The sequence below is a fragment of the Vampirovibrionales bacterium genome (assembly GCA_016712355.1).
Taxonomy (GTDB): domain Bacteria; phylum Cyanobacteriota; class Vampirovibrionia; order Vampirovibrionales; family Vampirovibrionaceae; genus JADJRF01.
In genome coordinates this window covers 1-57,671 of record JADJRF010000005.1, presented here as the reverse complement: position 1 = coordinate 57,671, position 57,671 = coordinate 1, and the positions used below count along the sequence as shown (strand labels likewise).

General features: G+C 58.4%; 44 protein-coding genes, 2 tRNA genes and 4 pseudogenes. 31 read left to right on the top strand and 19 right to left on the bottom strand.

What is annotated here, in order from left to right:
* Nucleotides 1-64 precede the first annotated feature (64 nt).
* Complete coding sequence (locus tag IPK79_01665) at nt 65-526, top strand: peroxiredoxin (protein ID MBK8189139.1); 462 nt, start codon at nt 65-67, stop codon at nt 524-526.
* A 5-nt stretch (nt 527-531) separates the two neighbouring features.
* Here the strand turns inward: IPK79_01665 and IPK79_01660 are convergent, their stop codons facing one another.
* The 3 genes from IPK79_01660 to IPK79_01650 all read right to left on the bottom strand — a co-directional run bounded on the left by IPK79_01660 (nt 532) and on the right by IPK79_01650 (nt 5,166).
* Nucleotides 532-1,494 carry a transketolase family protein gene (locus IPK79_01660; protein ID MBK8189138.1) on the bottom strand — a complete coding sequence of 321 codons (963 nt, stop codon included), beginning with the start codon at nt 1,492-1,494 and terminating at the stop codon, nt 532-534.
* Between the two features lie 100 nt (nt 1,495-1,594).
* Entirely contained in the window at nt 1,595-2,692 is a 1,098-nt protein-coding gene (locus IPK79_01655) for a radical SAM protein (GenBank protein MBK8189137.1), read from the bottom strand.
* Nucleotides 2,693-2,700: 8 nt separating this feature from the next.
* On the bottom strand, nt 2,701-5,166 hold the full coding sequence (locus IPK79_01650; GenBank protein MBK8189136.1) for a phenylalanine--tRNA ligase subunit beta: 2,466 nt from the start codon (nt 5,164-5,166) through the stop codon (nt 2,701-2,703).
* Between the two features lie 98 nt (nt 5,167-5,264).
* Here IPK79_01650 and recN point away from each other — a divergent pair, with 98 nt between their 5' ends.
* Together recN and IPK79_01640 are read left to right on the top strand one after the other, a co-directional pair.
* Nucleotides 5,265-7,037 (top strand): DNA repair protein RecN, encoded by a 1,773-nt coding sequence (recN, locus tag IPK79_01645; protein ID MBK8189135.1) that lies wholly within the window; start codon nt 5,265-5,267, stop codon nt 7,035-7,037.
* Between the two features lie 203 nt (nt 7,038-7,240).
* Nucleotides 7,241-8,152 carry a hypothetical protein gene (locus IPK79_01640; GenBank protein MBK8189134.1) on the top strand — a complete coding sequence of 304 codons (912 nt, stop codon included), beginning with the start codon at nt 7,241-7,243 and terminating at the stop codon, nt 8,150-8,152.
* Here IPK79_01640 and IPK79_01635 read toward each other — a convergent pair.
* Entirely contained in the window at nt 8,038-8,493 is a 456-nt protein-coding gene (locus IPK79_01635; protein MBK8189133.1) for an EVE domain-containing protein, read from the bottom strand. The two genes, IPK79_01640 and IPK79_01635, sit on opposite strands and share 115 nt — an antisense overlap.
* An 83-nt stretch (nt 8,494-8,576) precedes the next feature.
* On the opposite strand from IPK79_01635, the gene IPK79_01630 reads away from it, so the two are divergent.
* Nucleotides 8,577-9,821, top strand: coding sequence for a glycosyltransferase (locus IPK79_01630; protein MBK8189132.1), 1,245 nt, complete (start codon nt 8,577-8,579; stop codon nt 9,819-9,821).
* Nucleotides 9,822-9,840: 19 nt separating this feature from the next.
* Here IPK79_01630 and IPK79_01625 read toward each other — a convergent pair whose 3' ends face one another.
* Nucleotides 9,841-11,979, bottom strand: a complete 2,139-nt coding sequence (locus tag IPK79_01625) for a sodium-translocating pyrophosphatase (protein ID MBK8189131.1) — start codon at nt 11,977-11,979, stop codon at nt 9,841-9,843.
* Here IPK79_01625 and IPK79_01620 point away from each other — a divergent pair.
* The 6 genes from IPK79_01620 (at nt 11,978) to nhaA (ending at nt 15,959) form a co-directional block, all read left to right on the top strand.
* Nucleotides 11,978-12,274, top strand: coding sequence for a hypothetical protein (locus IPK79_01620; protein ID MBK8189130.1), 297 nt, complete (start codon nt 11,978-11,980; stop codon nt 12,272-12,274). The genes IPK79_01625 and IPK79_01620 overlap by 2 nt on opposite strands.
* 80 nt (nt 12,275-12,354) lie before the next feature.
* Nucleotides 12,355-13,083 (top strand): riboflavin synthase, encoded by a 729-nt coding sequence (locus IPK79_01615; GenBank protein MBK8189129.1) that lies wholly within the window; start codon nt 12,355-12,357, stop codon nt 13,081-13,083.
* Between the two features lie 210 nt (nt 13,084-13,293).
* Nucleotides 13,294-13,764, top strand: coding sequence for an Hsp20/alpha crystallin family protein (locus tag IPK79_01610; GenBank protein MBK8189128.1), 471 nt, complete (start codon nt 13,294-13,296; stop codon nt 13,762-13,764).
* Nucleotides 13,765-13,924: 160 nt separating this feature from the next.
* Nucleotides 13,925-14,125: a hypothetical protein gene (locus IPK79_01605; GenBank protein MBK8189127.1), complete on the top strand. Its 201-nt coding sequence runs from the start codon at nt 13,925-13,927 to the stop codon at nt 14,123-14,125.
* An 80-nt stretch (nt 14,126-14,205) separates the two neighbouring features.
* Nucleotides 14,206-14,278, top strand: a tRNA-Arg gene (locus IPK79_01600).
* 352 nt (nt 14,279-14,630) lie between these two features.
* Nucleotides 14,631-15,959 carry a Na+/H+ antiporter NhaA gene (gene nhaA / locus IPK79_01595; GenBank protein ID MBK8189126.1) on the top strand — a complete coding sequence of 443 codons (1,329 nt, stop codon included), beginning with the start codon at nt 14,631-14,633 and terminating at the stop codon, nt 15,957-15,959.
* Nucleotides 15,960-16,080: 121 nt separating this feature from the next.
* Here the strand turns inward: nhaA and polA are convergent, their stop codons facing one another.
* Together polA and dprA are read right to left on the bottom strand one after the other, a co-directional pair.
* On the bottom strand, nt 16,081-19,098 hold the full coding sequence (gene polA / locus IPK79_01590; GenBank protein ID MBK8189125.1) for a DNA polymerase I: 3,018 nt from the start codon (nt 19,096-19,098) through the stop codon (nt 16,081-16,083).
* A gap of 79 nt (nt 19,099-19,177) precedes the next feature.
* Complete coding sequence (gene dprA, locus IPK79_01585) at nt 19,178-20,380, bottom strand: DNA-protecting protein DprA (protein MBK8189124.1); 1,203 nt, start codon at nt 20,378-20,380, stop codon at nt 19,178-19,180.
* A 395-nt stretch (nt 20,381-20,775) separates the two neighbouring features.
* Here dprA and IPK79_01580 point away from each other — a divergent pair, with 395 nt between their 5' ends.
* On the top strand, nt 20,776-21,234 hold the full coding sequence (locus IPK79_01580) for a response regulator (GenBank protein ID MBK8189123.1): 459 nt from the start codon (nt 20,776-20,778) through the stop codon (nt 21,232-21,234).
* A gap of 15 nt (nt 21,235-21,249) precedes the next feature.
* Here IPK79_01580 and IPK79_01575 read toward each other — a convergent pair whose 3' ends face one another.
* The 3 genes from IPK79_01575 to aroF form a co-directional block, all read right to left on the bottom strand.
* Nucleotides 21,250-22,794: an AMP-binding protein gene (locus IPK79_01575; protein MBK8189122.1), complete on the bottom strand. Its 1,545-nt coding sequence runs from the start codon at nt 22,792-22,794 to the stop codon at nt 21,250-21,252.
* 261 nt (nt 22,795-23,055) lie between these two features.
* The gene (murQ, locus tag IPK79_01570; protein MBK8189121.1) at nt 23,056-23,955 is read right to left on the bottom strand and encodes an N-acetylmuramic acid 6-phosphate etherase; all 900 of its coding nucleotides are present in this window, start codon (nt 23,953-23,955) and stop codon (nt 23,056-23,058) included.
* Nucleotides 23,956-23,970: 15 nt separating this feature from the next.
* Entirely contained in the window at nt 23,971-25,002 is a 1,032-nt protein-coding gene (gene aroF, locus IPK79_01565) for a 3-deoxy-7-phosphoheptulonate synthase (GenBank protein ID MBK8189120.1), read from the bottom strand.
* A gap of 211 nt (nt 25,003-25,213) precedes the next feature.
* Here aroF and IPK79_01560 point away from each other — a divergent pair, with 211 nt between their 5' ends.
* Nucleotides 25,214-25,744, top strand: a complete 531-nt coding sequence (locus IPK79_01560; protein ID MBK8189119.1) for a hypothetical protein — start codon at nt 25,214-25,216, stop codon at nt 25,742-25,744.
* 29 nt (nt 25,745-25,773) lie between these two features.
* Here IPK79_01560 and IPK79_01555 read toward each other — a convergent pair whose 3' ends face one another.
* Nucleotides 25,774-27,066 (bottom strand): hypothetical protein, encoded by a 1,293-nt coding sequence (locus IPK79_01555; GenBank protein MBK8189118.1) that lies wholly within the window; start codon nt 27,064-27,066, stop codon nt 25,774-25,776.
* 141 nt (nt 27,067-27,207) lie between these two features.
* Here IPK79_01555 and IPK79_01550 point away from each other — a divergent pair, with 141 nt between their 5' ends.
* Complete coding sequence (locus tag IPK79_01550) at nt 27,208-29,310, top strand: family 10 glycosylhydrolase (GenBank protein MBK8189117.1); 2,103 nt, start codon at nt 27,208-27,210, stop codon at nt 29,308-29,310.
* A 258-nt stretch (nt 29,311-29,568) separates the two neighbouring features.
* Here the strand turns inward: IPK79_01550 and IPK79_01545 are convergent, their stop codons facing one another.
* Nucleotides 29,569-29,739 carry a hypothetical protein gene (locus IPK79_01545; protein ID MBK8189116.1) on the bottom strand — a complete coding sequence of 57 codons (171 nt, stop codon included), beginning with the start codon at nt 29,737-29,739 and terminating at the stop codon, nt 29,569-29,571.
* A gap of 210 nt (nt 29,740-29,949) precedes the next feature.
* On the opposite strand from IPK79_01545, the gene IPK79_01540 reads away from it, so the two are divergent.
* The 3 genes from IPK79_01540 (at nt 29,950) to IPK79_01530 (ending at nt 32,598) form a co-directional block, all read left to right on the top strand.
* Complete coding sequence (locus IPK79_01540) at nt 29,950-30,438, top strand: flagellar assembly protein FliW (protein MBK8189115.1); 489 nt, start codon at nt 29,950-29,952, stop codon at nt 30,436-30,438.
* A 4-nt stretch (nt 30,439-30,442) separates the two neighbouring features.
* Nucleotides 30,443-30,703: a carbon storage regulator CsrA gene (csrA, locus tag IPK79_01535; GenBank protein MBK8189114.1), complete on the top strand. Its 261-nt coding sequence runs from the start codon at nt 30,443-30,445 to the stop codon at nt 30,701-30,703.
* A gap of 119 nt (nt 30,704-30,822) precedes the next feature.
* The gene (locus IPK79_01530; protein MBK8189113.1) at nt 30,823-32,598 is read left to right on the top strand and encodes a hypothetical protein; all 1,776 of its coding nucleotides are present in this window, start codon (nt 30,823-30,825) and stop codon (nt 32,596-32,598) included.
* Between the two features lie 28 nt (nt 32,599-32,626).
* On the opposite strand, the gene IPK79_01525 is transcribed toward IPK79_01530, so the two are convergent.
* Nucleotides 32,627-33,145 (bottom strand): hypothetical protein, encoded by a 519-nt coding sequence (locus IPK79_01525; protein ID MBK8189112.1) that lies wholly within the window; start codon nt 33,143-33,145, stop codon nt 32,627-32,629.
* Here IPK79_01525 and IPK79_01520 point away from each other — a divergent pair.
* Nucleotides 33,144-34,928, top strand: coding sequence for an aldehyde dehydrogenase (locus IPK79_01520; GenBank protein MBK8189111.1), 1,785 nt, complete (start codon nt 33,144-33,146; stop codon nt 34,926-34,928). The genes IPK79_01525 and IPK79_01520 overlap by 2 nt on opposite strands.
* A gap of 152 nt (nt 34,929-35,080) precedes the next feature.
* On the opposite strand, the gene IPK79_01515 is transcribed toward IPK79_01520, so the two are convergent.
* Together IPK79_01515 and IPK79_01510 are read right to left on the bottom strand one after the other, a co-directional pair.
* The gene (locus IPK79_01515) at nt 35,081-35,953 is read right to left on the bottom strand and encodes a TrbI/VirB10 family protein (protein ID MBK8189110.1); all 873 of its coding nucleotides are present in this window, start codon (nt 35,951-35,953) and stop codon (nt 35,081-35,083) included.
* 160 nt (nt 35,954-36,113) lie between these two features.
* A complete protein-coding gene (locus IPK79_01510) occupies nt 36,114-36,965 on the bottom strand; it encodes an alpha/beta fold hydrolase (protein MBK8189109.1) in 852 nt (283 codons plus the stop codon).
* Nucleotides 36,966-37,057: 92 nt separating this feature from the next.
* Between IPK79_01510 and IPK79_01505 the strand changes: the two genes are divergently transcribed.
* From IPK79_01505 to IPK79_01490, 4 genes are all read left to right on the top strand, one after another.
* On the top strand, nt 37,058-37,552 hold the full coding sequence (locus tag IPK79_01505) for a hypothetical protein (GenBank protein ID MBK8189108.1): 495 nt from the start codon (nt 37,058-37,060) through the stop codon (nt 37,550-37,552).
* Between the two features lie 134 nt (nt 37,553-37,686).
* A complete protein-coding gene (locus IPK79_01500) occupies nt 37,687-37,980 on the top strand; it encodes an HU family DNA-binding protein (protein ID MBK8189107.1) in 294 nt (97 codons plus the stop codon).
* A gap of 332 nt (nt 37,981-38,312) precedes the next feature.
* Nucleotides 38,313-40,844 (top strand): ATP-dependent Clp protease ATP-binding subunit, encoded by a 2,532-nt coding sequence (locus tag IPK79_01495; protein ID MBK8189106.1) that lies wholly within the window; start codon nt 38,313-38,315, stop codon nt 40,842-40,844.
* A gap of 33 nt (nt 40,845-40,877) precedes the next feature.
* Nucleotides 40,878-41,918, top strand: coding sequence for a hypothetical protein (locus IPK79_01490; GenBank protein MBK8189105.1), 1,041 nt, complete (start codon nt 40,878-40,880; stop codon nt 41,916-41,918).
* Between the two features lie 617 nt (nt 41,919-42,535).
* On the opposite strand, the gene IPK79_01485 is transcribed toward IPK79_01490, so the two are convergent.
* Entirely contained in the window at nt 42,536-43,981 is a 1,446-nt protein-coding gene (locus IPK79_01485; GenBank protein MBK8189104.1) for a hypothetical protein, read from the bottom strand.
* A 344-nt stretch (nt 43,982-44,325) separates the two neighbouring features.
* Here IPK79_01485 and IPK79_01480 point away from each other — a divergent pair, with 344 nt between their 5' ends.
* The 3 genes and pseudogenes from IPK79_01480 to bioD all read left to right on the top strand — a co-directional run bounded on the left by IPK79_01480 (nt 44,326) and on the right by bioD (nt 46,984).
* Nucleotides 44,326-45,138 carry a TIGR02281 family clan AA aspartic protease gene (locus tag IPK79_01480; protein MBK8189103.1) on the top strand — a complete coding sequence of 271 codons (813 nt, stop codon included), beginning with the start codon at nt 44,326-44,328 and terminating at the stop codon, nt 45,136-45,138.
* A 127-nt stretch (nt 45,139-45,265) separates the two neighbouring features.
* A pseudogene (locus IPK79_01475) lies at nt 45,266-46,240 on the top strand (saccharopine dehydrogenase-like oxidoreductase).
* Nucleotides 46,241-46,315: 75 nt separating this feature from the next.
* Nucleotides 46,316-46,984 carry a dethiobiotin synthase gene (gene bioD, locus IPK79_01470; protein ID MBK8189102.1) on the top strand — a complete coding sequence of 223 codons (669 nt, stop codon included), beginning with the start codon at nt 46,316-46,318 and terminating at the stop codon, nt 46,982-46,984.
* Here the strand turns inward: bioD and IPK79_01465 are convergent.
* The 3 genes from IPK79_01465 to IPK79_01455 form a co-directional block, all read right to left on the bottom strand.
* Complete coding sequence (locus IPK79_01465; GenBank protein MBK8189101.1) at nt 46,981-47,643, bottom strand: dTMP kinase; 663 nt, start codon at nt 47,641-47,643, stop codon at nt 46,981-46,983. The genes bioD and IPK79_01465 overlap by 4 nt on opposite strands.
* A gap of 642 nt (nt 47,644-48,285) precedes the next feature.
* A complete protein-coding gene (locus tag IPK79_01460) occupies nt 48,286-49,830 on the bottom strand; it encodes an AAA family ATPase (protein ID MBK8189100.1) in 1,545 nt (514 codons plus the stop codon).
* Nucleotides 49,831-49,940: 110 nt separating this feature from the next.
* The gene (locus IPK79_01455; GenBank protein MBK8189099.1) at nt 49,941-50,972 is read right to left on the bottom strand and encodes a 4Fe-4S dicluster domain-containing protein; all 1,032 of its coding nucleotides are present in this window, start codon (nt 50,970-50,972) and stop codon (nt 49,941-49,943) included.
* A gap of 129 nt (nt 50,973-51,101) precedes the next feature.
* On the opposite strand from IPK79_01455, the gene IPK79_01450 reads away from it, so the two are divergent.
* The 7 genes and pseudogenes from IPK79_01450 to IPK79_01420 all read left to right on the top strand — a co-directional run bounded on the left by IPK79_01450 (nt 51,102) and on the right by IPK79_01420 (nt 57,422).
* Nucleotides 51,102-51,174 (top strand) — tRNA-Thr (locus tag IPK79_01450).
* Between the two features lie 69 nt (nt 51,175-51,243).
* Nucleotides 51,244-52,428 (top strand): tyrosine-type recombinase/integrase, encoded by a 1,185-nt coding sequence (locus tag IPK79_01445; protein MBK8189098.1) that lies wholly within the window; start codon nt 51,244-51,246, stop codon nt 52,426-52,428.
* A gap of 280 nt (nt 52,429-52,708) precedes the next feature.
* Nucleotides 52,709-53,467, top strand: a pseudogene (locus IPK79_01440) (type IV toxin-antitoxin system AbiEi family antitoxin).
* A gap of 3 nt (nt 53,468-53,470) precedes the next feature.
* Nucleotides 53,471-54,393: pseudogene (locus tag IPK79_01435) on the top strand (nucleotidyl transferase AbiEii/AbiGii toxin family protein).
* 84 nt (nt 54,394-54,477) lie between these two features.
* Nucleotides 54,478-54,759, top strand: coding sequence for a hypothetical protein (locus IPK79_01430; protein MBK8189097.1), 282 nt, complete (start codon nt 54,478-54,480; stop codon nt 54,757-54,759).
* Nucleotides 54,760-54,854: 95 nt separating this feature from the next.
* Nucleotides 54,855-55,034 (top strand): helix-turn-helix domain-containing protein, encoded by a 180-nt coding sequence (locus tag IPK79_01425; GenBank protein ID MBK8189096.1) that lies wholly within the window; start codon nt 54,855-54,857, stop codon nt 55,032-55,034.
* A pseudogene (locus tag IPK79_01420) lies at nt 55,034-57,422 on the top strand (DEAD/DEAH box helicase family protein). The gene IPK79_01425 and the pseudogene IPK79_01420 overlap by 1 nt, the downstream one beginning before the upstream one ends.
* Nucleotides 57,423-57,671: the final 249 nt, after the last annotated feature.

Sequence of the window (57,671 nt, the reverse complement as noted above, 5' to 3'; positions counted from 1 at the left end):
TTTGAAGATCCGGCGCCTCTGCCACGGCGTTCATAAGACCCATCGACAAGAGGAGACAACCCGAATGCTTCCCGCCGCCGCTATTGACCAACCTCTCGCGCCCGGAACCCCCGCGCCGCCCTTTAGCCTGAGCGCATGCAACGAGAGTGACGCTGTAAGCCTGAGCCAGTATCAGGGAAAAAACCTGATTCTGGTATTTTATCCTAAAGATCAAACCCCTGGTTGTACGCGCCAGCTGTGCGCGCTGCAAGAATCCTTTGACACGCTGTCTTCGTTAGGTGCGGCAGTGCTGGCCTCTAATCCTGGCAGCGTGGAGAGTCACCAGCGCTTTGCGGACAAATACGGCTACGCCTTCCCGATTCTGTGCGACGCCGATAAGTCGATGGCGCGGGCATATCATGCCCTTAAAGAAGAAGGTGGCATTCAACGCACGGTGTATCTTATCGACAAAGACGGCGTTATTCGCTACGGCAAACAGGGCTCGCCCAGCATTGAGGAGTTGTCGGACGCGCTGCGCGTTTTGTAAGACCTTTACTTGAGAACGCGTTGGGTCATTTCCAATGCCGCGCGGACGATGGCCGGGGCGTCGAGGCCGTAGGCTTCAAATAACGCTTCAGCCGTCCCGCTTTGGCCAAAGCGATCCTGCACCCCGAGGCGCTTAACGGGGACGGGAAAGCTCTCGCAGAGGGCTTCGCAAACGGCGCCCCCCAGTCCACCCATCACTTGATGACTCTCAATCGTTACGGCGCGCCCGGTTTTGCGAACGCTCGCGATGAGGGTTTGCGCGTCAAGCGGTTTAATGACCGAGCAATTCAGCACGTCGGCTTTCACGCCGTGTTCTGTGGCCAGCGTTTCGGCAGCCAGCAGGGCGTGATACGTCATTTCCCCGGTCGCAACCAGCGTGATGTCCCCGCCTTCGCGCATTACTTCCATTTTGAGCGGATTCCAGCGGAAAGACGCATCGTGAATGATAGGGCAGACGGGGCGCACCAAGCGCACGTAACATGGGCCCGTTTGTTCTTGTACCGCCCAGCGAACGATCTGTGCGGTTTCGAGGGCGTCAGACGGAACGATGACGGTCATATCGGGAATCACCCGCATCAAGGCGATATCCTCAATGGACTGGTGACTGGCGCCGTCCTCGCCAAGGCTCAGCCCGCTGTGCGTCGGCATGATTTTAACGTTCAGGCCTGAGTAAGCGACAGTATTGCGAATCGCTTCCCATGCCTTGCCGCTGGCAAAAAGCGCGAACGTGCTGATGACCGGGATTTTTCCGGTGGTCGCTAGTCCTGCGGCGGTATTGACCAGATCCATTTCCGCGATGCCTTGATTAAAAAATCGCTCGGGGAACCGATCGGCGAACAGCTTGGTTTGCGTGGAGCAGGACAAGTCGGCGTCCAGCACCACCAGATTCGGATTCTCTGCGCCCAGCGCCGCCAGCGTTTGGCCAAACGCGACGCGAGGCGCGGCTTTCTCAAGAGTCTGAAGATCCATTGTGAACGGCTCCTGTCCGTGGAATTCATGCCGCCAGTGTACGCCAAACCTATCGCCTGAAGTAAGCGATCCGCCATCGGCTATCGATGCCTGATGCGTCTCAGCGATTCACTAATTGCCCGCATCCCGCATCAATTTCAGCGCCCCAGTCGGCCCGAAGACTTGCATTCAGTCCGTCCTTGCGCAAAATCTCCAGAAATTCCTGCGCGCGTACCACGCTTGGACGGGTAAAGACAGGCCCGTCGCTTGCCACATTGACGGGATTATAGCGCGACAGCGCGACCTCACAAGGCAGATCGCGCAGAAGCGTTCCCAACGCGTGCGCCTGCTCTGGCGCATCGTTGACGTCTGCGAGCAACATGTACTGAATCGTGACGGGGCGGCGCGTCACGCGGGCATATTCGCGCACGGCCGGCATTAATGCCGACAGCGGCCATTTGCGGGCGACTGGAATGAGGCGCTGACGCAGCGTATCGTCGCTGGCGTGCAACGAAACAACCAGCGTCGGCGGTAAGGGGGATTGCGCCAGGCGCGCCATCTGCGGCGGGAGGCCGGCGGTCGAGACGGTAATCGCAGCGGGCGACAGCGACCATTCACGCGTGAGAACGGCGATTGCGCTGATGACGTGCGCCAGATTCATTAACGGCTCGCCTTGCCCCATGAACGCAGCTCGCATCACGGGGCGCGGGCTGCGCGCGCGTAAGGCGGCAAACATGGCGAGCATGTCTGAGGGCTTTAGCTGGTGTTCAAAACCCAAACGTCCTGTGCCGCAAAAGACGCATCCCAGCGCGCATCCAGCCAGGGCGCTCAGACAGGCGGCTGGCCCCAGGCCGTCGGCGTCTGGAATCAAGACGGCTTCGCTGGTGCGGCCGTCCAGGAGTCGGCAGCGTAACCTGAGCGACCCGTCGCTTCCTCTCGACTCTTCTACGGCCGTCAATGGCGAAAAATGATAACCCGCCTGAATCCAGCTCGCGTACTCCTCTGGCGAGAGCTGTCGCGCGGCGATTTCGGGCCCTTCTGCGTAAAGAGCCTGAGCGAATCGGGCTGCTTTTTGCGCAGAAAGCCCGAAGCCCATCCCAAGCGCGGCAATATCGTCTTGAGATTTGCCGATGGCAACAAACGGCGATTCCTGAGGCAGGGCCAGCAGACTAAACGATCCGCAAGCGCCTGTGAGAACCGGGGTTGCAGCGCTCTTCATTGAAGTTGCTACCGAAATGTCACGGCCAGCGCGTCGCGCAGATAATCCCGGATACGCGACACGCTTTGATCGATGCGCTCTTCGCAGAGGGTTTCTTCCGAGGATTGCAGCGTCAGGCGATAGGCCAGACTACGCCGTCCGGCGCCGGCCTGCTCACCGCGATATTCGTCAAACAGCGCCACGTCGCGAAGCAAGGGATCGCCGAGCCCGTAAATGCTTTGGACGATGCATCGGTGGGTCAGCGTATCCGGCGCAGAAAACGCCATGTCGCGCGTCACGGCTGGATAACTTGAAAGCCTGGGCGCTTGCGGCGTTTGCGAGACGGCCCCGCAGGCGGCGAGTAAAGCGTCGCCATCCAATTCAAAAGTGTACGCTGTTTGTCGGAACTTCAAGCGCTGGGCCAATTGCGGATGCAGCTCGCCCAGTACCCCCAGCGTCCGCCCGCTCCCATCCTGCACGCGCGCCGCCTTACCCGGATGCAGCAACGGCGAGTCCGTGAGCGCTTCGAATTGCGCATCCTCGATTCTGAGAGCCAGCAGTAGCGATTCCACCACGCCTTTAATGGCGTAGAAATCCGGCATGGACGTTGTCGCCACCCCCTGCCACGCGCCTTCTCGCCGCGTGCCGGTAATGAGCGCGCCCACGGTCATGGGTTCGCGGACCCCGGCGTCTTTTCGCGTCGGCTCATGGTCGCGAAAATACGAGCGCCCTATCTCATAAATCCAGACCGTTTCCGCGCCTTGCGCCTGGTTATGCCGCGCGATTTCCAGCAGGGTAGGGGTCAGGCTCTGTCGTAGCAGCGTGTGATCACGCGACTGAGAATTGGTGACGCTGACCAGACGGGCTCGATCGGTCGGAACGCCGGTTTTTTCAAGTAATGTTTCTCCGATAAGCGAGTTGGAAACCACTTCTTGCAGGCCGTTGGCTTCCAGCGCCCTGCGCATGGCGTCGACTGCTCTTTGGCGCGGCGTTTTGGCGGCGGCTCGAACTGTCTGAGGGAGCGCGTCTGGCGTTTGGCCGTAGCCGACGATGCGAACGACTTCTTCAATTAAATCGATTTCGCGCGAAACGTCCTGTTGACGATACGAGGGGACCCGTACGACGAGCGTCTCTGGCGATTCGCCATGCGTGACGGCGAATCCTAGTTTTTCGAGGATGCTGGTGACGGTTTCGAGCGTTACGCGAGCGCCCAAAACAGCGTCAATGCGAGCTATGCGTAAGGCAATCGTCGTCGAAGACGGCGCGGGCGGCGGCGATTCAATAAACCCTTCGAGCGTGGCGCCTGCCAATTCCTGATACAGCGCAACCGCACGGAATAAAGCCGACCGACAGGCCGCTAAATCCACGCCGCGCTCGAAACGAGCCGAGGCCTCGGTGCGCAGGCCAACGCTTTTCGCGCTGCGCCGATTGCTTGCGGGCGGAAAAAATGCCCCTTCCAAGAACAGCCGCGTCGAGCCCTCGTCAATTTCCGTTGATTCGCCGCCCATCAGCCCCGCCAGCGCAACCGGGGCGTTATTGGCGGTGATCACGACCGATTCGCCGCTGAGCGCGCGCGACACGCCATCCAAGGTGGTGAGTGTTTCGCCGGGCGTCGCGCGCCGAACGCCGATGACGCCTGAGCCCAGCTTGTCGGCGTCGAACGCATGCAGCGGCTGTCCCCATTCCAGCATCACGTAGTTGGTGATATCTACCACATTGTTGATGGGGCGTACGCCAGCGGCTTCCAATCGCCGCGTTAGCCACGTCGGGGAAGGCCCGAGCGTGAGGCCGCGCATCAGAACGCCCCCATAATAGGCGCACACGGCGGGATCCTGTAATTCAATCCGAAAACCACCATACCCCGGGGTTGGTTCCAGCGCAGGAGGCTCGCTGCGATGCGTGGGGCGATCAATGAGCGCGGCCACCTCGCGGCTCACGCCACGCATCGACATTAAATCGCCGCGATTGGCGGTTGGGGCGGTTTCCAGAATAACATCGGCGCACAAGCCCAACGTTGTCTGGAGCGGTTCGCCCAGCGTGCGGCCGATCGCCAGCGCATCCAGAACCCAAATCCCGTCTTCTTCCTGTTCGTACTGTTGTTCCAGTCCGAGTTCAGGGAGCGAGCAAATCATGCCTCGCGATTCAACGCCGCGAATGACTGCTTTGCCGAGGGTAAACGGTTGGCCGTCGCGTCCCAGCACGCAAGCGTCTTGCGGAGCGAATGCGATCCACAGGCCTGGCCGGACATTGGGCGCGCCACACACTACTTGGGGTTGGCTGTCGCCTAAGTCCACGTCCACCAGGCGCAGGCGATCGGCGTTAGGATGGGGATGCACTGCTAGAATGCGGCCCAGCCGTACGCCCTGAAAGACGGGTTCCCGGCGTTCGATGGCTTCGACTTCCAGCCCTGCGCTCGTAAGGGATTCCGCCAGGTCCTCGGGCGAAACGCCGCTCAGGTCCAACGATTCGCTCAGCCATTCCATCGAGATTCTCATGGGAGGAAAGTCCTTTTTGCCCGCGCTACATCTGAATGCGCCTGTATGGTACCGCAATCGCCGCGTCGCGCGAAGCGGTTTCACGCTAGAATAGAGCCATGCGTCTGATTCGCGTTGAACTGGAAAATATCGCTATCGCGGCGTCGCTCAGCGTCGGGTTTGAGGCGGGCTTTACGGTAGTCACCGGCGAAACCGGCGCGGGTAAGAGCTTGCTCGGCGATGCGATGAGTCTGGCCTTTGGCGAGCGGGTTTCCCCTGCCGATATCCTGCGCCATGGCCAGACGCGAGGACGCGTCAGCCTCACGTTCTCTTTTGCCGAAGACGCTCCAGATCGCCAGTCCTCCGTGCGCCAGCGCCTGTCTCAGGCCGGGGTTGAGCTGTTTGAAGAAGAGCGTGAAATTACGATTACGCGCGAATTCAGCGCCGCCGCCAGCCGTATCCGGCTGAATGGCGCGCCTGTCACGCGTGAAGCGGCACTTGCGCTGCGCCCCTCTTTACTGGATTTGCACGGTCAGCACGACTTGACGACGCTGTTCGATCCTGACTCGCAACGCCAGTCGCTGGACGCCTTGGGCGATCCGACATTTCAGGCGCTTAAACGCCAGACGGCTCAGGCTGTCGCAGATTGGCGCGAGCGACAAGCCGCTTTGGATCAGGCGCTCGCTCGGCAAGTCGATGCGCAATCGCGTCGAGAGGCGGCTCAGGACGATTTGGCGCTGCTCGTTTCGGCGCAGCTTGAGGCTCCTGACGAAGATGCGCGTCTACGGCAAAGCGTTCAGCGGCTGGGGCAGGGAGAAAAACTCATGCAACTGTGCGCCCGCGCGCTCGCCGCCTTAAGCGGCGAAGACGAACGTCAGCCCGATGCGCTGTCGCGACTGGCGGATGCTGCGCGTCATCTGGCGGCTGCCTCTGCGTTGGATCCAGCGCTTCAGACCGCCTACGAGACGGCCGTCAGCGCGTTGGAAACCCTAAAAGACGTTAGCGCAGAGTTATCGCAGTATTTTGAAACGCTGGAGCTTTCGCCTGAAGCGCTTCAAACGCAGGTTGAACGGCTCGATGCGCTGGAGAAAATCAAGCGCCGCTTTGGCCCGACGCTCGACGAGGCCATTGCCACGCGCGAGCGTCTATCCGAGATGCTGTTTGCCCTCCAAGACGTGGAAAACGGCCTCGAAACGCTCGCGCGCCAAGCGCAGACGGCTCATGATCATGCGCTAGTCTTGTCAGAAGCCTTGTCTGCTCAGCGGCGCGGTCTGGCGACGCAATTACAGGAGGCTCTGCAATGCGAGATGGAGGCGCTGGCCTTGCGCGGCGCGCGCTTTGAAGTGGATTTCGCTGAAACGGCGCTTGGTACGAACGGATCAGACGTCATCACATTCCTGTTTTCAGCCAATCCGGGAGAGCCGCTTCGGCCCCTGGCCAAGGTCGCCAGCGGGGGAGAATTATCGCGTTTTCTGCTGGCGCTCAAGGCGATTACCGCCACCTCTCGCGGCGTGTGCGCGTTGGTGTTCGATGAAATCGATGCAGGCGTGAGCGGACGCACGGCGCGCGCTGTTGCTGAACGACTTCAGGCCTTGGCCCGGCGCATGCAGGTGATTGCGATTACGCATCAGCCGGTTGTCGCCGCATTGGGCGAGCGCCACCTGCATGTCGAAAAAACCTGGATAGAAGACCCCTCGCAAGGCGGCCTGCGCGCCGACGTCCGAATTGACGACGTCAGCCATGATCCGTCACGACGACGCGCGGCGCTGGCGCAACTGGCCAGCGGCCTGGATTCGGACGACGACGATGAGGTGGTTCGACGCTATATCGATCGCCTGATGGGAACTGCGTCGCCTCCTGATTTCGCGAAAACCGAAGATTTGGCGGTGTGAACGCGCTCCCATCGTGTGTAAACTACTTATGCTCTATACACTTTGATCTCGTTTGGCAATACGGCTTCGGAATCCCTGCCGGTTACGGATTTTCCCCTCATCGGCTCTACATCGGGGCTCTGCGTCTTACAGGCTCTTTGCCTTAGAATGGGCGGCCTGAGTGACCGGGCATTTTTCAAGCTGGGTATGGATTCTTTCATTCAATGGGTTCGTCACCTCCCCTTAAAATCCTGGCGGCGGGATACGCTTCTCAAGAGGCGCCGGCTGCATGCAAAATACTGCTGGAAACGCGCCCACATGAATATTCCTGGACCTTTAGCGCCGACATAGGCGAGTCGTTGACGCGTTTTACCGCGTGCGAATGGGATGCGTGCCTATTGCCCTACCGTGCCGAACGATTTTGCGGAGAAACCTTCCTCAACGATCTGCAAGTCCTTGCCAGCGGCATTCCGCGAATCGTCATCATCCCGCCGGATCATTTGGGTCGCCTGCAAACCGAACTGGCGCAACTGGGCGTGAGCGAGTGTCTGGTCGGCATGTCGCTGGAGCCCGAACGCCTTGAGAAGGTTCTCCAATTTGTCGTCAGTCGTGATCGTGCTCAAAGCGCCCATCGACACCAGAATTTTTTGAATCGTCTCTCTTGCCTGTCCTCTTTTACGCTGGGCATGCTGCCGCCTGCGCTGGCAGAACCCCCGCGAGTCGCCACGCTCTACCCTCAACAGTTCCGGGATCTGGTCGACGAATACGAATCTCTGATCGAGCTGGCCTGCTCGCACCCCTGTTCGCAGGCGCCGACCGATATGGTGAGCCAGCCTCTGGCGATGCTGGCTGACAAGCTGATCTACGTCTCGGCGCACGCTTACGATATTCTGGATTTGCATCAAGAAGTCATGAAACGTCGCCAGACGCACGCGCTGACCGCTGATGCACGGCGTTTTAATGACACGGCCCTGCTGGCGCTGATTGGTCTATTATCAAACCTGTGCCTGCATTACCGGCATTACGTCACGGTTTCTTCTCGCCTGGGTGGGGCTGCGACTGCTTCCAGACCGCCCATCATCAGTAATTCTCTAAAAGCCTCGTCTGACACGGGCATCACAGATAGCCGCGACTGACGGATCAACGGCAGTTCCGCCAGTGACGGGCTTTGTTTGATCTGCGCCAGCGTCACGGCGTGCGGCAGGGGCTTCAGGGGTTCAATATCAACGGCCATCCAGGGAGAACCCGCCTGCGCCGTGGGATCCGGGTAGGCGGTTCTGGTGATACGAGCGATACCCACAATACTTTTGGGCCCCACGCTGTGATAGATCAGCGCCTCATCGCCGACCGCCATTTGCTTCAGGTGGCGTTGCGCCAGATGATTCCGCACGCCGTCCCAGCACGCTCGCCCGTCTCGCGCCAGATCTTCGTACGAAAACTCGTTGGGTTCGGTTTTCATCAGCCAGTAATGGGTCATCGAATCGCTCATTTTGTTGAGAGGGGGGACGTTGTATGCGTGCGGTTATTTTATCAGGACGTTGCGCCGGATAGAATGGCGGGATGACGCCCCGATCGCTTCGCCTTTGTTTTGTCGCCGACGCCTCTAACATTCATGTCCGGCGCTGGCTCGGCTATTTTGTGGCGCAAGGTCATACGGCGCTGTGTATTTCTGACAAACCCGGTACGATCGACGGGGTAGAAATGATAGAGGCCCCCACGCGCGATTCGCTGCTGGCCTCGGGGCGAAAAGCGGCCAAAACCGACGTGGTGAAGGCGCGCGCTCGTGTGATTCAAACTGTCGCCGAGCGCTGGCGCCCGGATGTTGTCCATGCGATTTTTCTGTATATGCGCGGCTGGTCGGCGGCGCTGGCCAACGTTCATCCGCTGGCGATTACGCTCTTGGGTTCCGACATCTTTTTGCCGATGGGGCAATACCGCAACCGCCTGCACTGGATGCGCGACGTGGCCCTGAATCAGGGCGCTTTGCGTCAGGCGGACCTTGTCACGGCCGTCAATGCGGCGCTGGCCACAGAAGCCCGGCGTTTGGCGGGCGAAGCGACGCCTCTGGCGCTGATTCCCATCGGCACGGATCTCGGCGTCTTCCAGCCCCAGGCGGATCCCGTGCGGCAACAGGCTCTGCGCGAGACGCTTGCGCTGCCGTCGACTGCGTGGATCATTCTGAGCCCGCGCCAAATCGCGCCGATCTATAACATTGAGATCCTGCTGGATGCGATGCCCGGTGTTCTGGCTAAAATCCCTAATGCCGTTCTGCTGCTGAAGGACGCGTTTGGGGATAGCGAGGCGCGTCAGCATTATGTCGGCGAGCTGAAAGCGCGCGCGCAATCGCTGGGCCTCCTTGACGCCACGCGCTGGATCGGCGAAGTCCCCTACGGGTCGCTGCCCGATTATTATCATCTGGCGGACGCGGTAGTCTCGATCCCCAGTACGGACGGTCTGCCTGTAACGCTGTTTGACGCCATGGCGTGCGGAACGCCGGTCATCACCGGTGATTTACCGTCTTACGATGACATCGCGATTCATGAGCGCAGCGGCCTTCGGCTCTCTTCTCTCACGCCGCAGGCGCTCTGCGAGGCGTTGATTCGCCTGCATGGCGATGCGCCCCTGAACGCGCGTCTCATCGACGGCGGTCGCGAAATTGCCGCCAGCGCCGGATGTTTCGAGACGCAAATGGCCAAAATGGAGGCGCTCTATCAATCGCTCGCGGGGCCGACGCCTGGGGGCGGGCTGAGACTGTCTTCGGTGTTTAACGATCTCGTGTATAAAACCCTGATTCGCGCGTGTTGAGCTGATTCTCGCGAAGAGATTAGACGAGAAACGCTACCAGCAAAAGCGCGACGATATTCAAAATCTTGATGACCGGGTTAATGGCGGGGCCTGCGGTGTCTTTATAGGGATCGCCCACCGTATCGCCCGTGACCGACGCCTGATGCGCCGGAGAGCCCTTACCGCCGAGATTCCCGTCTTCGATGTATTTTTTGGCATTGTCCCACGCGCCGCCGCCCGAGGTCATCGAGATGGCGACAAAGATACCGGTCACAATACTGCCGACCAGCACGCCGCCAATGGTCTTGATCGCGGCGTAATCGCCTTCTGGCGCAAACGATCCGAGTAACAGGATGATCACAGGAATCACCACCGGCAGCAACGCCGGCACCATCATCTGCTTCAGGGCATGACGAGTGACGATATCCACGCAGCGCGCGTAATCGGGCTTTTCAGTACCTGCCATAATGCCCGGCCGCTCGCGAAACTGGGCGCGGACTTCTTCCACCACGCGGCCCCCGGCGCGTCCGACGGCTTCCATCGCCATCGCGCCGAAGATAAACGGGATCAGTCCGCCGACAAAGAGGCCTACAATCACATACGGATCACTGAGCGAGAACAACGCTTTCAGCGAGGCCATATTCGCCAGCAGTGACAACGGCGCTTTCACAATTGCCGCCGCATTAAGATCCTGAACATACGACGAAAACAGCACAACAGAAGCCAGTCCGGCCGAGCCGATGGCGTAGCCTTTTGTCACGGCCTTTGTCGTGTTGCCAATTGCGTCCAGCGGGTCGGTTACGGCGCGGACTTCGTCGCCCATGTCCGACATTTCGGCGATGCCGCCCGCATTGTCGGTAATCGGGCCATAGGCGTCCAACGCAATCACGATGCCGGCAATAGAAAGCATCGCTACGCCCGCAATCGCAATGCCGTACAGGCCAGCCATAAAAAATGACGCCAGAATACCCAGACAGATGACCAACGACGGCGCCGCGGTCGATTTCAGACCAATGGCCAGTCCGGCGATGATATTGGTTGCATGACCGGTTTCTGACGCGCGCGCCACGATATGAACGGGTTCATACTGGGTGGAAGTGTAGTAATCGGTGATCCAGAACATCGCCATGGTGACGAAAATACCCACCAGAGCTGAGCCAGATAATGCCCACGGGCCGTATCCGCCAAACCCGTGCGAGAAAAACAGCCATGTCGCGCCGACAATCAACGCGGAAGAAATCCCAACAACGGCGTAAAAGCCTTTATAAAGGGCTTTCATCGGATCATTGTCTTGCCCCACTTGAACGAAGAAAGTAGAGACAATGGACGCTAAAATAGACAATCCGCCCAGCATCAGGGGATAGGCGATAGCCTGGGGATCCTGGGGAAAGAGCAAATGCCCCAGAAACATTGCCGCAACGGCGGTCACGGCGTAGGTTTCAAATAAATCAGCCGCCATTCCGGCGCAGTCGCCCACGTTGTCGCCCACATTATCGGCAATCACGGCCGGGTTACGGGGATCGTCCTCCGGGATACCCGCTTCGACTTTGCCGACGAGATCCGCGCCGACATCGGCCGCCTTGGTAAAGATGCCGCCGCCCAGGCGGGCGAAGACGCTAATCAGGCTCGATCCAAAGGCCAGCCCCACGATGGCGGGAAACATCTGCGCCGGGGTTGGCGACGCTTGAATCATGCAATAGAAGCCCGTCACGCCCAACAAGGCGAGCCCCACAACCAGAATGCCGGTCACGGCGCCGCCTTTGAATGCGACGTTGAGGGCCGCTTTCATCCCGTGACGCGCGGCTTCGGCGGTCCGCACATTGGCGCGCACGGAAACAAACATTCCGATAAACCCGGCAAGCCCGCTGAGAAACGCGCCCAGCGCAAAGCCGCCGCCCATATACAAGCCGTATTCCACGCTGTTTTTTTCCACCGAGAACGCCCAGAACAGCAAAGCGGCCAGAATAATAGCGGCAAGCGTAATCGTGCGGTATTGCCGGCTCATATAGGCCTTGGCGCCTTCTTCAATGGCCGCGGCGATTTCCTGCATGCGCGCAGAACCGGCGCTCAGCCCCAGAATCCAGCGTCGGACGATCGCGCCGTATAAAATGGCGGCGACGCTGCTGAGGAGGGCGAAAACCAGAATACCGGTCGTCGTATCGTGAGTGGGGATGTTCATGGACAAAGACAGCTCCGGGAATTACGCCGAATCCGGCGCGCGGCTCAAGACGGATCGATCCTTGCGCCAGCGCCGTTTACACGTGAAAGGTCGCGGAAATCTGCTGGCGGAAGGCCCGAAGAACCAGTATACCGTGCCAACAGGTCGGGTCAATACGCGATCGGCGCGACATTCTCAGCGCGTGCGCCGGCGGCTGGAAGCCGTCCGTCATTTGGGTTATTGTGATGTTCATTGCGTGGGCGCTTCTGATAGACGGGCTTTGCTGCAGAACGCGTCGAATCAACAGGCGGTCTGATCCGCAGGCATCTGGAGGCGCGGCCGTCATTAAGACGTTTACATCGGGCGTTCCCTTGGGGACTTGAAAGGATTGGGCGAATGTTCACTGGATTGATTGAGGAAGTCGGCGTCGTTCAGGCGGTAGATGCCTCGCCCGCTGGCAGTACCATCACGGTCAGCGCGCGCGACGTGCTGCAGGACGCCGACATTGGCGCCAGCATCGCCATCGATGGCGTCTGCACGACGATTGTTGCCAAAACCCTTGGCGCATTCACCATTGAAGCGTCTCCCGAAACGCTCTCCAAAACAACTTTTGGCGATTACCGCTCCGGCGTGCGCGTGAATCTGGAGCGTCCGCTCAGGCCAGCCGATCGCATTGGCGGCCATTTTGTCAGTGGCCATGTCGACGGCCGCGCGCGCGTGGTCTCTGTTCAGGAAGACGGCATCAGCTTTATCTATCATTTTCGGCTGCTGGACCCGGCGCTGGCGTCGTATTTTATCGAGAAAGGCTCTGTCGCCGTTGACGGTATCAGTCTCACGGTCAACACAATTGAAGGGCTCGTCTTTTCGGTTGCGATTATTCCCCACACGCTCAGCCATACGAGTCTGGGCGATCGCGCCCCGGATACGCTGGTCAATATCGAAACCGATTTAATTGGTAAATATATTAAGCGTCTGGTCGAAACCGGGGCGCTGGGGGCGCTGAATTCGGCGGTGGGAGCCAGTTCGACTCCTCTGTGGGGGACGCCTATGGGGCCTTCGCAAACTATTGGAAAAAGCACCTTGCACGCTGGCGGCTGGTTTAATCTGGAGCCGCCGCAAGACTGAACGCTGGTATGAGGGGCATTTTTCGCCTTTCAGGACTTTATTCTGAAAAAAAGTTTAAAAAACCCGGTTTCTTTCGATCGCGGGATTATGATGCCATTGGTTACAGATGATAAATGCTGCCGGACGTAGGTAATCCCCATTTTTAAATAGACCCTTGTTCGGGCGTTGCGTCCGGGTTTCGTTCCCGTGTCTGAAAGGAGTTGAATTGCCATGATGATGACACTGCGCCCTATTACTGACGTGAAAGGCGATCTGTCACGGATTTTCGAAGAAATGGATCGCATGTTGGAACCCCTGTCGCCTGCCTGGCGTCCTGCCGGGCGCGCTCAGGGCCAGACGCCGGGCGTTCCCGCAATTAATCTGGCGCTCAGCGAGCAGGAACTCATTATAGAAGCCAGCGTTGCTGGGTATGCGCCCGAAGACATCGACGTGGAAGTCGAAAATAACGTCCTGATGATCTCGGCTCGTGGCGACAATGCGCGCGAACACGCCGGTAAGGTCCTTCACCGGGAGATCTTCGAAGGGCAATTTACCCGCAAGATGACCCTGCCGGCCGAAGTCCGCCCTGAAGACGCCAAGGCGAGTTTCAAAGACGGCTTGCTTACCATTAAAATCCCGTTGGCGGTTCAGACGCGTCGCACCAAAGTGGCGATTACTCAGGCTGAATCTGCCGTCGGGTAACGTCAGCATGTCGTCGCCTCAGGCCCCGTACGTGGTATGCGTGCGGGGCCTGCTGGTTTTGAAACGCTTTAGTTACAAGTCGTTTGCCGCAACACGCTGGCGGGAATAAGCCGGTTATAAGCTATCGCATCGATATAACGGCAAGGACTGATCCGGCTCTATGGTCAACTGGATGCAATTTTTTGACAATCAGCGACGCTATAACCGGGGGCAAGGCGTCGTCGAATATGCGGGCGCATTGACCATTGCTGCGGTTCTGACGTCTCTGGCGCTGGTTATTGTCCCCAACCCATTGGCAGACCTTTTTTTTCAAACGCTGGAAGCCGCGCTGACATTTTTGCGCAGCTTTATCCCTGCCTAGCGCCGCGCGCAGCGCTTCTCGCTAAAATCGTTGATTTTTTAGGGCTTGATTTAAGTACAATAAGAGGCGATAGGCGCTACGCCCCAGTAGCTCAGTGGATAGAGCAACCGCCTTCTAAGCGGTCGGCCGCAAGTTCGAGTCTTGCCTGGGGCGCTTAGATTTCAAAACACGATCCCCGATTCCCTTTTTGGGTCGTTTTCGGTTTTTCGTCGTTTTGCTGGAAGTGTGTGACACGTCACAGCATACTCCAAGGCAGTTTATAGCGTTTCAACGGGCTTGTTCTGCAAGCAAGGTAGGGAGGCCTGCGCAATCAGCCTCATGAACCGCCGCCTGTCAGCATCGCCTCTGACAAACGCCGAGCGCCGCAGATGGGGCAGCAACCGTAAGCATGAAGAAGAAGAGGCCTTGCGCCCTTCTGTTTTGGACATTTTTCCATCCGCGATATGATTAAAAACAGGTATAAAGCGATAAGGGCTGGAGATTGTTCACGACCTGGACAAAACGATTGGTAATCGGGCCATTCCAGAAATTCTTCCAACTTTCTGCATCTGGAGCCATTCTCCTGCTGTTGGCGGCATTAACCGCTTTTCTGCTGGCCAACTCTCCTTTGGCAGGGGGGTACAACCAATTCTGGAATACCCCCATTTCTATCGCATTTGGCCCCTTCTCCTCGGCGCATTCCCTGCACTTTTGGATTAACGATGGCCTTATGGCTATCTTCTTCTTTGTGGTGGGTCTGGAGATCAAGAGAGAATTACTGGTTGGAGAACTGTCCACCCGAAAACAGGCGATGTTCCCCATCATGGCGGCCATCGGCGGCATGCTGCTTCCCGGATTGATATTCTCTGCTTTCAATCCACCCGGCTCCGCCTACTTTACCGGATGGGGTATCCCCACCGTTACAGATATCGCCTTCGCTATCGGGGTGTTGGCATTGCTCGGCGATAGAGTTCCACTGGGGTTGAAAGTGTTTCTGACGGCGTTGGCAATCATAGACGACCTTGGAGCGGTTCTCATTATTGCGTTGTTTTACTCCCATGCTATCGAGTGGCATTACATCATTCTCTCCATCGCCTTAATTGGCGTGCTAATGCTGATGAACCGCTCCGGCGCCCGCCAGCTCCTGTACTATGCGATTCTTGGAGTCGCTCTCTGGTATGCCATGTTGATGTCAGGCGTTCACCCGACCTTGGCAGGCGTATTGCTTGCATTCACCATTCCGGCCAACTCCAAGATTCGGGCAGATCAATTTTGCGAAGATGGCGTTTCAACCTTCAATCGCATTGCAACAACATGCTCTCGCATCGAAGATTGTTCTATTCTCTCGGAGAAAGACTATCAGGAGAGTGTTCAGCATATCGAAACCCTATGCGAGGAGGCGCAATCCCCGCTTCAGCGCTTGGAGCATTCACTCGGTCCCTGGGTAACGTACTTTATAATGCCCGTGTTTGCCCTTGCGAATGCAAGCGTCTCCATTGGCTCTTACCATTTGACGGACGCTTTGTTGCATCCTGTTACGCTGGGCATCCTGCTGGGCCTGATATTCGGAAAGCAATTGGGGATTACCGCCTTCGCGTGGCTATCTGTCAGACTGGGGTGGACAACATTACCCGTTGGCATTAGCTGGGCTCAGGTGTATGGCGCCAGTTGTCTTGGCGGGATCGGTTTTACTATGTCCATCTTTATTACCAACCTTGCCTTTGCGGAGCCGGAGCTTATATCGGCCGCAAAAATAGGTATCCTTCTGGCATCGCTGCTTTCCGGAATCCTGGGATGCTTGGCGCTTTGGCGTTTCTTGCCGAAGCGCAGTCAAAATACGGAGACAATCGTTTGATGCGCTACTCTGGGTAACTGGAAAAGATAGGGGGGCGGGCCCAGATGTTATAAGCAGTCGGCGGCAAGTACGCCTCTCGTGTTGGGCGCTTGCGTCGGTTCTGTTTGTGGGGGATACGGGGCTAGCTTTCCAGCCACGAGGGGCCCGACTGGATATCCACGGCCAGCGGCACGCGCAGCGGTTGCTCAAGCGTCATGGCGTCCCGGATAAGCGTGTCTAAAAGCGTCGACTCCTCGGCCACGACGTTAAGCACCAGTTCATCGTGGACCTGAAGCAATAGCCTGCTGCGCGCGCCGTGCGCGTCGAGCCGTCGCATCAGCGCGATCATGGCCGCTTTCATCAAGTCGGCGGCGGAACCTTGTAGCAGCGTGTTAAACGCCGCTCGCTCCGAAAATTCGCGGATGCTGCGCACCTCGCTCTTGAGCCCTTCGCTGAGATCGCGGGCGCGCCCGCACAGGGTTACTACGCGGCCGGTTTCGCGCGCCTGATCCTGAACCCCCTCAATGGCGGCGCGCACGCGGGGATATTGCGCAAAATAGCGCTCGATAAATTCCGCTGCCTCCGCGCGCGGAATGCGGAGTTGTTGCGCCAGGCCATGCGCAGTTTGGCCGTAAATCACGCCAAAATTGACGGTTTTGGCCTTGTAGCGCATCTCCTTGGTTACGTCCGCGAGATCGACGCCGAACACCAGGGCTGCCGTCGCCGCATGAACATCCAATCCTTCCTCGAATGCGCGGGTCAGATGCGGATCTTCGCTGTAATGGGCGAGCAAGCGCAGTTCAATTTGCGAATAATCCGCCGATACGAGCCGATCGCCCGCCTCGGGATGATGCGGAATAAAGGCGGCGCGAATCTGACGGCCTTCTTCGGCGCGAATGGGGATGTTCTGTAAATTCGGGTCGCTGCTGGAGAGCCGCCCGGTGGCCGCCACGGTCTGATTAAAGCTGGTATGAATGCGCCCGTCAGCCGGGTTTACCATTGTGGGCAGACTGTCCACGTAAGTAGATTTAAGCTTAAACAGTTGACGATAATCTAAAATCTTCTGCACCACAGGATGTTCGCCCGCAAGACGCTCCAGAGCCTTGGCGTCGGTGCTGTAAGCGGATTTTGTCTTGGTTTTGTGCAGCGGCGCGATGCCCAGACGCTCAAAAAGAACATCTCCCACCTGTCGCGGCGAATTGATATTAAACGGCAAGCCCGCCAGCGCGTGAATTTCTGCTTCCATCGCCAACAGGCGCTCGCCCATGCGCGCGCTGAGGCTCCCGAGATAGGCGGCATCCAGATGAACGCCTTCTCGCTCCATGCGCGCTAACACGTCTGTCAGCGGCAGTTCAAGCTCATATAATAACGTTTGTCGCTCTGAATCCAGCGTGCGGACGAAATATTCCGCGAGTCGCAGCGTCGCATAGGCGTCTGCTGCCGCATACGGTGCCGCTTCGGCGATGGGCGCGTCACGAAACGAGATCTCTTTCTTGCCACTGCCAATGATGTCTCGCAGGTCGCGCATTTCAAAACGAAACAGCTCATAGGCTAGCGATTTAAGCCCATGACGTCGTTCGGCGCGCGCGACGTAGCTGGCCAACATGGTATCAACGACCAGTCCGCGCAGGCTCACGCCGTGAGAGAGTAACATCTGGCGCTCGAATTTGGCGTTATGCGCAATTTTAACGATCGCGTCGTCTTCCAGCAGCGGGCGCAGCGCCTCGCGCGTCGCCTCCCAACCCAGTTGCGGCGCGTCACTCTGCGAATGCGCCACAGGAATATACGCTGCGCGAATGGCGCGGGCTTGCGGCTCGGCAAGAGCCTCCAGCGCCATAAACTCTTGAGGACCATCCGCCAGCGTCAACGGCAGCGCGGCGCGTCGGGTGATTCGCGGCCATGCGTCGCCCTCAAAATAGGCCAACGATACGCCGACAATCGTATCAGCGAACATATCAAGTCCGGTGGTTTCCAAATCAATCGCAAACGCGCCCGCCGCGCGTAGGCGCGCCGTCCAGGCGGCCAACTGATCGGCGGAGACGACCAGCTCGTGCTCGATTTCGCTGATGGGCGGGCGGAGTAACGCCGCTTGGGAGGGCGGCGTTTGCGATGATTCCGACGACTCGGGCGCGCTGGCGAACAGCGAACGTTGCCCGGCCTGATCGCCGGTCGGCGGCGTCACAGCAAGCGACGTAACTGAGGCGGCAGAAACCGTCGAAGAAGTCGAAACGGCGGCAGGCGAGAAGACGTCAGAATCTGCGTCTGTCAGAAATGGCCGCAGCAAATCCGGGGCCTGTTGACGAAAGCTGCGAAACTCCAATCGATCGAGATACGCCAGAAAATCCGGCAGATCAGGGATCGACAGCCCGCAATGCGCAAAGTCTGCGCGAATCGGCGCCTGCCGATCGATTGTCGCCAGCCGTTGACTGAGAAACGCCTGATCGCGATACGTTTCCAATCGCTCGCGCAGCTTGCCTTTCTGCGCGTCCAGATTCGCATAAACGCCTTGCAGCGTCTGGTGTTGCGCCAACAACGAGGCGGCGGTCTTATCGCCAATCCCCGGCACGCCGGGAATATTATCCGAGGGGTCGCCCTTCAGCGCTTTGAAATCAACGACCTGTTCAGGATACACGCCGTACTTGGCAAACACGTCGTCGCGGGTCGCATAGGCGCGCGCCTCTTCTTTGGGCGTTCGCGCCGGAATCAGTACCGAGACGCCAGCTTCTGCGCTCACCAGTTGGAATGCGTCCTGATCGCCGGTCAAAATCTGGACCGCCCAGCCCTCTTCGCTGGCCTGGCGGGCGAGCGTGCCAATCACGTCATCGGCTTCAAATTGCGGCAATTCATAGACTGGAATCCCCAGTTTCTCCACGCCTTGGCGAATGAGCGTCATTTGCGAGCGCATTGACTCGGGCATCGACTCGCGATGCGCCTTATATTGCGGATACAGCTCGGTGCGAAACGTCTCGCGCCCAACGTCGAATGAGACCGCGATGGCCTCAGGACTCGTTTTGCGCAGCAGACTAAACAGCGCGTTCAAGAAACCATACACGGCCCACACCGGCGTCTTGTCCGATGCGCTCATCTGCGTGCGTTCCAACGCGTAATACACGCGAAACGCCAGCGAGTGGCCGTCAATCAGGAGCAGGTGTCCGGGCATAAGCGTTTACTTCCAGATAAGCAAGGGGAAAACAGCACGAACGCGCGACGCGTCAGCCGTCACGCCGGAAAAGAGCGTCTCACAAGCGACAGGCTTTCGCGCCAGGCAACAGTGCGATGTGTCCGGCAAGTTCCAGCATGGTCAGGGCCTGGCTCAGCGTGGCGGCAGGCAGACCGCTGCGCTGCTGAAGGCGTTCAGTGGGGGTCGGTTCAAACTCGATGAGCGCCAGAATTTCACGTTCTTCAGGAGATAACGCCTCTTGAGGCGATTTTTCCGCAGAGGCTGCGCAGCCCTCGCTCGCAACGTGGCCTGTTGCCTCAAACAGGCTGGGTTGTCGGGCCTGATCCGGCTTCAACCATCGTAGTTCGCTTAAAAGATCGTCGGCGCAAGTGAGCATCGCGGCGCCGTCTTTTAAAAGCTTGATGGGCCCTTGACTGCCAGGGCTGAACACATTGCCCGGAACGGCAAAAACGGCGCGCCCTTCCTCAAACGCGGCGCGTGCGGTAATCATCGAGCCGCTGGCGATATCGCCTTCTATGACGGCGACGCCGTAGCAGAGCCCGGCAATAATGCGGTTGCGCTGGGGAAACGTCGCCCGCGACCCCGGAGCGCCCGGCGGATACTCGCTGACCAGCGCGCCGCCGCTGGCCAGAATCTCGCTTGCCAGACGCTCATGCGCGCGCGGATAAATCTGATCAATGCCGCAGCCAAAGACCGCCACAGTCGGCAGGTGATTTGCCAGCGCCGCCTGATGTGCGCACGCATCGATCCCCATCGCTAGCCCGCTGATAATGGTGACCCCGCAGGGCGCCAGATCCCCAATCAGCCGCTCGGTCACTTGCCTGCCGTAGGCCGAGGCCTTGCGCGTGCCTACAAACCCGATGGTTTTGCCTTGCAGTGCGCCGGGGTTTCCGCGCGCGTACAGGACAATCGGCGGGTCGTATACATGGGCGAGCATCGGCGGATACAGGGCATCGCCGAGCCCTATCGGCTGAATCGATAGCGCCTCGCATTGACGCAGTAACTCTTCTGGCTGAATCCGCTGCCGCGTTTGCCGCCAGGCGGCGATGAGGGGTTGGGTGCGCGCCGAGGCGGGTGTGGCTTGCAAAACCTCGTCAAATTGCTCCCATAACAGTTGCGGCGAGCCGGTGGCCTCCAGCAACTTGCGGCAGGTGCGGGCGCCAAGGCCCGGAATTTGATCCAGCGCAAGCAGCGCCGTCAGGTGATGGGGCGTAAAGGCTTCATTGGGCGACGTCGGGACTCTCTCTCGGGTGGTATTCATGCGGCTATTCTGGCGCTTTGAACCCGTTATGCGCAAGCGATTGTAACGGCTCTCAAACACAACCCCATCCCCTGCGATTACGGACAGGAGGATTGCGAAAAAAACAGGCGCCAAAGTACTATTCTTGTCGTTCATATGGTCGCTGTGAGAAAGCCAGCCGCAGACGATACTTTAGACAAAACCGGGTTCCATGCGCAGGGCGCGTCAATAGGGGCGACAACCCGATGATTCCTGATAATGTAGCCAAGCGCAGTATTGAACCTATCTCAGAGGACGTGGGACAGGCTCTACATGAACTGGCCGATACGCTCGCTGTCACCTGTCAAGGTAAAAAAACCGTCTCCTTAAAGAGCCTCCATCAAGCCATTGAGCGTCTCAAAGGAGTCTCGGAGACGATGACTTCTGACTGTGGCAGCCTTGTTACGGGATCAGTAATCCCTTTGAATATCGCTCCCAACGCTTTCTTAACCAGCGAAAAACAGGCCACCGCGCTGGTCATTGGCGCCATGGGCTATATCAACGTCCAGATCAAGTCCGCGCTGCGCCGTCTTGGCTATGACATCGTGCTCGCAGAAAACGTGGAAGACGTGGGTCAGCTCATCACCAACCACGATTACCAGTACGTCATTCTCGATTTAAACATCCCCACCCCTCACGAAGGCTTGCGCATGCTGGACGATCTCAAAAAGAGCGCCATTTTACACGATCTCAGCTTTAAGATTATTGCCATGTCGTGCGGCGGGTCATGCGCTCATCTCCAGCAAGAGGCGGTCGGACGCGGCGCCGATCAGTTTTTATGGCGCGAAAACGACTGGCAAAACCGTCTGAGCCGCTTCATCGAAGCCGCTCGCTAAAACGCGGCTTCGCGCCTACGAAACGGACGACTGGGCGGCCTGCGCGTTCTCTTCTTCCAGACGTTTGCGGAGAATCTTGCCAGTGGCGTTTTTGGGGAGCTCGTCGTAGACGCGAAAATAACGCGGCGTCATAAACGGCGTAAGGCGCTCAAGGCAATATTTGCGCAGAGCGTTAATTTCCACGCTCTGGCCATGACGCAGCGCAAACGCGGCGAAGATATCTTCTCCCAGTCGCTCATCGGGCACGCCAAACACACAGGCTTCCGCCACAGCAGGGTGCGACAGCAGGGCTTCTTCAATGCGCAGCGGTGACAGGTTTTCGCCCGCCTTGATAATCAGGTCTTTTTTGCGCCCGCCGGAAATATACAGGTTCCCGTCGCCGTCCAGATGCCCCAGATCGCCGGTCCTGAGCCACCCATTGTCCGCCATGGCTTCTCGCGTAGCGTCTTCCAGGCCGTAGTACCCCATCATGACATTGGGTCCTTTTACCTGAATTTCGCCCAGCGGGGTCTCTTCTCCCGCCCGCCACTCAAACGGACGGTTGTCGTCGCCAACGATGCGCACCTGCACGTTAAACAGGGGCTTGCCGACTGACCCGGCGATATTGCCGCTCGCTACGCGATTCACGGCGACTACGGGCGAAGCTTCCGTCAGGCCGTAGCCTTCCAGCACCACCAGATTGGCCTCGTCTCGCAACTTTCGCAACAACGACTGAGGCAGACTGGCCCCGCCGGTGATGCACATTTTGAGAGAGCGAAAGAGATCCCGGTCGAGCGTGGTCAGGTTTTCGGCCAGAAAGCTCAGCACGGTCGGCACCAGTGGCAGCACGGTCACGCGTTCTTGCGCAATGAGCGAGATGATCTTGCGCGGATTAAACGACGGCGACAGCGCGATGGTCGCCCCCAGCGTAAACGCATAGAGGCAGACCGTCAGGCCATAGGCATGGAACAAGGGCAGCGCCATCAGCAGCACGTCGCTTTCCTCAAAGCCCACGGCCTCGCGGAAGCCCTGCGTATTGGCATAGATATTTTCTTCGGTCAGCATGACCCCCTTGGGGCGGCCTGTCGTACCGGAGGTATAGATTAAAAAGCTCAACGTGTTGGCGTCTCGCTCGAAGTCTGGCCAATAGGCGTCGTCGCCCGCGTCGGTCGCGGCTTCCAGCGATGGAAACTGGGGCGCGTCACCCTGATTGGCGACCAACAGCGGAATGCCTTTGCCTTCAAATAGCGGCGCGAATCGAGCGGTCGTCATCACCAGCCGCGCGCCGGAATTCAGGATCACGTAGGCGATGTCTTCCGGTGGGAGCTGAATATTAATCGGAACCACTACCAGCCCCAGGCGCAGGGCGGCAAATAGCCCCAGTAAAAACTCTTTCTGGTTCAGAAACATGAGCGCTACGCGGTCGCCGGCGCGTAAGCCCTGTTTGGCGAGGGTGTCCGACAGCTTAATGACCCGCTGACTTACCTGTGCATAGGTCCAGCGCGCGTCGTCTTCGATCAGCGCCGTCTTATCCGGATGTTCGGCGACCTTGGCGCGCAAGGCCTCAAATAACAAGCTCATCGCTCACCTCCTCATGGCTCTTTTGGGCATTTCATCAAGGCTATCATACTATCCCCCAGACTCCATCCCTTCTTGCCCTGCGAGGGGGATAGGATATAAGCCTTGCATGATTGAAAACGGAAATCTTCAGGCGCTGCTGTTGCGGTGCAATTTATATAGGGGTCTTGATAAACGTCAAGATCTACGTGATACGATAAATAAGTGGATTGGGCTTCCCCGGTCGGCGTCATAGCTTCGGTTTATACCGAGGCTTTTCGCTTTTTAGGGGGCAGGCGCTTCCAGGGCGAGTCGTAGTTTGCCGCCGACAGCGGCGAGGCGGGCGCGGGCTTGCTCGGGGGCCAGTCGCAGACGCGCGGCCAGGACGGCGGTTTTGACTTCCCAGTCGCAGGCTTCCAGAAGGGCGCTCGCCTGAGATTCGCTGACGGCAGCTAATTCGCGCACGAGCGAGAGGGCGCGGGCGCGTAGTTTCCGGTTGCTGGCGCGCACGTCGATCATCCGATTGCCATAGGTTTTGCCGAGTTGAATCATCGTGGCCGTCGAGATCATATTCAGCGCGAGCTTTTGAGCCGTACCTGCTTTCAGGCGCGTCGATCCGGCGATGACCTCCGGCCCGGTTTCAATGACGATTGCCTCATCCGCTGCCTGTGTCAGCGCAGAATCCGCCACGCCGACCAGGGCGGCCACGTACGCCCCGACGCGCCTGGCTTCGGCCATGGCGCCTAATACATAGGGGGCGCCCCCGCTGGCGGACACGCCGATGACGACATCGCCTGTGCGCGCCCCAGCGGTCTGGAGATCGAGACATCCCTGCTCAAAATTGTCTTCGGCCCCTTCCACGGCGGAGCGCAAGGCGGCGTCTCCGCCCGCGATAATTGCCTGAACCAGGTCCGGGGGGGCGCTGAACGTCGGCGGACATTCGGCGGCATCCAACACGGCCAGACGGCCGCTAGTGCCAGCGCCAACATAAAACAGGCGTCCGCCTGCCGTCAGCGACGCGACGACGCCATCCACCACGCGCGCAATGGCAGGCAGCGCGGCGCGCATCGCTTGCGGAACGGCTTGATCCGCATGATTCATCAGCCGCAGCACGGCTTCTGTTGCCATGAGGTCGATATTGGCGGACGCTGACAGCGTTGCTTCCGTGGGAGGCGTTGACGTCACTGAATGTCGAGCCTTCTAGCTCGCGGTCACGCTGGCCATGGCGCGCGACAGGGCGTTAATTTCGCGCATCATCGTTTCAAACTGCGAGAAGGTCAGCGTTTGCTGGCCATCGGACCAGGCGTTGTCCGGGTCCGGATGGACTTCGATCATCAGGCCGTGCGCGCCGCTGACAACGGCAGCTTTCGCCATGGTCGGGACAAGGTAGCGTTGGCCTGTGCCGTGGCTGGGATCAACCACCACCGGCAGGTGGCAGCGCTTCTTAATCACCGGAACGGCCGCCAAATCCAGTACGTTACGCGTAAAACCGCTGTCGAACGTGCGAATGCCGCGCTCGCACAGCGCAACATTGGGATTGCCGTTATGCATGATGTATTCTGCCGCAAGCAGAAACTCTTTGATGGTCGCCGACAGCCCGCGCTTGAGCAGCACCGGCTTGGATTGAGCGCCAACGGCCTTTAATAGCTTGAAGTTCTGCATATTACGCGCGCCGATTTGCAGCATATCCGCGTAATCGGAAATCAGCGGCACTTCCTGGCTGTCCATGACTTCGGTCACCAGCAGCAGGCCGGTAGCTTCGCGGGCGCGGGCCATCATTTTGAGGCCCTCTTCCTCCATGCCCTGAAAATCATAGGGAGACGTGCGCGGCTTATACGCGCCGCCGCGCAGGAATGTTGCCCCGGCGGCTTTCACGGCGCGTGCGATGGAAAACAGAATCTCGATATCGTCTTCCACGCTGCACGGCCCGGCCATCATGCACAGCGGGGCGTCGCCACCCAGGCGAACGCCATTGGGGAAGGTGATCACGGTGTCATCCGGGTGGGTTTCGCGGCTGGCCTGCTTATACGGCTCGCGAATGGGGACGATTTCCTTGACGCCGCCCATCGTGGCCAGCGTGTCGCAACTGATGCGCGACTTATCGCCAATCGCCGCGATGACGGTCATCAACTCGCCCTGATTCAAAATCGTTTTGAAGCCCAGCGATTCCACGCGGTCTTTGACGGCGGTAATCTGCTCAGGCGTCGCTTTTTGCTCCATAACGATGATCATGTCGGGGCATCCTTTCAAATCTGGCGGGGCGTAAGGCGCTTATCTTACCGGAATTGCCGCCTGCTGCCAACTGCGCGCCGTTTTTGAGGACGCGCGCGTTCCTCTTGCAAGCCGATCTTTCGTTGTCGGCGATGCATCCGCAGTCGATTGCGACGATAATGCGATTACCCGCGCGATCGCACCGCGCGTCTCTACTGGAAGGATTTTGCGGATGAGCCTCAAGCGTAACCGTCGCTGGCATGATGCGCGCGGCGACCTCAGCCAGATTATCGACTTGCTGACCACCTTGCCCGAAGCCTTTCTCGCCCCGGTCATTCAAGCCATCCGCGCGCGGGCAGATTCCTGCTGGGAAACGCGCGAATTGCTCAAATCGCTGGGAACCGAAAAAATCCTGGCCTTGCATAAGTCCAAGCGCAAGCGCCGCAACTACGACCAAAACCCGGACTTGCATCAAACCGTCAATCTGTTTCTGGCCTTGCCGCCGGATTCTCAGGACACGCTGGCGAGCGAGTCGCTTCAGTTTCTACAGGTCGCGGTCCAGTTTGTCGCCGGTTGCCAGAACTGGAACCTGGACCCTTCGCGCGAACTGCCCAAGCTGTCTTCGGCCTTTGTTGGCGGCGGGCCGCGCGCAATGGTAACGATGATGGAAAAAGAATACCCGTTTCTGCGCTTTCAGCGGATTGTTCAGCAGGGCGATGGCAGCGATATGCAGGTGCGCGTGAGCATGCGCCCCGACCCGTAACGTCAGAACCTGCCAGGACGAAACCTTCTTTAAGCGTTGGCTTGAAATCGGCGATTGCGCCGGGGCGATTGCTGCATGCCGGATTGTGCGCCGCTGCCGGAATCGGATTCAAAAGGCGGCGCGCCTTCACGGGCCTTGCCGCCCGCGACTGTCAGCGCCAACTGGGTATTCATTTGATAGGCCTGATCGAGTGTTGCGCCGATATCGCCCATTTCTGCCCGCGTCCGCGCCGGGCCCGGCCAGATGGGAATCGTGGGCAGAAAGGCGGAAAAATCGCCGTAAGGCCGTACGGGCTCACTGTAGGCGGGATGCGTCATCGTCGCCGCCTGCTTGAGCGCCCCGATATCTTCCAGAAAGCGCCCGGTCACGGCAAACGTCGAGCCCCCTTGCGGGCTTGAGAGCGCTCCGGCTCCCGTTGATGACGGCGAGAAGGGAGGCAGGAATGAGGCCGGGAAGTCTGGCGGCGAGGCGGACGTCGCGTCTCCTGCCTGTTCGGGCGTGCGGGGGCTGACAGGCGCTACGGGACGCGCCGTTGGAGCAGATGCCGCGGGCGACAGGATATTATTGGCGACCTGTGCAGGGGCAAACGCGTCAGCTTCGGTAAGAGACGCATTCACGCTGCCGGCGGCGCTGGGTGGTAAATCACCCGCATCTGGGTTGACGGGAGATGTCGGCGCAAGAAAGACGCCTGCCGCTGCGCTGGAGAGAGGGCCTTCCACGCTCAGATACGCGTTATTCAGCAGCGATTGCGTCGTGATCACGGTTTCCACGCCGTCAATGCCGCCTAGCCCATCGGTCAGCACGCGCAGGCCGAAGGGTCCGGCCTTGGGTATGATAAAGTCCGGGCCATTCAGCAAGGCGTCAAATTGCGCGTCCGTAATGCTGTAATAGCGCGTGCGTTCACTGAGCGACGCTCCCAGCGCGGGCGCCTGCGAGGGGACATGAGATCCGAAGTCGACGCGAAACCCGCCAACTGCGCTGGAAAACCCCAGCGACAATGGGCGGCTGAACGCACGCACGGCGTCGGCCGATATCAGGGAGGCCCCCATTCCGTTCGGCGAGGCGGTCACGACTTGCCCGCGGTCGTAGGGCGTCTGCGCTCCTCCCGGCTGAAATACCCGGTAAGACGGCGATAAGGCCGTCGCCGGCAATCGGAACGAATCCTCGCCCGACAGGGCTGCCGAGACGCCTCGCGTCGAGAGCGTACTGCCGTCAAATGCGTAAAGCGGCGCGACGTTCCAGCGTTGCAGCAAAATGCGCGTCAACGGATCAAAGCGATTCAGATTCAAGCCGTCAATTCCGTTGATCGCGTTTACTCCCATCCGGCGCCGTCTCCGCAAACATTCGGAGCCTTCATCGCCGTATCGGCTGGCGCCGCCGCTTCTTGAATGTTCTCGTCGCAGGACAGTACAATGCCATGCGACTGAGACGAGAGAACCCACCTGTAAGAGAGGCGAGCCCTGATGCGGCATTTGAGAGCGTTCTGGATTATCGGCGCGGCAGCGCTGGCTGTCTTACTGCCGATGGGCGCGGCCCATGCGCAAATCGCTTGGACGCTGACCGGCGCAGACGGCCAACAGACGCCCATTGCGCTGCAAAACCGCCCGCGCCCGGATAACGCGCTGGTGCTGTACACGTCCGATTATGCGCTGCGTACGGGAAGCAATCCCTACGGCGTGGAAGCCGTCCTGTCGCCGGATGCGTCGGCGGGCGCCGGACGCTATCGCGTCGACAGCGTGTCCAGCGTGTGGGATTGCGAACGCGAGCGCCGTATGAATACGTGCGGCGACGCCCTTATTCCGCCCAACGGCTTTGTGTTGTCGGCCAGTGGCGCGCGGCGCCAGGAGTTGCTGCGTCTGGCGCGCGTCGGCGATCGCGTCGAGATGACCCCGCAGTGGTTTGAAACCCTTTCCCGCGTGGTGAACGCCGTGGACCCCGCGCCTGCCAATAATACGCTCGCCTGCGCCTTCCCCGGATGCCGCGGCGGTCAGCAACTCGTGGTCTATACGCCCAAAAGCGGCCGCGCTCGTACCGAAACCAACGAATTTGGCTTTGAAGCGACAGTCGTCGATGGCATGGTGGTTGCGCAGGAAGGCGCCAATTCCACGATCCCGCCCAATGGCTTCGTTTTGAGCGGTCATGGCGTTAATCGCGACTGGCTCATCGCCCATGCGCCTCTGGGCGCGCGCGTCACCCTAAGTGATGACGGCAAGGCCCTCACGACCCAAGTCGATTCCTGGACGTATCGCTACCAATTAGCGCGTCGCGCCGATAACGCGCGTTGCGCCGAGCGCCCGAGCGTTTGTCCTGCAAAGGGCGTAGACGCTCAAATCGCCGCACTGCAAGCCCAGGGTGCGCATGAGCAGGCGGCAGCGCTGGCATCCAGTCAGCTCGACTCTCTTAATCAACAGCTTTGGCGCGAATATCCCGCTTTCCCGCCGCAGGCGATCAAGGCGGCGTGGCATCGCCCTGTCGAACGCTCTGCGGCAGAAATTGGCCGCACGCTGGATTTCCTGCAGTCGGCTGGCATTAACGCGGTCTTTCTCGAAACGTTTTTCCATGGCTATACGCTCTACCCCTCTGACGTGATGACCCGCTACGGCCTTCCCAGCCGTAATCCGCGCTTTGAGGGACCTGCCGATCTCCTGCAAACATGGATTAACGAGGCTCGGCGTCGTCATATGGGCGTTCATGCGTGGTTTCAGACGTTCTATGCGGGCAATCGTCAGGCGTCTGCGCCGGGAACGCCGCCGCAGGGGCCCATTCTGGCGCGATACCCGCAATGGGCCAACGTCCAGTTTTCGGCGCGCGCCGCGACCGCCCCGACGCCTTCTACGCTGGAAACCGGCGGTTATTTTCTGGACCCCGCGAACCCGGAGTGTCGCGCGTTTTTATTGAGCTTGCTACAAGAACTCGCGACGCGCTACGATCTCCAGGGAATTCAGCTCGATTATATCCGTTATCCGGTGAGCTTTCCGCCGGATCGCTTCAGTTATCTGGCGACCACGTGGGGCTATACGCCGACGGCCCGCGCGCAATTCGCCGAAAAAACAGGCTTCGACCCGCTTAATTTTACCAAGCCAGGCATCACGAGCGAACAACAGGCCTTGTGGCAAGACTGGCGGTCGTTTCGCGCGCATCAAGTCAGCGATTTTGTGTCCGTCGCATCGCAGAAACTCCACGCCGTTCGCCCCGATCTCGCTCTGTCCGCCGTGATTTTCGCTGCGGAAGAAGAGTCGCTTATCCGAAAACATCAAGACTGGCCCCTCTGGGCGCGCCAGCGTTGGGTCGATTTTCTTGCGCCCATCACGCTGACCAGCGCCCTGAAGTCTGTGGCCTCAGACACTGAGCGGGTCGTGCAGCGCGCGACGCCGTATGGCGTGCCGGTCGTTTCGGGCGTGTTCGCCCCGTTTAACGGCAACGCGGCTGAAGACCTGCTTGATCAGATTGAAGCCGCCCGTCGCGCTGGGGCCGCTGGCTTTGCGGCGTTCGACACGGCGCATGTGACGGCGAGAATGGCGCGGGCTCTGGGCTCCTCGCAAACAGGCCCGCCCCCGACGCCCTGACGCTAATTGCGTAAAAAAAAGGGGCCGAAGCCCCTCTCTCTAGAATCGTGACAATCAAAAAAAATAGACTCTCTCCCGCCAACAGTGACTTTCCCCTCTGCGAAAGCGCCGATAGCGATGGTTAAGGCATTCTCGCTCGTCGCTCGCTTGGTGAATGGGTCTTAGACAAGGCCGTTGCGGCTGTTCAGGTTATTTTCTCGCTCTTACTTAATGTTATTTCTGTACTTCTTCTCGTCTCGTCTCGTCTCGTCAGCAAGCTTAATTGCGCGAAGCGTCGGCCATCAACCAGGCCATCGCGGGTTGACGCTGAACGTGGTACTGAAAGCGCGCCGACAGGTCGTCTGCGATCCGCGTCGCTTCCTGCATCAGCGCGCGCAGCTCGGCCACGTTCGGATCGTTTTCAATACTCGTGCGTGGAATGTAAGCCATGGATAGTCGCTCCCCTGAATCACTGATGATGAACAAAAGGCGTATCGACCACTTTGCTGAAATCTTGAATATTTTTCCCTCAGTTGCGTAATTTTACTTTACAATTGGGGCAGAACTCCCGCAGACCGCTTGCCTGTGCCCGGGAGTCTTCACAGTGTAGGCAGGTTCGCGGAAATTGCATGCCGCAGACGATGGGACGGTTGAACGACTATGGGGCGACGACGCATCAATACCACGCGATTCGGCGCGATTGAAGTAGAAGACGAGTTGGTCCTGTCTTTCGTCTCTCCCATTCTCGGGTTTGATGAAATTCAGTCGTTCGTGATCCTCGATCATGCCGAAAACTCGCCTTTCAAGTGGCTTCAAGCGATCGAATCGCCCGAATTGGCTTTTGTAATTACCAATCCCACGCTCTTTGGCATGGAATACGACGTGACGATTCCGCCGCAGGCTGTCGAAAAACTGGGGCTCACCAGCGAAGAAGACGCCCTGGTCGTCACCATCGTGAATATCCCGCAAGACGATCCTTCGGGCATGACGGCCAATCTCCTGGGGCCGATCGTAATTAACCAGCAAACCCGAAAGGCCCTTCAAGTGGTGTTGGGCGAGGGTGAGTTCAGCACGCGGACGCGCCTGCTGCCGGACAATACGGCCGGATCGCGCCCGACGCAGGTCGCTGCCGCCGACAGGGGAGAATAGCCCCATGCTTGTGCTGACCCGCAAAACCGGTCAAAAGCTGATTATTGACAATCATATCGTCGTCACGGTGCTGGAAACGCGCGGCGAGACGGTTAAAGTCGGCGTGGACGCCCCGCGTCATATCAGTATTTATCGCGAAGAGCTGTATAACGAGATTCTTCAAACCAACCAGCAGTCCACCACGGCGCCGGCGGCGCGAGATCTTGACCAGATTGCCCGGCTCGTGGAGCCCGGACCCCGCCCGGACGCGCGCCCGCTGGGCTAGCGCGGACCTCAAGGCGCGTCTTGCGCGCGGTTTGTTAGAGATACTTAAGGTCAACATCCCACAAATAGCCCTCGCGGTTCGCCGCGGCTTTGGTTACACTACAATGGAAAGGCTGTTTTTTGAGGGGTTTTGAACCGACCGGTATGCCAAGCGCCGATTTCTACGGAACCTACGCCCCGTCGCGGGCCGAGCTCGAAACGCTGGGCCAGGGCTTGTTGGGCGAGTCTCGGGGCGAGCAGGCATTTTTGGCGCCATCGTTTATGCCATTGCCGGAGCAGGCAGCCCAGTTTGAGCGCTTCTTGCAGGCGGCGCGTTCACTCGACTGCGAAGACGACCGCGATTTGCGCGGCTGCGTCGCCAAACTGCTGGATTCCGACGAAGGTTGCCTCGCCGCCGCGTATCTGGCGACGAGCCGCGCACAGTCGATGAATCACTACGCCTTATGCAAGCGTCTGGCCCACACCCTGATTTTCAATCGCCCTGCGGCCCATTATTTGAACGACGCGACGGACTTTTTGACGGATATTCTGGCGCAACATCACAATACGACCCGGTTTTTTGAACGTCATTTCGGCTTTTCCGCCGATGAGACCGGTATTTTTGAAAGCTTTGTCGCACACTCGCTCCAGGCGATTTACGCGATGGGGTATCCCGACGCCGCGCATCACTCGTCTCAGGTCGCGCGTCTGTGCGTCATTAAGGCCTCCAAAAATCTGGCGACGCGGCCCCAATTGCTGCAATCGGCGCTGGTCGGCTGGATTCACGATCCCAAGCTGGAAATCACGTTGTCGATCGACAATCTGTCGACGCACCCCGTGGTGGCCAGCGCCATTGCGGCCGTGATTCTGGAAGGCCCGGCCATGCGCGCGTCGCTCGACGCGTATCTGCGCGATCAGGACATGACCGGCGACGATTTTATCATCGGCGCGCTGGGCGCGTTGTCGGTCAACAACGATTCGCGCTTTGTGGCCGAGCGTTTTATTTTCGATCAGGTCGCGCTGCAACTCATGCAACAGTGCGGCGAGACCGACGGCGCGCAACTGAAAGACATGTTATGGGATCGCCATCAACAGCGGTTGGCCGCGCCGTCTGCAGGGGAGCCCCCGCAATCGTTTCCGTCCGAGCTGGAGGTTGCTATCGCTCGCACGACGATGGATAGCGGCTTGGTTGGGGTACTGAAAACCGCATGGCGCGAGATTTGTCGTGAGACGCCCGGAGCAGACTCCCTCGAAAACCTCCAGGCAGACGCGCTCTATTACCGCGTGATTTCCGGCGAGCATGCCGATGCGGCGCTGGTCCAGACGCTCAGCGAAACGCTCTTGCAGCGGCAGGCCCGCCGCCATGACGCGTTGATTTTCTGGCCTGTCAATGGCCTTCGCCTGTTCAGTCATCATGAAGAAGTCGCCCCGAGCGGTCGCGTGGCCGCCTTGGCGCTGGTCAACTCCGATCCCTTGCTGTTAAGCCCTCATAAAGTGTTGGAAGTTCGCCCCCAGCAAGAAATCCTGATGGCGCGCCTGAAATCCTTCATCGGTTCGCTGGATAGCAATATCAACGATTTACCGAAAGACTGGCGCGAAAGCGCGCTGGCCTGGCAACGCGCTGTGTTTATCTGGATTCTGAAAACCGCTCAGGACCTGACCGGCGTCGATCAGCTCACGCGCTTTCACCAGAGCCATCGCTATACTCCGGCGCAAAGCGACGTGGATGAGCTGCGCCGCCTAATTCTCGAAACCCTGACCTGGCAGGATCTCGCCTTCCTGACGATGGAAGAAGACAAGGACCGCTTGCAGTTTCAGAAGCTGATTGACGCGATGCGCCGTCGTTATCTCGAAATGTGTCGTCACTATCGCGAATCGGCGATGGACCCCACGGTGAACGAAGCCAAGCTTCGCTAATCGCTGCTTCGATGCCCCGTATCGGGTTTTAATTGCGCGACGTGGCTTGAATTTTTCGCGCTAAGGCCACATCGTCAGCCAGGCGGCTGATAATTTCTGTGGCAATGCGGGCCGGGGGTTTTTCGACAGACCAGAAGCGATCCAGCGCATACAGGCGATAACTGCCGACGCGGGTTTGCCAGAGGGTTGGGCCATGAACGTTATTAAGCCGTAAATTGGCTTGAATGTGACGACACGACAGTCCTTCGCAGGCCAGCGTCAGCACGCCTTGCGCAGGCGAGGCGCTCGGCAGCGATGTTTCCTGATGAAGCGCGGTGCGTAAGTTGAGCAGGATTTCTGGCGGGACTTCCTGCTGCTGTAAGCCGAAATTCTCGTGAAACTGGGCGACTTCAAACGTCTCTACCGCTGCCAGCGCCGGATTTACCAAATGCGCTTCCTGCGCGTTGGCTTGAATGCTCAGGGCCAGCGTCATGAGAGCCGCCGCGCCCACAGCGCCGATCAGGGCTTTCAAGAACAGAGTTGCAAACCGTTTGCGTATTGCCGTCATGACGATCCTCCCGCCGGATGCGCGCGGGGGCATTTGGAAGCCTCGCCGCCTTTCCGTATTATGGGGTCGTCGCCCGCAATTGCGAACCCTCCAGATGCACGAACCCCACGCGCGAATCTCTGCCCCTCCTGCGACGGCCGCCTCTCTACCTGACGACGTTACGCCGTCTGGCGCTTGTGCGTCTGGCGCGCTGATTGCGCGTAACCCGGCCACCGGTGACGAAATTCGTCGCGTCCCCCGGCCTTCCGCCTGCGATGTCCATGCCGCCATCGCGCGCGCGCGTCTGGCCAGCGTCTGCCTGGCCCAGGCGCCGCTGTCTGTACGCGCCCGGTTATTGCGTCGAATTGCGGATGCGCTTGAATCCAACGCCGAGCCGCTCGCCCGCCGCGTCGTCGCTGAAAGCGGTAAGACGCTCGCCCATGCGCTGGAAGCTGATCTGGCGGGCGCCATCGCCGTGTTGCGTCATACGGCGCGCATCGGTCCGCACGCACTGTCGGAGCGACAGGAGTGGAGCCCCGCCGGCGCCCTGCTGGGCCGCCTGCATCGGTCTGAGAGCCGCCCGCTGGGGGTCGTCGCCCTCATTACCCCATGGAATTACCCGATGGGCATTGTCGTCAGCGGCCTTGCGCCTGCGTTGATGGCCGGAAACGCCGTGGTCTTCAAGCCCAGCGAGCTGGCGATTGATTGCGCCTATGCGCTGGCCGAAATAGTCGCCGACAGCCTGCGCGCCTGTAGTCTGCCGCAAGACGCGCTTACGCTGCTGCCCGGCGACGGCGCCGTCGGGGAGATTCTCACTGACGGGGCAATTGATCACTGTCTGTTCACCGGCAGCGCGGCGGTCGGACGCCGCGTTCGCGACAAGCTGACGGCGCGCGGAATTTCAACCTCTCTGGAGTTAGGCGGCAGTTGCCCACTGATTCTGCTGGAAAATCGCGGCGGCGATCGTCAGGCCGCACTGCAAACAGCCCTCAGTTACGCGCTGTTCGGGCGATTGGCTAATAATGGACAGGCCTGCGGGGCTGTCAAGCGCCTGTACGTCCCGCGCGCCGATGTCCCTGCGGTACTGGCGGCGCTGGAAACTGCCATGCGCGCCGTACGTCTTGGCCCGCCGCTCGATTCCGCGACGCATGTCGGACCGCTGATCAGCGACCGACAGCGTGCGACGCTTCATGCCCAGATCGAGGATGCCCGCGCCCGTGGCGCAAGGATTCTCTGCGGCGGCGTCATCCCTGAAGGGCCTGGGTGGTACTATCCACCTACGCTGCTCAGCGATGTTCCACCGGGCGCGCGCGTTCTGACCGAAGAGACATTCGGGCCCGCGTTGCCAGTCATCGCTTATGATGACGCCTCGCACGCCGTGGCGCTTGCCAACGACAGTCCGTATGCGCTGACCGCCAGCGTGTTCGGCGACCCGCAAGAGGCTGCCGCCCTGGCGCGTCAGCTCACGGCGCCGCTGGTTGCCATTAACGATCTGGCCCTGCTCAATTACTCTCTGCCGCAAATCCCGTGGCGCGGGCGTCAAGACAGCGGCTGGGGCGCAGGCGTTCATGGCGCGCCGATTCTCGACGCCCTGAGCGAGCGCCGCTATTACAGCCGCAATGTCACCATCCGCTGGCCCTTCTTACGCAAGCCGCCCTGGCACCTGCATCGTGGCGACTGTGCGCAGGATGCCGCATTTTCTGCGCGCGTGCTGGCCTTTACGGGCGGCTCCCCTTTTTGGCGATGGCTGCGCCCGTCGCTCGCGCGCGGCTTCTTTCAGCGACGCGCGTCTCGTCAGTGGTAACTTGTCGTTTTTAGGCCCCTGCCGCGTCGCCGCCGTTGGCAGCGGGTTTGAATCTGGGACGCGCTGAGCGAGCCGCTTGAACCAGACGACAGTCGCCCCCTGAAGCGTGGCGCGCGACAGGGGGCGACTGATCAACACTGCGATCGATTTATCTAATACGTCGTATACGGATTCGGGGCGCTTTGCCCGCCATAGGGCTGATACGGCGGATTATAGGGCTGGCCGTTGGGCTGCGCGTTATAGGGCTGCTGCGGCGCGCCGTAGTTGTAATACGGCTGCGAATCATACGATCCTGCTCCTGCGCCGCCGGGCGTCACGGTCAGCGGAGAATCCAGCGTGATGTTAATCGTTTGTCCGGCAGGCAAAATCGCGTCTTCGCCTTTCTTGGCGCCCGCGTACAGAGCGCCAAGGCCGCCGCCGACGGCCGTGCCATAAATGGCGCCGCGTCCGACCCGACCGCCCGAAAGCGGTCCCATGGCGGTTCCCAGCGCTGCGCCAAGACCCGCGCCGAGGCCGGTTCTCAGGGCTGCTTTTCCAGCGCGGGAAGCGGCCGTGCCGCCTTTAAGAATCCCGCTGCCGTCTTCGGTCTGAATGCGCGCTGACAACGGCACGCGCTGACCGCCGGGCGTAATGGCCGACGTAAAGCGGACGTCCAGCATCCCGTTGCGTCCGGCGCGTCCGGCAGCTTGCGCCGAAAACACCTGACCTTCCAACTGACTGCCTGCCGGCAGCACAATCGACCCGCCGGCTGCGATGTCGCCGCCCAGCGTGGCGGTAAAGCGGTCGCCGGGACGCGCAGTCTCGCTGGAGAGCGGCATTTGCAGCGAAGCGGTCATCGCCGTTCCCGCAGGGGCGGTTACGACGCGGCCTTGTAGGGGCTGAAGCTGCGCCAGTCTTAAGCCGCCGATACCTTCTGCACGGGCAGCGTCAAACGCTCCGAGCCCCAGCGTCATGCCGAGCGTGAGAACGGGAATCGCAAGAGCGAGCGCCCAAGGGCGCGCAAGCGGGCTGGTCTTGAAGTTCACGCGGGTCATCTCCTTTATTGATTGCGGAAATTTCAGAAATTGCAGAAAGTTATGGTGCGGGTGCACGATGCCGTTATCGATCCCAAAAATTCAGGGTCGATGGAAAACGCCTTATTAAGCCATCCGGCGACCGGCGCCGTCAAGCGAATCGCGCGACGCGTCAAGGCCGACAGACGATTGCCGGCGGGCAAAGTTCCGGGTTTTGCAGCCATGCGGCCATGTCGGCGGCAATTTGCGGGGATTCCGGCTCCATCAGCGCGTCGTGTTTTAACCCGCCATAGTCGTGCAGAATTTTAGGCGCGCGAATACGCTCGTACCCGCGTCGCATGGCGTTGGGATCGCAGACCTCATCGTCACCCGGGACGACAACCAGCGTCGGCAATGTCAGCTCGCTCAGCCGTTGAAACGCGGCGTCGGCGAAGGGTCGCGTTGCCAGCAGAAAATCCGTCGGCACGGTGGGCGGCGTAAACATCAGCTCTTTCGCATTCAGCAGCTCGGGATTGCGCGTGAGCTTTGCAATGGTATAGGGCATCGTCGTCTGGTGCGATTCGCCCCGCAGCAGGCGTCCTGCGAGCCGCTGTAACGCGTAATGCCAAGGGAATGTCGCCGCATGCGGCTTGAAAGCGGGCGATACGAGCATCATGCGGCTGAATTGCCCCGGATGCGCCAGAGCCCAATGCGTCGCAACAACCGCCCCGAGGCTGATAGCGCACAGAGTAACGGGCGCATGGGTTTGCAGACTTTTTTCTTGCCAGAATGCATCCAGATCGTCGAGATAGTGCACGGGTTGCGGCACGGTAACATGGCTATTAAGGCCGAATCCTCTTAGATCCGGTCCGTAGATTTCGCCGAAGAGGGGCCGTAATGCGCCGAGAAACGCAAGCGCGCCCTTCACCGATCCGCCTAACCCCGGAACATACAGCAACACGGACTCTGCCGGCCCCTCGCCGCGCAGACGCCCGTAACGCAAGGCCGCGCCGTCATATCCGCGAAAGCTTTCAATCATCAGCATATCGGCATTTTATCGTGAAGGGTTCAAGTTTTGAGCGTTTCATTCGATAAAGCCCCTACTCCCTGCCCCTACCCGCTTTATTCAAAGGAGCGATGATGAGCCTGAATCCGAACCGATCGCCTCTGCCTGACCTTGCGCCGGTGGGACCGGTAAGCGCAGACGCGCCGCCGTCTGCATCCCCTCACGCTGAAGACCGGGCGCATTTGGCGCGCGGGGCCAGTTGGTTTTACTGGCTGGCGGGCTTATCGCTGGTCAATACGATTCTAAGCGCCAGCGGCGCAAGCGTCGTCATGATTTTCGGGCTGGGCGCGTCGATCTTGATGAATGGCGTGGCCGCCGCTTTTGGTCCTGTCGGCGTGATGCTCAGCTACTCGCTGGAATTTTTGATGCTGGTCTTTTACTGCGTCATGGGCGCGCTGGCGCATCGCGGCCACGGGTGGGCGTTTGCGCTGGGGATGCTCGCCTATGTCGGAGATGCCGTCATTACGCTCTTCTTGCAGGACTGGCTGATACTGGCTGTCCACGGTTATGTGCTATTCCATCTTTGGCGAGGCTTTCGCGCCTGTCGCGCGATGCAAAAGGGCTGATTCGGCGACCGGGCGTCGCGGCGCCTGGGTATATGCGCGCATATGTTAAAAATGACTACTTCCGTATGTGGCGCAAGCCTTTGGGCTTGCCAAATTCTGAGACTGCCCCTATAATCGCCTTGTTCAGGTTGTCGATGGAGGATTCTCTTGTGAATAAAGAAGAATTGGTTCAAGAAGTCGCCAAAAAAACCAAATACCCGCAAAAGCAGGTTGCTGATGTGATTTCTGCGGCCCTGGACGCCATTGAGAAATCCGTCTCTAAGGGTAAGAAAGTTACGTTGGTTGGTTTTGGAACCTTCGAGCGCCGTAAGCGCTCCTCCCGCACGGGGCGTAACCCGCAGACGGGCGCGAGCATCCAGATTCCTGCTAAAAATATTCCTGCGTTCTCGGCGGGTAAAAAATTCAAGGAGCTGGTCTCCAGCAACTAAGCCGCTTCAAGCGCGCTTACAGACGTCATTACGGGGTCGGAAACGACCCCGTTTTGCGTGGGCGTCTTCCCGTTGGATTTTTCGAAGCGCTCCCTCCAGGCGGCTCCCTGCGACTGAACCCGGGGCCCGGGCTGCCCTCCTCCATCTGGCGTGTCGCAGGCGTTTGCTATTGTCGCCGGATCCCCCTTCGGTTACCATAGGCAAAGGAAGCGTCATGGTCCTGATGCGCCCATCCGGGCCGCGCGACGCGATCCGGCGCATGATGCGCTGTTTCACCGAACCCGACCCTGTTATCACCTATCGTCAAATCAAGAAGAGAGCGCGAGGCCGCCATGTTTGAACGGTTTACCGAAAAAGCCATTAAAGTCATTATGCTGGCGCAGGAAGAAGCCCGGCGGCTGGGCCACAACTTCGTGGGCACCGAGCAGATTCTGCTGGGCCTGATTGGCGAAGGCACCGGCATCGCGGCTAAAACCCTTAAAGGCATGGGCGTTAACCTCAAGGAAGCCCGCGCCGAAGTCGAAAAAATTATCGGACGCGGCAGCGGCTTCGTTGCGGTCGAAATCCCGTTTACCCCGCGCGCCAAACGGGTGCTGGAACTCTCGTGGGACGAGGCTCGCCAGTTGGGTCATAACTACATCGGCACCGAGCATCTGCTTCTGGGCCTGATTCGTGAAGGCGAAGGCGTCGCTGCGCGCGTTCTCGAAAATCTGGGCGTGGATCTCAGCAAGGTGCGCAGTAATGTCATCCGCATGCTGGGCGAGACCCGCGGCAGCGCGTCTGGTTCGTCCGCGCCGGGGCGCAGCAAGACGCCTACGCTGGATGAGTTTTCGCAAAACCTGACCCTCGCCGCGCAAGAAATGCGCCTCGACCCGGTGGTCGGTCGCGAGAAGGAAATCGACCGCGTTATCCAGATTCTGGGCCGCCGCACCAAAAACAACCCGGTGCTGATCGGAGAACCCGGCGTCGGTAAGACGGCAATCGCCGAAGGTCTGGCGCAACGCATCGTCAACGGCGATATTCCCGATATTCTGGTGGACCGTAAAATCGTCCAGCTCGACATCGGCCTGCTGGTCGCCGGCACCAAATATCGCGGCGAATTTGAAGAGCGTCTCAAAAAGGTCATGGATGAAATTCGCCAGGCTGGCAATATTATTCTGGTGATTGACGAACTGCACACCCTGATTGGCGCTGGGGCCGCAGAAGGCGCGATTGACGCCGCCAATATCCTCAAGCCGGCGCTCTCGCGCGGCGAAATTCAGTGTATCGGCGCGACCACCATCAGCGAATACCGTAAGCACATCGAGAAAGACGCCGCCCTCGAACGCCGTTTTCAGCCGGTCATGGTCGAAGAGCCTTCGGTGGAAGAAACCATCGAAATCCTGCGCGGCTTGCGCGAAAAATACGAGCAGCACCACAAACTGGTGATTTCCGATGGCGCGCTCGAAGCGGCTGCAAAATTGTCGTCTCGCTATATTTCGGATCGGTTTTTGCCGGATAAGGCCGTGGATTTGATCGACGAGGCCAGCTCGCGCGTGCGGCTCAACGCCAGCGCGCTCCCGCCGGAAGGCAAGGCGCTGGAAAAAGACCTCAAGGGCATCGTCCGCGAAAAAGAAGAGTCCATCCGCAAGCAGGACTTCGAAAAAGCCAGCGATCTGCGCGATCAGGAGTCCGAATTACGCGATAAAATCCGCGAAATGGCCGACGAGTGGAAAAAACACGTCGAAGACCAGAAAATCGAAGTCACCGAAGAGCATATCGCCGCCATTATCAGCAGTTGGACGGGCATTCCGGTTGCCAAGCTCACCGAGAGCGAGTCCGAAAAACTCCTGAAGATGGAAGATACGCTGCATGAGCGGGTTATCGGCCAGCACGACGCCGTGACCTCGATCTGTAAGGCGATTCGTCGCGCGCGAGTGGGGCTGAAGAATCCCAATCGTCCCATTGGCTCATTTATCTTCAGCGGCCCGACCGGCGTCGGCAAGACCGAGCTGGCCAAAACCCTGGCAGAATATCTCTTTGGCTCAGAAGACAACGTCATCCGCGTGGATATGTCCGAATTCATGGAGCGTCACACGGTCAGCAAGCTGATTGGCTCGCCTCCCGGCTACGTGGGCTTTCAGGAAGGCGGCCAGTTGACCGAGCAGGTGCGCCGCAAGCCGTATTCCGTCGTGCTGTTCGATGAAATCGAAAAAGCTCACCCCGACGTCTTTAACGTCCTGCTGCAAATTCTCGACGACGGGCGTCTGACCGACTCCAAAGGCCGCTCAGTCGACTTCAAAAACACCATCGTGATTATGACCAGCAACGTTGGCGCGCGCGGCATCGAGAACCCCAATCCGCTGGGCTTCTCGCCGGCCACCAGTGACGCCGAGGCCCGCTACGACAAGATGAAAGACATCGTGATGGAAGAAATGAAAAAGACCTTCCGTCCCGAGTTTCTCAATCGACTTGATGACACCATCATCTTCCACCAGCTTACGCGCGAAGAAATTCGCCGCATTGTGGATATCATGCTGGCCGACGTCACCAAGCGCATGTCGCAGCAAGGCATGACGCTGATTCTCACCGATGAGGTGAAAGACGCCCTCTCCAAGGAAGGCTACAGCCCCTCATACGGCGCTCGTCCACTGCGTCGGGTGATTCAGCGCCGCATTGAAGACGAGCTGACCGATCAATTGCTCATGGGCCACTTCAAGGAAGGCGACACCGTGCGCGCGACGCTTGAAGACAAGAAAATCGTCTTTGAGAAATCCGCCTCGGCAGAGCCGCCCGCCACCGACGAAACGGCTGAGAAGCCCGAAAAATCCGAGAAGTCGGATCCCCCTGCGACCGCCGCCGCTGGCGCGCCTGAGGGGAAATAAGCGCCCCTGGTTCAGGATTCGCCGCCCGTGGGTATGAACGTTCCTCCTGTCCATCGCCGATTCCCCGGCGCCGCCCCGTCGTCGGGCGCGGGATATGCGCCTGTCGCGCCGTTTTCTCCAGACGCCAGCGGATGGCTGGAAGCGCTCGCCCCGCCGCGCGCCTTGCTGTTGATTGCCCTGCTGCTGCTGATCGCGCCGGTCATCCTGTTGTCGGCCGAAAGCCTGTTCGTCCCCCTGATGGAAGCCTTCAAGTCGGCGTCGATGCCCGAGTCTGACGCCGTTCGTACGGTCTTACCGTTTCACTTCTACCTCAAGCTGATCGTCTTTTGCGTCCTGGCATTTTTTGGCTTTTTTCAGCTCGCCCTGCGCATTCGTCAATCGTATTATCAGGCATGGTCGCGGCGTTTTCCGCGCCCGGATGTCCTGCATGTCGATTATCAGCCCGATGCGCAGCAATCGATGCTCACGACCCTTGCGTGGACCCTCTATCGGCTGGTCGCCGTGCTTGGCCCGCCCTTGGCGATGATTCTGCTGACCATGGCTGTCGCCGGGGTTGAGATGGTCCTCTTTAACCAGTTTGCCGATTCTACCCCGCTCAGCCTGCCGACGATGATGATCGCCTTTCTGTTTGTCATGATGTTGCTGTCTGTCCTGACCGCCTACGCAATCGGCCGCGCCGTGTGGCTGGCGATTACCACTCTGTTTGGCGACGTGATCGCCATGACGGAGCCCGATTTGTCGGCGCGCGCCATTTTCGACCGCTGTCGCCGTCTGGCCTTCCAGTCGCCGCAAGTGTACCTGTTGTATCCTGCTTATGCGCTATTTGTAGGCTTATTCGTGTCGCAAATCGCGCTGTTGCTCTATGCGTATAATATGCAGGATATTCTTACCCTCAAAATGAATCTGCCACTGGTCTTTGCTATGGAAGCAACGCTCTTTGCCTCTTATATCGCGTTGTGTTATCTCAAATTCCACACCTACCACGATGCATTGGCGCGTTATTACCGCGAACTGCCGCCCTCTTTCCGTGACAAGTTTACGCCGCCGCCCAGCGTGCGCCGGGACGCGCTTTAGGCCGGATCCGCCCTGTGGATATTAAGAAATATAAAGCGATTCCAGCGCCCCTGAAAGCCGCTCTCTGAGAGGGTTCTGAAAAATCGTAAATATTGATCTCTATGGTTTTTTAAATGCATGATTCATGATCAGCCATGAATCGTAAATGCGATACAGCCGCGCCAAATCGCGGCCCGTCTAGACGTTGACTCAGACCCAGCCTGTTGGCCTTCCGTGCGCAACCCCGCGTGCGAGGGATTCGGCTGCGCGGGGTCTCGCTTTCCGATCATGCGCGATGACGCAAGCGCCCGGCGCTGCTCTCTCTGTGGCTTTTACGCGCAGCCATCTTCCTGATTGTTTCGGGGGACCCGTGGCATGGCAACCCACGCGCCCCCGGCCTTCAGGAGGCCCGCTCTCCAGAACATCAACGAGCGTCAGACTCCTCTGACCGACACGCTCTTCAAACCACCCTCTCGAACGCGCGATTGCGCGAGACGCTTTTCTTGCCGCCGCCGCCCGGACACCGGGGAGGGGGGCGCTTCTCGCGCGCTCAAAAAAGAACGGCCCCTTTCGGAGCCGCGGTAGGTAGGTTAGGTAGTAGGTAGGTTGGTAGGTATGGGTATGGAGGTTAATGCTAATCAGGCTTTATCGTCGCTGCCGAAGATGGCTTTGCCGAGATCCCAGACGAGTTGGCCTGCCATCAGAATGCCGACTCCTGTTGCAATAGCGCCCAATACGCCTACAACGACTCCGCTGCCGGCTGCTGCGCCCACTGCTGTTGCGGCGACTGCCAGAGCGCGTCCGATAATCCGGCCGCCCGGGACTTTGCCCAGCGAGCGCGCAACGACCTTGCCCCCGGCTTTAATGGCATTCCAGGCTTTGCCAGCCTTCGACTGAACCCGTTGCCACAGCCCTTTCGATTCAGACGCCGCTTCGGCCGCCTTGCCTGCTGCGCCCGCAGGGGGGCTGGCATGTACGTTTGAAGCGTTTGCGCCTCCCGCCGGAGTCGCTGCCGTCGTTTGAGCCGCTGCGAACCGGGCTTCCAGTTCCGGTCTTAGATCGTTTAGATACATAGGCCCGCCTAGAGAGCCTCTTGCATGGTACGTCGCCAATTCTTGCGGCGTTAAATGTTGTAGCAGATTTTTAGTGGCAGTCGCCGCGCCTTCTGCCGCCTTGCCTGCGGTTTGAGTGGCCTTGATCGCCGTTTCCAGCTCTGCGCGATTCATGTGGAGAAAGGCGCGTTGAGCATCGGGCCCGAGCTGGCGGTATGCATTTTGTTGTTCTGGCGTTAAATACTTAACTAAATCCTCGGTTTTCATTGTCCTAATAAGACTTGAGGCTTCATGTTGCGCCGCGCTTTGGATGGACGCTGCTGAAGGAGCTGATGGCGCCGTCGTAGAAACCGTTGGCGTCGCTGGCGCTGCTGTGGAAACGGATGGCGCGGGAGCGCCGGTCGTAGGAGTCGCTACGCTTTCAACAGGAATCCGAGACGCGCCGCGCCCGGCGGTGGTATGCTCTGCGGCTACTCGCTCCATACGCTCAGCACGGCTTTGGGCTGCATTCGCCAGAGCCGTTTCGCCTTTTTGGGCATAAGAAGCGGATAATGTCCGCTGGGCCGCCGCTTCTTCCAACATCCCTTGATTGGCGGCGGAATGGAAGTATTGACCTGCGCGGTTGTAGAAATTACTCGCAGAGTTGTAAGCGTTTCCTGCGCCCTGTTTCCACGCGATTGCCGCAGCTTGCGTCCCTTGGCTGCGCACTTTCCAGGCGTCGTGAGCGCCGGCGAAAGCGGGCTTAAGTCCTGTGAAGGTTGCTAAGCCCACCACAGGTTCTATGATGGAGCCGTTAGATCCGCCACTGCCGGATCTCTGGCCTCCCCGAGGCGTGTAACTGTCTCCAGTGGCGGCGGGCAGGCGGCCGCTTTGATTTTGAAGATCCTGCCACCCATTCAGACCCATGGGCCGCAGAAACTGATCTTCAAACTGTCGAACATCACCGGCAAAGGCCTGTTGCATCCCGAGCGCCTGGGCCATAATGGGATCGATTCCCATTTGCGGCATCCCTACGGCGTACTGATTTCCCATCTGATGAATCCCCCTCACAGCGAAGCTGGATCGCGGACACCGCCGCGATGCGCTCATAGCCACTCTCTCGATGCATCGCTCGCCCGGAAGCGCAACGCCTGCATCTTGATATTATCTGCCCGAGGCGCCAGACCCACTGACTTGGCGCTAATTCCCCTCACCTGCATAAAAACCCCGGGCGCCATTTTTGTGCGCATTTTATGAAAACTTTCGGAAGATTCCCGCAATCGCGGCGATGGCGCTGCTTTTGGCGAGAGGTCCATTGTCCTAAAGATCCGCCGCGATCGGTCGATGGACACTCATTGGCGTATGACGCGCCTGATCCCTGATTGCGAGGATGCCTCATGACGACGGTCGCCCTTCCCCGTCCCTGTTCGAGATGGCTGGGCGTTGCGTTTGTGGCATGGCTTGCCTTATCAGCGCCGACCTACGCGCAGGTCGAGGCTTCAGAAGATGTCAGCGCCTTCCGTAGCGGGGTGATGGCCTATCGTCAGGGCGACTATGCCCGTGCGCTGCCGTTTCTTCGCCAGGCCCAGTCTGCCGACGCGGGCAGCGTGAATATCCGCTACTATCTGGCCATCGTGCTGGACAAACTCGATCGCGGCGCAGAAGCATTGGCGCACTACGACTACGTGACGCGCTACGGCAACGAGGATCGCGTGGTGGCGTACGCCCGTCAGCGGGCTCAAGCGCTGGGCATCAGTCAGCGTCAGACTCCAGGCGCGGGCGAGCCGGTGCTGGCCGCGCAACAGGCGGTGATGACGTCTTCGCGCCAGTCTGTCCTGGTCCCCCTGCAGCCTCACCAGAACGCCCTGATGGTCGAGGCGCGGCTCAACGACCTCGTCAGCGCCAATTTCATCGTGGATACAGGGGCGACCTATACGTCGATTTCCCAGCAACTGGCCGATGCCTTGGGCGACAGCGTCAAGCCCCTCGGGACGGTTCGGATCACCACGGCTAACGGGCGAATCGAGGCCCGCAAGGTGTTGATCGAGCGTATCAGCGTCAATGGCGTGGAAGCCCATAACGTTGAAGCCACGGTGATTGACGTTCGCCCTGGTTCGAGTTTCAGCGGGCTTCTGGGCCTGAGTTTTATCCGGCAGTTTCGCCTGACCATTGATCCCCAAGAAGGCCTCTTGGTGTTTCAGCCTCATTAATAGAGAACTGATAAGAGTTCTTTATTAAGATAGCTTTTCTGCCTCCTGCGCATGAATCCGCCATTGAAGCCCTCGCCGGTTTCGTTTAGGCTGGCCTTGGCATGTATCATGTAGCAGAGGAGCGTGGATGATGATTCGACTCGCAATTTTAGGCGCCGGCGGTCTGGGCAAGGGCATGGCCCGTCTCGTCCCCTTTCGGCCTGATTTTCAACTGGTGGCCATGGCCGATAGCCGCGGCTACTGCTATGATCCAGAGGGTCTTCCCGTTGAGGCCATTCAACCGCTGGCGACAGTCGCGCAAGCCCCTTGCGCTGTGGCGGTCGGAAGCGATCGCGCAATTCTGGATCTCTTACAGGCGCACGGAGAGTCTATCGACGCTATCTTTATGGCGCTTCCGAATCTGCCCGTCTCGTTTTTCGCCGAGACGCTGCAAGCCATTCTCGATCACACGCCCTTTCGTGGCGTGATGGTCGACGCCCTTAAGCGAACTCAGGCTGTTGAGCGCCTGATGCCGCTGGGCCCAAGCCTGCGCGAGCGCGGGGTGCTGTATATCACCGGCGCAGGCGCGACGCCGGGCTTTCTGACCACGGTGGCCGCGGTGGCCGCCCATTCCTTCGCCGAAGTGCTGTCGGTAGATGTGCGCTTTGGGGTCGGTATCGCCTGTTGGGACGCTTATCGCGCCACAGTACGAGAAGACTTGATACATCTGGACGGCTTTAACGCCGAGCGCGTAGCCGCAATGAGCGATGCTGACGTTGAAGCGGAGCTGGACCGCCGCCAAGGGCTCATCGAGCTCAACGGCATGGAGCATGCCGACGACATCATCCTTGAGCTGGCGGGCGTTTGCCCACGCGATCGCGTGCGGGTGGGCGGCCTGGTGGACACCCGAAACGCCAAAAAGCCTGTCAGCACTACGGTGACTGTGACCGGGCGTACGGCTGGCGGCGCTGTCAGCAGCCATCAGTTCACGCTGGGCGACGAAACGACGATGGTCGATAACGTGTGCGGCCCGGCGCTGGGCTTCTTGCTGCGTGGGGTGTCGCTCTATCAGCAGCAGGGACTTGCCGGATTGATGACTTCCGCCGACCTGATGCCGCGGTTCTCCTCCGGCGCGCGCGTTTCGACGAGCGCCGCATCTGGCGAGGCGCTTGTCGGGGCTGTTTCCTAGGTCGCTTGCGTGGCGTCCGCTCTCTTTATTACCGGAACTGGCACGGATGTCGGTAAGACGCTTGTTACCGCCCTTCTGGCTGCTTTTGCGCAGTCGCAGGGGCGCTCCGTTTGCGTTTATAAGCCGTTTCAAACTGGCGCGGCGTCGGATGCAGATACGGATCCCGCCACGATCAACCGCTGGCTCGCACAGCCGGTCGAAACCCGTATCGGCTATCGGTTTGCGCCGCCTGTTGCGCCGTTTGTCGCCGACGATCGCCACGAAATCCGTCTTGAGACGGTGTTAGAGCGGGTGGCTGCGTTACGCGCCCGCTTCGATCTCACGCTGGTGGAAGGGGCGGGCGGCGTGCGGGTCCCGCTGGCGCCGTCTCTGGAACTGATTGATGTAATGGCCGCGCTGGATCTGCCCACGCTGGTCGTCGCGCGCCCCGATCTGGGTACGATTAACCATACGCTACTAACGCTCGAAGCTCTTCAGACGCGAAAAATCCCGGTGCGCGGCGTCGTGGTGTCGCGCTTTGAGGCGGACTCGCCGGATCAGGCCATCGCTGCGCTGCCCCGCGTGTGGGATGCCTTTCTGCCGGTTCCTGTCCTGGCGTGGATTCCGTCTTTGGACCTGACGCCGGGGGCGCTGACGGGCGAGCATCCCGCCGTTCGTGCGATGGCGGCCTGTTTCTAAGCGGGCGACTCGTCGGATACCTTGGCGCGCGTGGCCTGAATCGGTAATCGCCTTCGAACGGCTTCTGCCACGGCCGCCTGAAGCGTCTCAATGGACTCGCGGGCGTCCAATGTCACAAACCGCTGGGGTTCCTGAGCTGCCAGCGTCCGAAAGCCTTGGGCGACGCGCTCATAGAAGGCCAATTGTTCAGATTCCAGCCGATCCGCAGCGCCTCGGTTGGCGACGCGCTGGCGAAGGGCTTCTGGCGGTCCGTCAAACAGAAACGTCAGGTCCGGCGCGCGTCCGTGAGTGGCTAGCGCGTTGAGCTGGGTAATCTCGCTGATATCAAGCCCGCGCCCAAAGCCCTGATAAGCGAGCGTCGAGTCGTGGTAACGATCGCATAGGATAATACGCCCGGCTTGCAGCGCCGGGGCGACGCATTCGTCCATGTGCTGGGCGCGATCGGCGATGTACAGAAGCAATTCAGCCGTCGGCGACACGTATCCCGGATGGTGCAGTAAAATCCGCCGAATCTCAGTCCCAAGCGCCGTCCCGCCGGGATTTCGGGTCAGCAGGACGTCGTGCCCTTCGGCGCGCAGCCACGCGTCGCAGTGCGCTAATTGGGTCGATTTGCCGCAGCCGTCGACGCCTTCAAAGGTAATAAACAGGCCGGATGTCATCGCAATACTTTCTGGTGGCGGGCTTTCTGGGCTGATATTTTCCCCCCAAAGAAGCCGCTTCGCCAAATCGGGCTTGTGATCGGGATCAGAGTGGTCTTTATTATGGTATTGCTGCTAATGTATTTCTATTTTGTTTGAAACGACAATCCTGATTCCCAATTTCTGAGAGGAAATTTAAATAGAGATTTTTGACTGTACTTCTGGAAGTATGCAAATTCTAAGTCGGCCTAAATTGTTTGCCAGCAGATTGGGTTTCGGAACGGTTAATAGAAATATTCTTGAAATTCATAATTTGTTTAAAGTGAAATTCGAAGATTCTATTGCGATAATAGAATATAGAGAACTGAGAGTTCTAAAAAATTTTTAATAAATCCTGTAAATGAGAAGCGTTTTTCCGGGCGAAAAAGGATATTAAAGCCTCGCGCTCTAGGCGAATGGCTCCAATTAAGCTTTTAGGGAGGGGGGTATCGACTTTGTGAAGAATACTGCGCTTTATGGAAAATCCTTAAACCAAAGCCTTAAAAGGGAAAAATTAAGAAGAATCGCCTTGCTAAATTGAACGCCCGCGCTCGATAAGCGAGAGCGGTCAATCGACGGGCCTTTATTAATAAAACGGGAGCAGGATCGCTGCTGGGGGAGAAATTAGCTCGCGGGCAGGATTTTAAGCCGGCGGCGGGGCTCGTCGCCCACGCTTACGCTGCGTAGGCCTTTGTTTTCGATGATCTCATGCTGCAAGCGCCGCACGAATGAGCGCTGAGGCGACAGCTCGATCGCATCGCCGCTGGAGAGCACCTGCTCGGCGGTTTCGAGCGCTTCTCGAAGGGCGGCGTCCGTCTCGTTTTCGGCGGCGGGATCGGTCAGCTTTTCGGCGAAGGACCCGGCTTCGGCATTCATGGCTTCGCGTAACGCCCGCTGGATATGCGGCATTGTGTTGGCTTTGGCGATATAAATAGGCGCCTCGTAGTCGGCTGCCAGTTGCGCGATTTTGGATCCCGGACGCGCGCTGCCGCGCAGGGCGATAATGGCGTCGGCATCGTGAATATTATTGGTGGTTGAGACGTTGGTGAGGCTCAAGCGCTCGATAATGCGGTCGACATAGGCGCGGCTAATGCCGTACAGAAAGACGCGGAAGGCCTTGTCAGCGGGCGGGCGGGCGAGAATCCCGCCGGTTCGCGTGAGGGCGGCTGCCAGCGCCTCGGTTTGCTCTGCCTCATTGACCAAATCGGGCAGCGAGCGCACGTCGGTTTGCAGGATGCGGGCGTCGCCGGTTTCGCTGTCCACGCGGCGCACCTGCGGAAAGAGCGTCCAGCCGCGCAAGAGGTGGTCGACCGCCTCGCAGACGTCAGGATAGACGGCGACCGTCAACTGATCGCGGATCTCGACGCAGACGTCAAATGTAGGCTGCTTTTCGCGCTCCAGCACTGTTTTCTGCGAGGAGCGACGGCGGGCTTCGTCATCGCCCAGCGTCACGGCCTGCACGCCGCCAACGAGATCCGACAGGACGGGATTCTTAATCAGGTTGTCCAGCGTACCGCCGTGGGCGGTCGCAATCAGCGTGACGCCGCGCTCGGCAATGGTACGCGCGGCCATCGCCTCTTCTTCGGTACCGATTTCATCGACGATAATCACTTCGGGCGTGTGGTTTTCGACCGCTTCGATCATGACTTCCTGCTGGCGCTCGGGGCTGCTGACCTGCATGCGGCGCGCGCGGCCCACCGAGGGGTGCGGAATGTCGCCGTCGCCGGCAATTTCGTTGGAGGTATCGACAATCACCACGCGCTTACCGCCGTCATCGGCCAGCAGCTTGGCGATTTCGCGCAGTTTGGTGGTTTTTCCCACGCCGGGCGGTCCTAACAGCAGCACGCTCTTGCCTGATTCAATAAGATCCTTGATACAGTCAATCGTCCCAGTGACGGCTTTTCCCACGCGACAAGTCAGGCCCACAATATGCCCTTGCCGGTTGCGAATAGCGCTGATGCGATGCAGTGTTCGCGGCAATCCGGCCCGGTTGTCGCCGGTAAACGCGCCGACGCGCTGGGTGACATGCTCGAGTTCTTCTTGCGACACGGGGGTATGGCCCAGCGTCTCGTAGCGATTGCCGCGATAGCGGGCCTCAGGGGGGCGGCCGAGATCCATCACGACTTCCATCAGTGTGGGGCGATCGGCGCGTGGCAGGCAGGCGTTCATGCGAGCCGGCAAAATATCAATCAGCAGTTGGAGTTCGTCGTCTGCGCTCAAAGCTTGGGCTTTTCCTGTGGGTTTTTCGCGGCTCTCGTCCCCTGATAGCCCCCTGGGTCTTAAAGAGACTCTTCTATTATAGCCGATGCGGACGAACGCCGAAATCCTGCCATCAGCCGACGGGCTCGCGCCACGGCGGCGCTTGGGTCATCGCTGGCGAGCGCATCCCACACGGCCCGTCGGGCGACGGTGCCCATACCCGCGCCCGAAATGAAGGCGTACGGAGATTGGCGTAGATAGTCCGCTGTCGCCGCGTTCACGCCCCCGGAAACCGTGATGAACGGAAACCGTGCGCCGTGGACTTGCCAGAATGCGCGTGCGGCTTGCAGCGACGGCAGTGCGGCCTGCGGGTCATCGGAGCCTGACATCGGCTCGCCGTCAATCTGCAGAATCAACGGAAAGTCCGGTTGCAGGCGTTGCGCAAAGGCTTGTACAAGGCCTAGAAATTCCAGCGCCTGCCTTTCCTCCAGACGTTGAGGCCGAAAGCACAGCGATAGCGCTTTTCCAAAAAGCGCGCGTCCGTAAAGCGCTTCAAATTCGGGCCACATATAGGGATCCGCATGCTGGGTATGAATCTCCACTGCCTGCACCAGCGGATGCGCCAGTAAGTCGCTGACGGCCTGTGGATCGGGGTGAATCGGGTTGAGCTTGAGGGCGTCTGTTGGGCAGACCGCGGGGCAGCGTCCGCAACCATAGCAGAGCGGTTGAGCGATTAGCAGCGCGTGCGCTGTCATTTCAATGGCGTCCGTCGGACAAACCGGCGCGCAAAGCCCGCACAGAATGCATTGCGGCTCGTTGAGCTCGATTTTTCTAAAATGCGGGTCGGGGTCCAGTGGCAGGGAGATCATCACCATCGGACGCGCCTGCGAGGCGGGCAGCGCTGAAAGCCCATTTTCTACGGCGTTTAATACGGCAGCGTCCGGCGCAATGTCGATGCAATCAGCCCCGGCGGCGGCATAGATGGCGCTAAGGCAGTCAGCCTTTTGCGTATCAGTAAAACTGCCGCCGAGAATCAGCTTGAAGAAGCGTTTTTCTTCAAGGGCGCGTAAAGCGGCTTGTTGCCAGGGGGAAAGTGGCGGTGGCGACGTCATCGCGGGACGATTCCAGCGGAGGGCGGCGGTTCAGTGTAGCGTGAAATCCGCCTGCGGGCCAACGCCTTTCGTCGGGGGCGCGCTTGCCCGCTTGTGTCCGGCGCGCGGATCGGGTATAAAATTGCCCACGCCGATGTAGCTCAGCTGGTAGAGCAACGGTTTCGTAAACCGTAGGTCACCGGTTCAAATCCGGTCATCGGCTAAATTCTTTAGAAAGTATAGTGAGGCAATTTACTTTACATGTGTCAACTCCAAAATGATTGGAGTACACATGATGCAAGTTCACGTTTCAACGCTCAAAGAAGCCTCAAAACTCTTTAATATCAGCCGGACGGAACTCTACAACCGGATCAACTCTGGGAAGCTTTTGGTAGAGACGTTTTACCGGGACAGTAAACGGGCATATAAGATATACCAAACCACTCCAGAGCTTGCGTTGGTTCCAGACCAGCCAAGGCCAAAAACTCCCCAAAAGGGCGCTCCTGGTATAGAAGGGGGTGATGTTGCCGTGCCCAAACAACAAGCGTTTCCTCGGCGGGGGATGCATGCCCAATACATCCCGGAATGGCTCAAATGGTATGAAGATGGGGTAGATGTAAATGCTTGGGCAGCGTCTCATCGAAAAGACCAGCTCCATTACATCAACAAGTACTTTGATCGGTTTGATGTCATTTTAGCCACGCATCTTCGGGTCTGGCTGGCGGAGGTGGATAAGAACCGGGTCACGCTTCGGCGTCACATGCATGGGGCTGTATCGTCCTTTGCCCGGTTTCTGTGTGAATCCAAAGAGTTGCTTAACGACTCAGAACGTGAGGAAATCCGACGGCTCTACCCCAAGGTTCCCAGAGGCTTCAAGCACCAGCAAAAGATTCTCCAACGGGAAGATATCCCCATCATCCTCAAGGCGTGCGATAAGGCATCAGGGGACGACGCCTACAAGCAGTTGCTTTTCCGAACCCTCATCATTCTGCTGTCCACCACCGCTCTTCGGCTGTCGGAAGTTTGCAGCCTCCAGTTTTCCAGTCTTCGCTTCCATGAGGATGTGACCAAGGCCGCCTTAACGGTGATCGGTAAGGGCAGTAAGGAACGAATGGTTCCTTTTCCCAAGATGGCCCAACAGGCCATTCTGGACTATCTCAAGGTTCGTCCAAAGCCAGAACAGCAAAACGAGCTGGCCCCGAATGCGCTGTTTTGGGTTCATAGCCAACGGTATGGCTACACCACCCTCAAAAATACGCCCTGGTCACTTACATTCGTGAGATCAGCGAGGCGAGTGGGATTGCTTTTCTGCCCACTCGTTCCGGCATTACCGGATTACCCAGTGGATGAACGACGCGCATATCAACCCAGTCCATGCCCAACTTTGGGCGGGCCACACGGATTTGAAGACCACTCAGGGCTATACCCATATTCGGGATGTGGATGCCTTGGCTTCGGCTTATCGGGCTGGGTGTGAGGACATGGAACTTCCGGTATCAGCCGGTCGTGAAAACACGCCCCCTTCAAGTACGAGCCTCATGGACCTCTTGGTGAAAGAGCTTCCCAACCTGTCTCCCCAGCAAAAGGCGCAACTCCTGGCCAAGATGGTGGGGGCGTAGCGCTTGTATGGATTGGTTTAAAAAAAGAAATATATCGGCACTATGAGTACCTTTGCACAGGTAAAAATAAACTACGTTATCCGGCGAGATTCTTGGCATCCTCTTGATTTGGTTTTAAAAAATCCATATACTGGTACTATGAGTACCGATAGACAATCAAAAATAAACCAATTCCTCGACGAACATAAGCCGGGCACAGTTTGCTTGGCTTCTTGGTTGGAGGCGCAAGGAATCTCATATGAGCTTCAGAAGCGTTACCGTCAAAGCGGTTGGCTTGAAAGTGTGGGGAAAGGCGCTTTTAAAAGGCCTAAAGAGGAAATCCAATGGCAAGGCGGGCTATATGCCCTGCAAAAGCAAGTGGATTTACCCATACATGCAGGCGCATTAACGGCGTTAGCCATGCAAGGATTGGCGCATTACTTCCGTGTTGCGAGGGAAAGGGTGTTTTTTGTTTTCTCCCTATAAGACCCATTTGCCAGTCTGGTATAAAAACTACACATGGGGAAATCCTATCAAGCATGTTCAAACGTCTTTCCTTCCACGCAAATTGGGGCTCACGGAAGGGAGTTGAAGACTTTTAGTATCACCATTTCCACACCGGAGCGTGCCATATTGGAATGCTTATATTTAGCGCCATCCCAGGTCGATGTGGTGGAATGTTATCAGGTGATGGAAGGGTTGGTAAATCTACGCCCGAAGCTGCTTCAGGAGTTACTGGAGCAATGTGCGTCGGTCAAAGTGAAAAGGGTCTTCCTGTATATGGCGCAAAAAAGTAGGGCATCAGTGGTTAAGCCGACTTGACCGGGACAAAATCGACCTTGGCAAGGGAAACGAAGCCTTGTTAAAGGCGGTGTCCTGGATGCGGAATTTCAAATTACACTGCCCAGGAATTGGTGAATTATGATTTCTGAAGCATATCGGGCACAAGCGGATCTCTTGCTTCAAATACTGCCCTTTGTTGCTCAGGAAGATTGCTTTGCACTCAAAGGCGGTACAGCCATTAATTTCTTTGTCAGGGACTTGGCAAGGTACTCGGTGGATGTTGATTTAAACTATCTGCCATTTGATGACAGAAGTACGGCTTTGCAAAACATCTCTGATGCTTTAGGGCGGATTAAAGCCCGCATAGAAAGAGCACTTCCCGGTATCCGGGTAAAGATTCTACCTCAAAGCGACGGTCAAGAAGCCAAGTTGTTATGCCAAAATCAGTTCGCCCAAGTCAAGATTGAGGTCAACACAACGATTCGAGGACACCTCTACCCACCTCGTCTGATGCAAGTCACAGAAAAGTGGAAACAGAATTGGGCAAGTTTGCTCAAATCCAGGTTGTTTCTGAAGCGGAATTGTTTGGCGGGAAAATTTGTGCGGCCCTGGATCGCCAACATCCACGAGATTTGTTTGATATCCATCTGTTGTTTGAGAACGAAGGCTTGTCGGATGAAATTCGCCAAGGATTTATTGCCCTGCTCGTCAGTAACCCCAGACCCATTAATGAACTGATCAGCCCCAATTTATTGGATCAGCGATCTGCTTTTGAGGGCCAATTTGCTGGAATGACAACAATTCCCTTTCGTTACGAGGACTACGAGGCGGCTCGTGAACGTCTGATTGCTGAAATTCACACCAAGCTCACGGATGAAGAACGAGAGTTTCTCATCAGCTTTAAAAAAGGAGAACCCCACTGGGATCTCATCCCTTTGCCAGTGCTTCAGGACATGCCAGCCGTTCAATGGAAGCTTCTCAACGTCGAAAAGCTGATCAAGCACGATCCCAAGAAGCACGCCCAACAGCTCAAGGCGTTGGAAGAGAAGCTGAGAAAGTAATCCCAATGGATATTATTGGGGCAAAAGGTATTCTATTACGCTTAACCTGCACTTGTGCGGAATGCGTCTGGTAAAATGCACAATATGAAAGCAAAAGATCTGGCACAAATACTGATGCAGTACCCAAACCTGGATGTTTTGGTGGACGGGTACGAAGACGGCTATGAAGAACTCAATACGGTTGTGATTGGTAAAATAGTGGAAAACTATCACACAGAAAGCTACTATGGCCCTCATGAATTACTTAAAACGGTTGAGAATGCAGGCCATAGGGGGGTGGTGGTAAAAGACGCCTTTATCCTTAAAAGGATGCAGCGGGATCAACTGAATGAACAAGCGTTTGAGAAGGTTTTATTTGAGGGATAAGCAAGCGAATCGCGTCATTTCCCCTTGAATCCCCTGTCAGTTTGTGACAATATCTGAAGAGCGGTAAGCAACTGCCAGAGTGGAGAGGGCGTTCTTTGGATAAACTGCTGACCTTGGATGAACTGGCCAAAGCTTTTCGGGTCTCCACCCGGACCATCTACCGTATGATGGAAGATGGAGAGCTGCCTTTTGCCATTAAGATCAAGGGCTCCTGGCGGTTTCGGGAAGCTGATGTCCGGGCTTGGCTGGAAAATCAGAAGGTAGGGGCTTGCTGATGGCGCTCAATGAAGCGGACACTTGCCGAAAATATGTGATTCCCAAGCTTCAGGGTGTGGGATGGATGATGAGCCTCATGTCATCAATGAGCAAAAGACTTTACAGATGGACGCATTCTGTTTTTTGGCAGTAAGGCAAGGCGCGGTAAACAAAAGCGGGCTGACTACCTCCTCAGATACACCCGAGACTTTCCGATAGCGGTTGTAGAAGCCAAGGCATCATACAAACACCCCTCCGAAGGTTTAGGTCAGGCCAAAGACTATGCGGAGATTCTTGGGCTGAAATTTTGCTTACAGCACCAACGGTCATGCTCGTGGAATTTGACTACCACGGGTCAACAGGCCGAACTGACGGACTTCCCTCCCCCAAAGCGCTTTGGGAGCGCTTAAGCCAAGCCGAAAACATTTCTGACGAACGATTGCTCACCCCCACTTTTCCAGATAAAGTCAAGCCGCTTCGGTACTACCAGGAAATTTCCATCAACAGGGCTGTTCAATCGATCTTGAGCGGCAATAAGCGATGCTTGTTGACCCTCTGTACGGGGGCAGGGAAAACGTCTGTTGCGTTTCAAGTGGCCTGGAAGCTTTGGTCTGCTGGTTGGAACAAGCGAGGCGATACTCGAAAACCTAAGATTCTTTCCTGGCGGATCGTAATGTTGGTCGATGACCTGATGGCCAAGGATTTCAGCGTCTTTGGCGATGCCCGATTCAAGATCGAAAACGGCCAGATTAGCAAAGGGCGGGATATTTCCTTTGCCATTTACCAAGCTATTGCCCAGGATAGCAATCGGCCAGGGCTTTACAAGGAATATCCCAAAGATTTTTTGATTTGGTGATTGTCGATGAATGCCATAGAGGCGTTCTCGGGATGACAGCAATTGGCGAGAAATTCTGGAATGGTTTGAGCCAGCCTATCAGCTTGGGATGACAGCCACTCCGCTCAAAGAGGACAACCGGGATACCTACACTTACTTTGGCTCTCCGCTTTACACCTATTCATTAGCCCAAGGAATTGCCGATGGCTTTCTGGCTCCTACCGGGTTCACCGAATCGTCACCGACGACTGTGACGCCACCGGATGGCGACCCGATAAGGACAACAAGATCGTTATGGGCGGGAAATTCCCGATGCCGAGTACGGCACCAAAGACTTTGAACGGGTCGTTGCTTTGCGGGCTAGGAACCGAAGCCATTGCAAAGCACCTGACCGATTTCCTGAAGCAAACAGACCGCTTTGCCAAAACCATTGTGTTTTGCGTAAACCAGGAGCATCCGCTGGATATGCGGGATGCTCTAGCCCGACTGAATAGCGATTTGTTGAGGGAATACCGGACTATGTTTGTCGGGTTACGGCTCATGAAGGCGATATTGGGGGCAGGCCACCGCGCCAAGTTTCAAGACGTTGAAGCACCAAAAGCCCGGTGATCCTCACCACCTCTCAATTGCTGACCACTGGGGTAGATGCCCCAACCTGTAAGAACATTGTCCTAATTCGAGTTGTGGGCTCGATGCCGGAGTTTAAGCAAATCATCGGGCGCGGAACACGGCTTCGCACCGATAAAGGCAAACTGGGATTCAACATTCTGGACTACACCGGAACCGCCACCCAAAAGTTTGCCGACCCGGAGTTCGACGGCGATCCTGTTACCTCAACCACCGGACAACCATTGATGAAGAGGGCGAGGTAATCATCCAAGACGTTCCTGAACCGTCGCCTCCTCCTGAAGATGAAACAGAAACTTGGGACGGATCTGGTGGTTCAAATAGTTTTGGCGGCGGCCTTGGCGATGACACCGGAAGAAGCCAAACCATCCAAGTTTTATGTGGATGGTGGCCAGGTAGAGATTATTCGTCATCTGGTCTATGAGCTGGATGCCCAAGGTAACCAGCTAACCTGCAAACAACAACCGATTACACGTCTGAAAACCTCCGTTCCATTTATCCTGATGCGATGGCATTCCGGGCACAATGGCTCAATAGTGAGAAGCGAGCCTTTCTGATTGACCAGTTGGAAGAGCGCGGGATTGATGTGGAGCATTTAGCGGAACACTCGGCAAACCGGAAGTTGATCGTTTGATTTGCTTTGCCACCTGGCTTATAACGCACCGTTGCGAACCCGACGGGAACGGGCCGAATGGCTCAAGAAAGAGCACAAGGACTTCTTTGACCAGTTTGGGCGGATGCGCTTTTGTATTCTGGATGCCTTGTTGGAAAAATATGCCGAGCATGGCACCCGCTCAGTTCAAATTGCCGGACGCCCTGGAAGTGCCGCCTTTGACCGAGTTTGGCAATGTGATTGGATTTCCAAACGCTTGCTGGCGGTGCGCCGAACCTCCGAAAAGCCATCGCGGATTTAAACGAAAGGCTTTACGCCAACCCACAAAGCTAGTTAGAAGTGATGTTGAAAGCTTGAAACCCCCACCTGATGCAAAATCCGCCAAGAAAACTGAAGTCCCCAAAACCACCGCCCAACGACTTGATTCCCATCATCAAGTCGGCCCGCAAATCATGCGGAAAGACAAAGGGCTGAGCGGCGACCTGGATCGTCTGCCGATGCTGACCTGGGTGCTGTTCTTAAATTTCTGGATGATATGGAGCTGGTGGAAGAAGAGCGGGCCACGCTGGCGGGTCAGGAGTG

Bases quoted from the DNA above. Each gene is read 5' to 3' on its own strand.
- IPK79_01665 (MBK8189139.1), top strand. From the start codon at position 65: ATGCTTCCCGCCGCCGCTATTGACCAACCTCTCGCGCCCGGAACCCCC.
- IPK79_01660 (MBK8189138.1), bottom strand. From the start codon at position 1,494: ATGGATCTTCAGACTCTTGAGAAAGCCGCGCCTCGCGTCGCGTTTGGC.
- IPK79_01655 (MBK8189137.1), bottom strand. From the start codon at position 2,692: ATGAAGAGCGCTGCAACCCCGGTTCTCACAGGCGCTTGCGGATCGTTT.
- IPK79_01650 (MBK8189136.1), bottom strand. From the start codon at position 5,166: ATGAGAATCTCGATGGAATGGCTGAGCGAATCGTTGGACCTGAGCGGC.
- recN (MBK8189135.1), top strand. From the start codon at position 5,265: ATGCGTCTGATTCGCGTTGAACTGGAAAATATCGCTATCGCGGCGTCG.
- IPK79_01640 (MBK8189134.1), top strand. From the start codon at position 7,241: ATGGGTTCGTCACCTCCCCTTAAAATCCTGGCGGCGGGATACGCTTCT.
- IPK79_01635 (MBK8189133.1), bottom strand. From the start codon at position 8,493: ATGACCCATTACTGGCTGATGAAAACCGAACCCAACGAGTTTTCGTAC.
- IPK79_01630 (MBK8189132.1), top strand. From the start codon at position 8,577: ATGACGCCCCGATCGCTTCGCCTTTGTTTTGTCGCCGACGCCTCTAAC.
- IPK79_01620 (MBK8189130.1), top strand. From the start codon at position 11,978: ATGGACAAAGACAGCTCCGGGAATTACGCCGAATCCGGCGCGCGGCTC.
- IPK79_01625 (MBK8189131.1), bottom strand. From the start codon at position 11,979: ATGAACATCCCCACTCACGATACGACGACCGGTATTCTGGTTTTCGCC.
- IPK79_01615 (MBK8189129.1), top strand. From the start codon at position 12,355: ATGTTCACTGGATTGATTGAGGAAGTCGGCGTCGTTCAGGCGGTAGAT.
- IPK79_01610 (MBK8189128.1), top strand. From the start codon at position 13,294: ATGATGATGACACTGCGCCCTATTACTGACGTGAAAGGCGATCTGTCA.
- IPK79_01605 (MBK8189127.1), top strand. From the start codon at position 13,925: ATGGTCAACTGGATGCAATTTTTTGACAATCAGCGACGCTATAACCGG.
- polA (MBK8189125.1), bottom strand. From the start codon at position 19,098: ATGCCCGGACACCTGCTCCTGATTGACGGCCACTCGCTGGCGTTTCGC.
- dprA (MBK8189124.1), bottom strand. From the start codon at position 20,380: ATGAATACCACCCGAGAGAGAGTCCCGACGTCGCCCAATGAAGCCTTT.
- IPK79_01580 (MBK8189123.1), top strand. From the start codon at position 20,776: ATGACTTCTGACTGTGGCAGCCTTGTTACGGGATCAGTAATCCCTTTG.
- IPK79_01575 (MBK8189122.1), bottom strand. From the start codon at position 22,794: ATGAGCTTGTTATTTGAGGCCTTGCGCGCCAAGGTCGCCGAACATCCG.
- aroF (MBK8189120.1), bottom strand. From the start codon at position 25,002: ATGATCATCGTTATGGAGCAAAAAGCGACGCCTGAGCAGATTACCGCC.
- IPK79_01560 (MBK8189119.1), top strand. From the start codon at position 25,214: ATGAGCCTCAAGCGTAACCGTCGCTGGCATGATGCGCGCGGCGACCTC.
- IPK79_01555 (MBK8189118.1), bottom strand. From the start codon at position 27,066: ATGGGAGTAAACGCGATCAACGGAATTGACGGCTTGAATCTGAATCGC.
- IPK79_01550 (MBK8189117.1), top strand. From the start codon at position 27,208: ATGCGGCATTTGAGAGCGTTCTGGATTATCGGCGCGGCAGCGCTGGCT.
- IPK79_01545 (MBK8189116.1), bottom strand. From the start codon at position 29,739: ATGGCTTACATTCCACGCACGAGTATTGAAAACGATCCGAACGTGGCC.
- IPK79_01540 (MBK8189115.1), top strand. From the start codon at position 29,950: ATGGGGCGACGACGCATCAATACCACGCGATTCGGCGCGATTGAAGTA.
- csrA (MBK8189114.1), top strand. From the start codon at position 30,443: ATGCTTGTGCTGACCCGCAAAACCGGTCAAAAGCTGATTATTGACAAT.
- IPK79_01520 (MBK8189111.1), top strand. From the start codon at position 33,144: ATGACGATCCTCCCGCCGGATGCGCGCGGGGGCATTTGGAAGCCTCGC.
- IPK79_01525 (MBK8189112.1), bottom strand. From the start codon at position 33,145: ATGACGGCAATACGCAAACGGTTTGCAACTCTGTTCTTGAAAGCCCTG.
- IPK79_01510 (MBK8189109.1), bottom strand. From the start codon at position 36,965: ATGCTGATGATTGAAAGCTTTCGCGGATATGACGGCGCGGCCTTGCGT.
- IPK79_01505 (MBK8189108.1), top strand. From the start codon at position 37,058: ATGATGAGCCTGAATCCGAACCGATCGCCTCTGCCTGACCTTGCGCCG.
- IPK79_01500 (MBK8189107.1), top strand. From the start codon at position 37,687: ATGGAGGATTCTCTTGTGAATAAAGAAGAATTGGTTCAAGAAGTCGCC.
- IPK79_01495 (MBK8189106.1), top strand. From the start codon at position 38,313: ATGTTTGAACGGTTTACCGAAAAAGCCATTAAAGTCATTATGCTGGCG.
- IPK79_01490 (MBK8189105.1), top strand. From the start codon at position 40,878: ATGAACGTTCCTCCTGTCCATCGCCGATTCCCCGGCGCCGCCCCGTCG.
- IPK79_01485 (MBK8189104.1), bottom strand. From the start codon at position 43,981: ATGGGAAATCAGTACGCCGTAGGGATGCCGCAAATGGGAATCGATCCC.
- IPK79_01480 (MBK8189103.1), top strand. From the start codon at position 44,326: ATGACGACGGTCGCCCTTCCCCGTCCCTGTTCGAGATGGCTGGGCGTT.
- IPK79_01465 (MBK8189101.1), bottom strand. From the start codon at position 47,643: ATGACATCCGGCCTGTTTATTACCTTTGAAGGCGTCGACGGCTGCGGC.
- IPK79_01460 (MBK8189100.1), bottom strand. From the start codon at position 49,830: ATGAACGCCTGCCTGCCACGCGCCGATCGCCCCACACTGATGGAAGTC.
- IPK79_01455 (MBK8189099.1), bottom strand. From the start codon at position 50,972: ATGACGTCGCCACCGCCACTTTCCCCCTGGCAACAAGCCGCTTTACGC.
- IPK79_01445 (MBK8189098.1), top strand. From the start codon at position 51,244: ATGATGCAAGTTCACGTTTCAACGCTCAAAGAAGCCTCAAAACTCTTT.
- IPK79_01430 (MBK8189097.1), top strand. From the start codon at position 54,478: ATGAAAGCAAAAGATCTGGCACAAATACTGATGCAGTACCCAAACCTG.